Annotated in this window: 50 protein-coding genes and 2 riboswitches (3 of these 52 running past the window's edge); of the genes, 8 read left to right on the top strand and 42 right to left on the bottom strand. The window is 52.1% G+C overall.

Annotated elements, in window-relative coordinates; translation table 11 throughout:
* Nucleotides 1–5 carry the start of a vWA domain-containing protein gene (locus AC0YN4_RS21495; RefSeq protein WP_475836740.1) on the bottom strand. It extends 1,240 nt beyond the left edge of the window, so the window shows 5 of its 1,245 coding nt (coding positions 1–5); it begins with the start codon at nt 3–5; the stop codon falls past the left edge of the window.
* Nucleotides 1–336 carry the 5' portion of a hypothetical protein gene (locus AC0YN4_RS21500; protein ID WP_475836741.1) on the bottom strand. Its footprint begins 18 nt before the window's first position, so the window shows 336 of its 354 coding nt (coding positions 1–336); its start codon is at nt 334–336; its stop codon lies off the left edge, out of view. The genes AC0YN4_RS21495 and AC0YN4_RS21500 overlap by 23 nt, the downstream gene beginning before the upstream one ends.
* Before the next feature lie 136 nt (nt 337–472).
* Complete coding sequence (locus AC0YN4_RS21505; RefSeq protein WP_475836932.1) at nt 473–1,423, bottom strand: helix-turn-helix transcriptional regulator; 951 nt, start codon at nt 1,421–1,423, stop codon at nt 473–475.
* A gap of 501 nt (nt 1,424–1,924) precedes the next feature.
* Nucleotides 1,925–2,833 carry an HNH endonuclease gene (locus tag AC0YN4_RS21510; protein ID WP_475836742.1) on the bottom strand — a complete coding sequence of 303 codons (909 nt, stop codon included), beginning with the start codon at nt 2,831–2,833 and terminating at the stop codon, nt 1,925–1,927.
* Nucleotides 2,834–2,898: 65 nt separating this feature from the next.
* Complete coding sequence (locus AC0YN4_RS21515; protein ID WP_475836743.1) at nt 2,899–4,077, bottom strand: phospholipase D family protein; 1,179 nt, start codon at nt 4,075–4,077, stop codon at nt 2,899–2,901.
* Between the two features lie 248 nt (nt 4,078–4,325).
* The gene (locus AC0YN4_RS21520; protein WP_475836744.1) at nt 4,326–4,655 is read right to left on the bottom strand and encodes a hypothetical protein; all 330 of its coding nucleotides are present in this window, start codon (nt 4,653–4,655) and stop codon (nt 4,326–4,328) included.
* Between the two features lie 529 nt (nt 4,656–5,184).
* Nucleotides 5,185–6,675 carry a 23S rRNA (uracil(1939)-C(5))-methyltransferase RlmD gene (gene rlmD / locus AC0YN4_RS21525; protein WP_475836745.1) on the bottom strand — a complete coding sequence of 497 codons (1,491 nt, stop codon included), beginning with the start codon at nt 6,673–6,675 and terminating at the stop codon, nt 5,185–5,187.
* 103 nt (nt 6,676–6,778) lie between these two features.
* On the bottom strand, nt 6,779–7,693 hold the full coding sequence (locus tag AC0YN4_RS21530; protein WP_091224066.1) for a diacylglycerol kinase: 915 nt from the start codon (nt 7,691–7,693) through the stop codon (nt 6,779–6,781).
* Nucleotides 7,694–7,882: 189 nt separating this feature from the next.
* Nucleotides 7,883–8,734, bottom strand: a complete 852-nt coding sequence (locus AC0YN4_RS21535) for a sirohydrochlorin chelatase (RefSeq protein ID WP_475836746.1) — start codon at nt 8,732–8,734, stop codon at nt 7,883–7,885.
* On the bottom strand, nt 8,697–8,987 hold the full coding sequence (locus tag AC0YN4_RS21540) for a YerC/YecD family TrpR-related protein (protein WP_090978952.1): 291 nt from the start codon (nt 8,985–8,987) through the stop codon (nt 8,697–8,699). Before AC0YN4_RS21540 ends, AC0YN4_RS21535 begins: the two co-directional genes overlap by 38 nt.
* 236 nt (nt 8,988–9,223) lie before the next feature.
* Between AC0YN4_RS21540 and AC0YN4_RS21545 the strand changes: the two genes are divergently transcribed.
* Nucleotides 9,224–9,847, top strand: a complete 624-nt coding sequence (locus AC0YN4_RS21545; RefSeq protein ID WP_475836747.1) for a hypothetical protein — start codon at nt 9,224–9,226, stop codon at nt 9,845–9,847.
* Nucleotides 9,848–9,928: 81 nt separating this feature from the next.
* Here the strand turns inward: AC0YN4_RS21545 and AC0YN4_RS21550 are convergent, their stop codons facing one another.
* From AC0YN4_RS21550 to purE, 21 genes are all read right to left on the bottom strand, one after another.
* Nucleotides 9,929–10,927, bottom strand: coding sequence for an inorganic phosphate transporter (locus AC0YN4_RS21550; protein WP_475782536.1), 999 nt, complete (start codon nt 10,925–10,927; stop codon nt 9,929–9,931).
* An 18-nt stretch (nt 10,928–10,945) separates the two neighbouring features.
* Nucleotides 10,946–11,560: a DUF47 domain-containing protein gene (locus AC0YN4_RS21555; RefSeq protein WP_090978944.1), complete on the bottom strand. Its 615-nt coding sequence runs from the start codon at nt 11,558–11,560 to the stop codon at nt 10,946–10,948.
* Between the two features lie 264 nt (nt 11,561–11,824).
* Nucleotides 11,825–12,634, bottom strand: a complete 810-nt coding sequence (locus AC0YN4_RS21560) for a class I SAM-dependent methyltransferase (RefSeq protein ID WP_475836748.1) — start codon at nt 12,632–12,634, stop codon at nt 11,825–11,827.
* Nucleotides 12,635–12,655: 21 nt separating this feature from the next.
* On the bottom strand, nt 12,656–13,762 hold the full coding sequence (locus tag AC0YN4_RS21565) for a DUF3048 domain-containing protein (RefSeq protein WP_475836749.1): 1,107 nt from the start codon (nt 13,760–13,762) through the stop codon (nt 12,656–12,658).
* A 554-nt stretch (nt 13,763–14,316) separates the two neighbouring features.
* Entirely contained in the window at nt 14,317–15,825 is a 1,509-nt protein-coding gene (locus AC0YN4_RS21570; RefSeq protein ID WP_475836750.1) for a sensor histidine kinase, read from the bottom strand.
* The gene (locus AC0YN4_RS21575; RefSeq protein WP_475836751.1) at nt 15,825–16,643 is read right to left on the bottom strand and encodes a response regulator transcription factor; all 819 of its coding nucleotides are present in this window, start codon (nt 16,641–16,643) and stop codon (nt 15,825–15,827) included. The genes AC0YN4_RS21570 and AC0YN4_RS21575 overlap by 1 nt, the downstream gene beginning before the upstream one ends.
* Before the next feature lie 138 nt (nt 16,644–16,781).
* Complete coding sequence (locus tag AC0YN4_RS21580) at nt 16,782–18,173, bottom strand: FG-GAP repeat domain-containing protein (RefSeq protein WP_475836752.1); 1,392 nt, start codon at nt 18,171–18,173, stop codon at nt 16,782–16,784.
* A gap of 22 nt (nt 18,174–18,195) precedes the next feature.
* Entirely contained in the window at nt 18,196–19,059 is an 864-nt protein-coding gene (locus tag AC0YN4_RS21585) for a polysaccharide deacetylase family protein (RefSeq protein WP_475836753.1), read from the bottom strand.
* 359 nt (nt 19,060–19,418) lie between these two features.
* Nucleotides 19,419–21,797, bottom strand: a complete 2,379-nt coding sequence (gene galA / locus AC0YN4_RS21590) for a beta-galactosidase GalA (RefSeq protein WP_475836754.1) — start codon at nt 21,795–21,797, stop codon at nt 19,419–19,421.
* A 140-nt stretch (nt 21,798–21,937) separates the two neighbouring features.
* A complete protein-coding gene (purD, locus tag AC0YN4_RS21595; protein WP_475836755.1) occupies nt 21,938–23,209 on the bottom strand; it encodes a phosphoribosylamine--glycine ligase in 1,272 nt (423 codons plus the stop codon).
* 30 nt (nt 23,210–23,239) lie between these two features.
* Entirely contained in the window at nt 23,240–24,787 is a 1,548-nt protein-coding gene (gene purH, locus AC0YN4_RS21600; protein ID WP_090978920.1) for a bifunctional phosphoribosylaminoimidazolecarboxamide formyltransferase/IMP cyclohydrolase, read from the bottom strand.
* A gap of 195 nt (nt 24,788–24,982) precedes the next feature.
* On the bottom strand, nt 24,983–25,594 hold the full coding sequence (purN, locus tag AC0YN4_RS21605; RefSeq protein ID WP_475836756.1) for a phosphoribosylglycinamide formyltransferase: 612 nt from the start codon (nt 25,592–25,594) through the stop codon (nt 24,983–24,985).
* Nucleotides 25,594–26,637, bottom strand: coding sequence for a phosphoribosylformylglycinamidine cyclo-ligase (gene purM, locus AC0YN4_RS21610; RefSeq protein WP_475782546.1), 1,044 nt, complete (start codon nt 26,635–26,637; stop codon nt 25,594–25,596). The genes purN and purM overlap by 1 nt, the downstream gene beginning before the upstream one ends.
* 59 nt (nt 26,638–26,696) lie before the next feature.
* Nucleotides 26,697–28,175, bottom strand: coding sequence for an amidophosphoribosyltransferase (gene purF / locus AC0YN4_RS21615; RefSeq protein WP_475836757.1), 1,479 nt, complete (start codon nt 28,173–28,175; stop codon nt 26,697–26,699).
* The gene (gene purL / locus AC0YN4_RS21620) at nt 28,160–30,403 is read right to left on the bottom strand and encodes a phosphoribosylformylglycinamidine synthase subunit PurL (protein ID WP_475836758.1); all 2,244 of its coding nucleotides are present in this window, start codon (nt 30,401–30,403) and stop codon (nt 28,160–28,162) included. Before purL ends, purF begins: the two co-directional genes overlap by 16 nt.
* A complete protein-coding gene (purQ, locus tag AC0YN4_RS21625; RefSeq protein WP_475836759.1) occupies nt 30,381–31,076 on the bottom strand; it encodes a phosphoribosylformylglycinamidine synthase subunit PurQ in 696 nt (231 codons plus the stop codon). Before purQ ends, purL begins: the two co-directional genes overlap by 23 nt.
* Nucleotides 31,077–31,079: 3 nt before the next feature.
* Nucleotides 31,080–31,322 (bottom strand): phosphoribosylformylglycinamidine synthase subunit PurS, encoded by a 243-nt coding sequence (purS, locus tag AC0YN4_RS21630; protein ID WP_090978904.1) that lies wholly within the window; start codon nt 31,320–31,322, stop codon nt 31,080–31,082.
* A gap of 318 nt (nt 31,323–31,640) precedes the next feature.
* Complete coding sequence (locus tag AC0YN4_RS21635; protein WP_475782550.1) at nt 31,641–32,531, bottom strand: phosphoribosylaminoimidazolesuccinocarboxamide synthase; 891 nt, start codon at nt 32,529–32,531, stop codon at nt 31,641–31,643.
* 186 nt (nt 32,532–32,717) lie between these two features.
* Complete coding sequence (gene purB, locus AC0YN4_RS21640) at nt 32,718–34,013, bottom strand: adenylosuccinate lyase (protein ID WP_090978898.1); 1,296 nt, start codon at nt 34,011–34,013, stop codon at nt 32,718–32,720.
* Nucleotides 34,014–34,019: 6 nt separating this feature from the next.
* Nucleotides 34,020–35,195, bottom strand: coding sequence for a 5-(carboxyamino)imidazole ribonucleotide synthase (gene purK, locus AC0YN4_RS21645; RefSeq protein WP_475836760.1), 1,176 nt, complete (start codon nt 35,193–35,195; stop codon nt 34,020–34,022).
* Nucleotides 35,192–35,677 (bottom strand): 5-(carboxyamino)imidazole ribonucleotide mutase, encoded by a 486-nt coding sequence (purE, locus tag AC0YN4_RS21650; protein WP_090978892.1) that lies wholly within the window; start codon nt 35,675–35,677, stop codon nt 35,192–35,194. The genes purK and purE overlap by 4 nt, the downstream gene beginning before the upstream one ends.
* Nucleotides 35,678–35,883: 206 nt before the next feature.
* Nucleotides 35,884–35,984, bottom strand: a riboswitch (purine riboswitch).
* 369 nt (nt 35,985–36,353) lie between these two features.
* Between purE and AC0YN4_RS21655 the strand changes: the two genes are divergently transcribed.
* Genes AC0YN4_RS21655 through AC0YN4_RS21665 form a run of 3 tightly spaced genes read left to right on the top strand, consistent with a single transcriptional unit; the run spans nt 36,354 to nt 38,736 of the window.
* A complete protein-coding gene (locus AC0YN4_RS21655) occupies nt 36,354–37,238 on the top strand; it encodes an ABC transporter ATP-binding protein (protein WP_475836761.1) in 885 nt (294 codons plus the stop codon).
* A 12-nt stretch (nt 37,239–37,250) separates the two neighbouring features.
* A complete protein-coding gene (locus AC0YN4_RS21660; protein WP_475836762.1) occupies nt 37,251–38,051 on the top strand; it encodes an ABC transporter permease subunit in 801 nt (266 codons plus the stop codon).
* Between the two features lie 25 nt (nt 38,052–38,076).
* Nucleotides 38,077–38,736 carry a TetR/AcrR family transcriptional regulator gene (locus AC0YN4_RS21665; RefSeq protein WP_475836763.1) on the top strand — a complete coding sequence of 220 codons (660 nt, stop codon included), beginning with the start codon at nt 38,077–38,079 and terminating at the stop codon, nt 38,734–38,736.
* A 65-nt stretch (nt 38,737–38,801) separates the two neighbouring features.
* Here the strand turns inward: AC0YN4_RS21665 and AC0YN4_RS21670 are convergent, their stop codons facing one another.
* The 5 genes from AC0YN4_RS21670 to AC0YN4_RS21690 all read right to left on the bottom strand — a co-directional run bounded on the left by AC0YN4_RS21670 (nt 38,802) and on the right by AC0YN4_RS21690 (nt 43,066).
* Nucleotides 38,802–40,196: an NCS2 family permease gene (locus tag AC0YN4_RS21670; protein ID WP_475836764.1), complete on the bottom strand. Its 1,395-nt coding sequence runs from the start codon at nt 40,194–40,196 to the stop codon at nt 38,802–38,804.
* A gap of 134 nt (nt 40,197–40,330) precedes the next feature.
* Nucleotides 40,331–40,430, bottom strand: a riboswitch (purine riboswitch).
* Between the two features lie 142 nt (nt 40,431–40,572).
* Complete coding sequence (locus tag AC0YN4_RS21675; RefSeq protein ID WP_475782556.1) at nt 40,573–40,743, bottom strand: hypothetical protein; 171 nt, start codon at nt 40,741–40,743, stop codon at nt 40,573–40,575.
* A 37-nt stretch (nt 40,744–40,780) separates the two neighbouring features.
* Nucleotides 40,781–40,927, bottom strand: coding sequence for a hypothetical protein (locus AC0YN4_RS21680; RefSeq protein WP_475782557.1), 147 nt, complete (start codon nt 40,925–40,927; stop codon nt 40,781–40,783).
* 112 nt (nt 40,928–41,039) lie between these two features.
* Complete coding sequence (locus AC0YN4_RS21685; RefSeq protein ID WP_475836765.1) at nt 41,040–42,035, bottom strand: Gfo/Idh/MocA family protein; 996 nt, start codon at nt 42,033–42,035, stop codon at nt 41,040–41,042.
* A complete protein-coding gene (locus AC0YN4_RS21690) occupies nt 42,032–43,066 on the bottom strand; it encodes an alcohol dehydrogenase catalytic domain-containing protein (protein WP_475836766.1) in 1,035 nt (344 codons plus the stop codon). The genes AC0YN4_RS21685 and AC0YN4_RS21690 overlap by 4 nt, the downstream gene beginning before the upstream one ends.
* A 155-nt stretch (nt 43,067–43,221) precedes the next feature.
* On the opposite strand from AC0YN4_RS21690, the gene AC0YN4_RS21695 reads away from it, so the two are divergent.
* Nucleotides 43,222–44,127: a helix-turn-helix domain-containing protein gene (locus AC0YN4_RS21695; RefSeq protein WP_475836767.1), complete on the top strand. Its 906-nt coding sequence runs from the start codon at nt 43,222–43,224 to the stop codon at nt 44,125–44,127.
* A gap of 282 nt (nt 44,128–44,409) precedes the next feature.
* On the opposite strand, the gene AC0YN4_RS21700 is transcribed toward AC0YN4_RS21695, so the two are convergent.
* Entirely contained in the window at nt 44,410–45,471 is a 1,062-nt protein-coding gene (locus AC0YN4_RS21700) for a peptidylprolyl isomerase (protein ID WP_475836768.1), read from the bottom strand.
* 338 nt (nt 45,472–45,809) lie between these two features.
* On the opposite strand from AC0YN4_RS21700, the gene AC0YN4_RS21705 reads away from it, so the two are divergent.
* Complete coding sequence (locus tag AC0YN4_RS21705; protein ID WP_475782562.1) at nt 45,810–46,592, top strand: hypothetical protein; 783 nt, start codon at nt 45,810–45,812, stop codon at nt 46,590–46,592.
* Nucleotides 46,593–46,897: 305 nt separating this feature from the next.
* Here the strand turns inward: AC0YN4_RS21705 and guaA are convergent, their stop codons facing one another.
* Nucleotides 46,898–48,436 carry a glutamine-hydrolyzing GMP synthase gene (gene guaA / locus AC0YN4_RS21710; protein ID WP_475782563.1) on the bottom strand — a complete coding sequence of 513 codons (1,539 nt, stop codon included), beginning with the start codon at nt 48,434–48,436 and terminating at the stop codon, nt 46,898–46,900.
* Between the two features lie 596 nt (nt 48,437–49,032).
* A complete protein-coding gene (locus tag AC0YN4_RS21715) occupies nt 49,033–50,160 on the bottom strand; it encodes a ParM/StbA family protein (RefSeq protein ID WP_475782564.1) in 1,128 nt (375 codons plus the stop codon).
* A gap of 210 nt (nt 50,161–50,370) precedes the next feature.
* Here AC0YN4_RS21715 and AC0YN4_RS21720 point away from each other — a divergent pair, with 210 nt between their 5' ends.
* Together AC0YN4_RS21720 and AC0YN4_RS21725 are read left to right on the top strand one after the other, a co-directional pair.
* A complete protein-coding gene (locus tag AC0YN4_RS21720) occupies nt 50,371–51,375 on the top strand; it encodes a M23 family metallopeptidase (protein ID WP_475782565.1) in 1,005 nt (334 codons plus the stop codon).
* Nucleotides 51,347–52,879, top strand: a complete 1,533-nt coding sequence (locus AC0YN4_RS21725; protein ID WP_475836769.1) for a bactofilin family protein — start codon at nt 51,347–51,349, stop codon at nt 52,877–52,879. Before AC0YN4_RS21720 ends, AC0YN4_RS21725 begins: the two co-directional genes overlap by 29 nt.
* A 359-nt stretch (nt 52,880–53,238) precedes the next feature.
* Here the strand turns inward: AC0YN4_RS21725 and AC0YN4_RS21730 are convergent, their stop codons facing one another.
* The 3 genes in view from AC0YN4_RS21730 to AC0YN4_RS21740 are tightly spaced (each overlapping or abutting the next) and all read right to left on the bottom strand, a layout consistent with a single transcriptional unit that may run on beyond the window.
* Complete coding sequence (locus AC0YN4_RS21730) at nt 53,239–55,890, bottom strand: transglutaminase-like domain-containing protein (protein ID WP_475836770.1); 2,652 nt, start codon at nt 55,888–55,890, stop codon at nt 53,239–53,241.
* The gene (locus AC0YN4_RS21735) at nt 55,868–57,391 is read right to left on the bottom strand and encodes a DUF58 domain-containing protein (protein ID WP_475836771.1); all 1,524 of its coding nucleotides are present in this window, start codon (nt 57,389–57,391) and stop codon (nt 55,868–55,870) included. Before AC0YN4_RS21735 ends, AC0YN4_RS21730 begins: the two co-directional genes overlap by 23 nt.
* Nucleotides 57,388–57,671, bottom strand: partial view of an AAA family ATPase gene (locus tag AC0YN4_RS21740; RefSeq protein WP_475836772.1) — the end only. It continues 763 nt past the right edge of the window; the window shows 284 of its 1,047 coding nt (coding positions 764–1,047); its start codon lies beyond the right edge, outside the window — the gene reads right to left on this strand; it ends in the stop codon at nt 57,388–57,390. The genes AC0YN4_RS21735 and AC0YN4_RS21740 overlap by 4 nt, the downstream gene beginning before the upstream one ends.

The following is a 57,671-nucleotide window of genomic DNA, read 5'->3' on the forward strand; positions in this document are numbered from 1 at the left end:
CTCACTATAATTCTCCTTCCTCCGAGTGGTTTTCATGATTTTCTGACTCGCTCGTCTATTTCTAAATGATTCCATTCTCGACCATTTATCGTTACTGATGAATTCCAAAATACCCAAACATGTGACAAGCGTAATTTCGTTCTTTTTCTTGTCTCGCACGTAACGCCAATAGGATTGCTTGAAATACAAGGCCAGTTTGCCTTGCAACTCTACGAAACACAATTCACCCCTTGTTAACTTTTGAAGCTGGTTTTGAAAACCATTAAAGTCGCCTTGGTATATCGCCGCTCTCTCACAATAACGTTCAAATGCGTGTTTCGTTATGATGAGCTTCATGGTCGATGCCTCCTCGTCTCGTCTTTGTACTTATATCTTAAAGTTTCTATTGGGCACCTATTTGTCAGCGAATAAACGTTCGCAAAAAAATAACCCCGCTTCAAAGTAGAAGCGAGGCTGTTCCTCTCCTGTATAGCTACTGATACATGCTGACCCACTGCGATAATTGATCCTTGAGCGAATCCCTAACCGATTTTGGTTCAAGGATTTCCGCAGAAGGCCCGTATTGGAGTACCCATTTCAGAAACTCTTTTTCATTATTAACGGTCACTTCGAAAATAAGGCTGCCGTCCTTCTGATCCTTCATACGCGGATGAACGAATAACTCCTCTTCCTTTATGTACCGGGCCACATCGGCGGAAAACCGAACTTTGAACGTCATATTCTTTTCCCCGCGATCGATCGACCACGTGTTTTTCAAATATTGCTTAATGTTGAAATCGCCTTTGTCGAACGACTGTCCTGCAATTTCTACCTTTTGAAAACGGCTGATCCTAAACGTACGGATATCCTGTTTTGAATGACAATAACCGAATAAATAAAATAGACGGTCACGAGGAACGAGATAATAAGGGTCGATTTTCCGTTCCGTCGTTTCATTACGGTACTGGGTGTGATAAACGGTGTCGATCGTCTTTTGCTCTATTATCGCTTGGATAATCGGCTGCAGGAAGTTAGGACTTTCTTTGCGGTAAGCAGGTGTGCCCATTTGAATAATACCTGCGATATCTTCAATGATATTAATCTGATCTGATTTTTGTTTAAAATGGGTTGCCATAACTTTATCATAAGCCGTCTGGAAACCAGGCGGGAGCTTATCTTCGTCCAATACAGAGGGAAGTAGCGAAAATACTAATGCCTCCTGCTCCGAAAAATTTAGCGGATACATAGAAAACTTGCCCATAAACCTGTAACCCTTCCCCTTGCCATCATTGGTTATAGGGGCTATCAAGTCGAGCAGTCTTAAATCCCGATATATCGTCCGTATGTCCACTTCACACTTAAAAGCAAGATCGTTGGCGGAAATGCCAGGGTTCGCTTGAATGGCGTTGATCATTTTAAAAATACGAATCACTTTATCTACCAAGTTAATCCCCTCAATTTCCCATAATAGGTAGCCGACATCAGTAACTATCGTATCATGGTTGAGAAAAATCATGAAGTAATAAACGTATTATCGTATCGTGGCGGATATTCTATGAAGACTAAGCGATAGTATTTCCTAATAAAAAGAAAGAACAGCCCTACTTGTAGGGCTGTTCTTTCTAAGGATTCAATTTCTGTACAATTCATTCAATCCTCGAAGGTATGAAGTCTGATCGATAAGTTACTGCACCATGATCAGTTCCTAATATAATCCTGCCTTCCGATTGACTGTTACCGATCACGATTAAATGGTCAATTAGTTGAAGCGGAGAGAGCAGGCACTGATACAGAAAATCAATCCAAATTCAATCCCTCCGAAATTACAATTACCAAAATTGTACTCAATTAGCCATTTCATTAACACAGTAGATTAATTTATTTGTTCCACTAAAGAATTGCAAAAAAAGATACCCCTTATGGGGACCTCGCTTCTGCTCTTATCTTAAATTAGCTTATTATTGTGGAGCTGACGATGCCACTGCAGGTACTGCAAATGCTTCGGATCTACGGTAATAACATCAGTCTCATGAACGTTCATGAACATCTTCGTTGTAATATCGAGTGAAGGGGAAATCATTATCTCGCCTGAATCCCTGAAGGAGATCCACCCCTTATCAAATAATGAGTCATGGCTCGGACAGAACAGGAATCCGTTATACGGATTTATCCGGTCGTCGGACGAGTCACACTTACTCCAAGACTTGATGTGGCTTGCAATAAGGAACCGTTCATCTGCAACGTTACATAGTCGGCACTTATTGCTTAATTTGAGCAGGTCTCGCTTGAACTTTCCCTGACCGATTCGAGCCTTGATCAACTGCTCTTTTACCGTAGCTGATAAAGGTGTGGATTCGACTTCTTTAGCTATTTCCTCCATCTCTTCTACCGTATCTCGCTGCAACTTCTGATTACTGAAAGGGTAGGTGTCCAACTGATCTTGCGGGATTAGCTCATAAATGAAGTCTTTCTTCTTGGTCAGATACGTTACATCTTGCGATGTCTTAGCAAAAGATCTCGGAATAAACGTAAAGTAACAGTAGTCAGTGTCGAACCCCTTACGGCTGAAGAATGTCCGAACCAGTAGAGTATGACTCACTTCGGAGGGGAGCTCTCGTACAGCAGTAACGTTAGGAGCAGAAATCGAGGTGTTCTTACCTTCAAAATGCCATCGGACTGTAACTTTAATCGACTCACCTTTATCACCATGTACGAAGTGAGTTTGTCCATGCTCAGGTTGAGTTGTCTTCGCCCCGTTATTTTTTAACCACTTCTCTGCTCTTTCTCTACCAAGCTTATGGAGCCATTCGTTCACAACAGGGTCATCACCTGTTGGAATATCTGTGTACTTCATCAATAATATCTCCGTCCCATTTGATTTGATTGCCCGGGCTTCGAGAGACTTAACATTAAGTAGAGTTACCCCAAATCTGTAACTCCATATTTATTAAATCGCTTATTTAGTTCATCAATTAGGAAATCATACGCCTCTCGGGTTATTCGAATATGTGAACGTCTAAAATGCATACTCTGCAAAGTCCCTTGACTAACATTTTTTCGTTTCCGTAATGACGGGAACGTTGCCTTACCCACGCTGTTATAGAGATCGACTAATCGGACACCATTTTTGATTGGTGCATCTATAACCTTACCATCTGTAAATTTTACATAGTACGGAAAGCGATGTTTCCAAGGACTATCCTTAATCTCCCCATCGTCTGCTACATTGTTCCGATTAAATCCGTCTGTCATCGTATAACCCACAATCATCGGGGTAGGTCTGCCTTGTTCATCATAGCTTACTATTGTTAAGAACATAGTGTCATCCTTCTGAATTCCACCTGGTTGCCGAGGAAAATATGTAGTATTTAGATCCCGTTTCCTGACTCCTTTCATTTGCTTATAATCATAATCGCTAGGTATCCGATCTTCTCCAGTCCCTTCAAACTTTAGCCAGATTCCCGTAACATCCTCTGATGCATCCGTATTTTCAAGGATGGATTCAAACAAATCGGGTTGAACAATTTTCTTAAGTGTGACACCTTTTTTGAAAATATTCGAATACGTAATATCTTTCTTTCGTTGGTTAGCTGCCATCTGGGGGACGTGTTTTTTCTCTTCATCAATCCATGCTTGGGTGACAATCCCTTCATTGCCGACTGCCTGGATCTGCTCAAGTAAGTCATAGAAATACTCATTTGCCTTCTCAGCTATCTCAGGCTCGTCATCCATTAAGACACAGATCTCATGATTGGACATGAATCCACCTTTCGTAAAGTTGGCTGAACCAATGATCGTTGAGTTCGTATCGAATAGATAGAGCTTGGAGTGCAGGTCAACTAGAGCATATATACTTGCCTTAGCCTCTAAAAGTCGCTCAAGACCATAAATACTACTAACTCGCTCAACAAAGTCTTCCCGGTAAAACCTTGTGATGACATTGCACTTCACAGTAGGATTTTTGATTAACCAGTCAGAAAGGAATGCTGCAGTCTGAGTCCCAATAAAAGGGGAGATGATATTCAACTCATCTTCTGTATCATTCAACAAGTCTTTGAAGCGATCCATTAAATCACTTGAAATCAGACTTACCGGCATTAGTTGTCCCTCCTATGATTACAGAATTGCGCTCTCTCGTTGTTAATGCAAACAACGCACATTCCCGCTTCTGCTCATGAAAACGAACATAAGCCACATGACCTTCGGTTGCTGCAAGTCTCATACGGCTTAAGCTACTCTGAGTAAATAAGTGGTCAAATACTTCCTCGGGTAGTTAGTGAAGAATTTCATTTTTAGACATTTACATTCTCATCTCTAGTATAATTCGGACTACTTCTATGAATTCGTTATACCACCATTCTATCTGATTGAACATTAAACTTATTTGGGTTTCCTTGAACTTGAATGAAGTTATCCCATATGTAGAGTTTCCAATGTTCACCTTCAACTCGGTTTATCACCTGAATATCAAAGGTCATCATTTTCCGTAGCTCTTTAAAATCTAAATAATAGATTCTGCTTCCTTCCAAGCGAACTGCTAATACTGCGATGTCTGCATCGTCTAAGAGTTCAACTTGTTTGATGGAGAGATCAAACCAGCCTTTACCGTTCTGATGGATCTTAGAGGATGGTGTGCAGACAACGATCCGCTTTCCTCCGCTTTCACCTTGAAACATGATTTGCTTTCTGTTAATCGTTGAGAGGGAACAGCCGTATTTGAGTTACCCTGTTAACAACGATTTTCTTATCAGGAACAGACATCTCAAAAACCTCCATATGTCGTATTTTTCCATATCATAACATAAGGGTTTGCAACCTGCAGATGATTTTGAAGGGCAAACAACCGCTCTTTATCCTTCGCGGTTAAGCATGGTTACAGTAGCTAAAGAAAAAAGCTGCCGAGAAATTCGGCAGCTCGGAAACTATCTAAATTGTGACCACCCAAACCCTATGACTATCCTTCAGAATTTCTTTTTCTTTACGATGAATTGTCCTGAAGTAGTTAAGATGAAGGTCCCTTCTAAGAGGTAATACGGATTTCCCATATCATGTTGAAAAGTGTGTGAAATACAATTATCGGTGCATGATGAATGAGATTAGCTTTCTGATCTCATATTTTCATTTAGTCAGAGATCTGTTCAATTTTTACATCAAGCTTAATTTTTATTATTAACAACCTGTACTACACTTGAATAGCCAATAAAATCAAGGTTGATTATACTCTGTTTCATTCCTCACCAGCATAGCCACCGATTCTACGTGAACGGTATGGGGAAACATGTCCACCGGCTGCACCTCAACCGTCCGATATCCGCCATCCTCTAACACGCGCAGATCGCGTGCGAGTGTCGAAGGATTACACGACACATACACCACACGTTCTGGGCGCATCGCCAGGATCGTCTCCAACAGTGCTTCATCGCAGCCTTTGCGCGGCGGGTCGACGACAATCACATCTGGCACGATGCCTTCCTTACGCCAGCGTGGGATTACAACCTCGGCTGGACCAGCCTCGAACGTGGCATTATCAATCCCGTTCAGCTTCGCATTTCGCTCAGCATCCGCTATTGCCTCCGGCACGATCTCAACGCCGTAAACATGGCCGGCTTGACGTGCCAAGAACAGCGAAATCGTACCGATGCCGCAATAGGCATCGATAACCCGCTCTCTCCCCGTTAGCGCTGCGTATTCGACCGCTTTGCGGTACAATTCCACCGTCTGCACAGGGTTCACCTGGTAGAACGACCTAGCCGAGATGGCGAAACGAATGCCATCGAGCTCGTCGTAGATAACCTCGCTGCCCCATAGCACTCGGGTCTCATCGCCGAAGATCACGTTCGTATCGCGCTTGTTCACGTTCTGTACGATACTCTTCACGTTAGGCACAGCCTCGCGAATCATATCAACCCAGCGATCCACTTGAGGGATGTGCTGGCCGTTCGTAATCAGCACAATCATCGCCTCGCCTGACACGAATCCAACACGCGTCATCACATGACGCAGCAATCCGCGTCCAGTCTCTTCGTTATAAGCCGAAATACCAAGCTCGCGGCCGATCGCTTTCACGCGGGCCACAATATCATCATTGTGCGAGTGCTGAATCATACACTCGTCCATGTCAATGATGCGGTGGCTGCCGCGCGCGTAGAAGCCGCCAATTAGACGCTCTTCTGAGAAGAGCCCGTCGCCGTCTCCTCCCATAGCCACAGCGGCCATGCCCATCGGCACGGACGCTTTGTTCCGATAGCGCCATGGCTCGTCCATCCCAACAGTGGGATGGACAATCACTGCATCCGATTCGAATGGATTGGTTGTGTCGGAAATAGAGGATGTAGCAACCCGCAGCTTCCCGATCCGCTCCAAATTATCCACCACATGCTGCCGCTTCCAAGCCAGCTGGCCCTTATAGCTCAGGTGCTGCAGCTGGCAGCCGCCACACTGCTTATAGATCGGGCAAGGCGCATCCACACGGTCCGCGCTCTTAACCAACAACTCCTGCAGCTTCGCGTATCCGTAGGTCTTCTTCACCTTCAGCACCTTCGCGCGGACGCGTTCGCCGGGAAGGGCTCCCTGTATAAAAAGGGTAAAGCCGTCTGCACGGCCTACCCCTTCGCCCTCATGCGTCAAGCCGACAATGTCGACGACGACTTCATCATTTTTGCTTACTGTCGGTACTTTAACCTTATTGTTGCTCATTGTACGTAACCCGCTCCGTTTTCCTCAATCAGTTGTCTTACCTATTTCATATCTCTGCTTCGAGCTTATCTCGCCATATATCCATCTATCTGCTTCGTGCCGTTTATTTATAAGTAGAATTGCCAGCTTCATCTACGATAATGTTCAAATGCGACGGCAGCACTGTAAACGTACATGGCAGCGTACCGCCATACTCGCCGTCCAGGTTGAGTTGCACGTAATCCGGTGTCGTGACGATCAGCTCGCGCGTCTGAAAATGTACCACATGCGGATCATGCAGATGCTCGCCGCGCAGCGCCAGGGATGCCAGCCGGATGAATTCGCCGAGGTTGCATTTCTTCAGCACGACCACATCGAACAAGCCATCGCTCAAGCTCGCCTCAGGTGCGAGCTTCTCGAAACCGCCGACCGAATTGCTGTTACAGATGAGGAACATCATAATCTCCTCATGGATCTCGCCGATCTCCTTCGCCTGGAGCCGCAGCTCCGTTGGCCGAAGGCGGGTCATTTTCTCCAGACCCTTCATATAATAGGCCAGCTGCCCGATCATCGTCTTCAGCTTGCTCGGCACTTCATAGGTCAGCTCCGTCAAGGAGCCCCCGCCTGCAATATTGATAAAATACCGCTGATTCGCCCGTCCCAGATCAATCGGCTTCGTGTACTGCTGAATGATGAGATCGCACGCGTACTCCCAGTGCTTCGGAATGCCAAGCGCGCGGGCAAAATCATTCGTTGTCCCGAGCGGCAGAATCCCGAGCGGCGGCCGTACGTCCTTCTCCGCCAAGCCGTTGATCACTTCATACAGCGTCCCGTCGCCGCCGGCCGCGATGATCATATCGAAGCCGCGGTCCGCCGCTTCGGATGCCGCAATCGTCGCATCGCCTTCGCTCACGGTGGCGTGGCAGCTCGTCTCGATGCCGCCGCGCTCCAGCCGCTGCAGGATATCCGGCAGCCGCTTCTTAATTTCCTCCCGACCCGATGTCGGGTTATAGATCAATCTCGCCCTCTTAATCGTCACCTAGTCCACCTCCGGCACATTCACTCCGGACCGTGTACGGCAGCGCCTCCCGCGCATCCGTAAACACGGCAACCGGCAAGCATCCTGCTGCCCGTATCTTCTCACGTTCTCTACTCTCTACTATACACCTAAATGACGAACTTCCCAAACGCGCCTCGCCAGTTATTCCCAGCGACGAGCGACAAGTCATCACGCACCATTCAGCTCACTCAGCCAGCTCTCGATCTGACGTTCCATCCAGCGCACAATGTACGGATTCGGCAGCAGCGCGCGGCCATTGTACCGGTAGTCCAGCCCTTCAAGCCGACCCGGAATGACCGTTCTTGTAAAATAACCCTCACTCAGAAAGAGAGGCACAACCAGGAACGAGTCACCTTCATATCGCCGCTGCAGCGCGCGCAGCTTGCAGGCTGCCTGATTCGGCAGCAGCATCGCAATGTCTGCGCCGGCAAACCCGCCAAGCTCGCGGACACGCGCCGCGAGCTGCCGCATGCCGCTTCGCCAGCGGCCGTGAAAGACCGCCTCGCGCGAACCATGCGCGACGAGCAGCAATCGCTCCCGCGCGGGCACCGACGACAGCTCCGTAATATTGCCGAGCAGCAGCTCGGCAATATCCGCGTCGTCGTCGATCGGCAAGCCGAAGCGGACGCTCATGCCCGCGCCAACCCGGAACGGCGCCAGCTCACCGCGGCGCGCCGCCGATACCGGCTGAGCGCCGAGCGCTTGCGCAATGTCGTCCACATGCGTACTGCCGGACGACACAAAAAGCGGAAGGACGTAGAGCTCCGTCACGCCTTCCGCTTCTAGCTGATCTATGCCGTCTTGGATCAGACGTCCTTCCACGATCTCCAGAAAAGCCGAGACAACCGGCAAATCGGCGTTAGCAAGGTTTTTTTCTCCCCACTTAACACCAACCGCCCCAACCGCCTCATCAACAAGCTTCACCCAGCCCGCCTCGCGCGAGCCATGACTAATCACCAAGATGCCTGGCTTCCGCATCGGGTTATCGTCCTGCGCGCTCCAGCGCCATCTTGTATCCATCGTTGCCGTAGTTCAGGCACCGCTTCACTCGCGAAATCGTCGCCGTGCTTGCGCCGGTCTCTGCTTCAATCTGATTATATGTCGCACCCTTGCCAAGCATGCGTGCCACTTCAAGCCGCTGGGACAGCGACTGGATCTCGTTTACCGTACACAAATCATCAAAGAACACATAGCATTCTTCCACCGTCTCCAGCGTTAGAATTGCTTCAAACAGCTGGTCGAACGTCTTGTCATTCAGCTTCTTTAATTGCATCGTCCGCACACTCCTACTTGAACTATTAAGCTAATTGTATTCGTTTCTCTACTATTATTCAAGCATCACCGTTGTAGCGCTTCACAGAACAGAAGGCATACTCGGCCCACGACCAGCGTCTAATGTTCCCCTGCATCAGCGGAAATTTATTCCGAAAATACGGGCATTCGTCCAGTCCGTATGTTTGCCTATCCCATAGACTACTATATAAAACGCCAAAAAAGGTTGTGATCTGCGTGAAATACCGCTATGATCCACCCGCCGGCAGCTACGAGCAGCAGCGCCAGAGCGGCGGGCAAGGTCAAGGCCTGCATAATGAGCGGCAGCAAAGTCCTTTTCCGGGTATATCTGATCCATTTCAAGGCTTGAACACTAACAAAAGCGTCGGGCTAGGGAAAACCCCGGTCCCGTTCTCATCCTCCGAGTTCTCAACCGGAGTCCCATCCATTACGATTCAACCGCCATCAGGCCAGCAAATTATACCTCTTCCGGAGTCTGACGGCAATCTCCCTTCGCTAATCGAGCAAACCAAAGTCGAAGAGAAGACCGACGCCAAGTCCGGCTTCAACCTCGCCACCAGTCTTAATGACCTCAAGGGCGTAGTGGACCGCATGGGCGGAATCGACGGTATTGTGACAACGATGGGCAAAGTTCAGAAAGTGGTCGGCAGCATCACCCAGATGGCGCCGCTGATCAAAGTACTTGCCGGCTCCTTCGGGAAGAAAGGCGCCAGCGTGACCAGCACCGATGACGACGATGACGCACCGCCGAAGCGCCGCAAGCGCAAACGTCGGCGTACGGCCACAGGCAAATCCGGCGTAACGCCCGGCGGCCCGCGCCGCAGACGCCCGCGTAGATAACCGCCGCGACAAGCAAAAAAGGCTGAACCTCTCCGCAAGCGCACCTAAGTGCCGCTTGCGAGACGTTCAGCCTTTAACATTTTAGATAAACAAAGCGATAACTTGATAAATCAGCGCCGCAAGAATCATCGTAATCGGAATCGTGATGATCCATGAGATGATAATCTTACCCGCCAAGTCCCATTTCACGGCGGAGAAGCGTTTCGCGCTGCCCACGCCGAGAATGGAGGAGGTAATTACATGCGTCGTACTTACCGGCAGATGCGTCATCGTTGCCGTCAAGATAACGGTTGCCGATGTGATATCCGCCGCGAAGCCGTTGATCGGCTCGATTTTGAAAATCTTCGTGCCCATCGTCTTGATGATCTTCCAGCCGCCGATCGACGTTCCGAGCGCCATAGCCGTAGCTGCGGAAACCTTGACCCACAGTGGAATATGATCGGTATTATCTTGGATGCCCGCTGTAACCAGCGCGAATGTGATGATCCCCATCGCCTTCTGCGCATCATTCGTACCATGTGTGAACGATTGGAACGCCGCCGTCAGAATTTGACTCGAACGGAACACCTTATTGACATGATGCGGACTGGATTTGGCAAAAATCTGCTTCAATATCCACATCACGATAAAGCCCCCGGCGAATGCGATGAGCGGCGAAAGAATGAGTGCCTTTAAGATATCGATAAATCCGCTGCCATTAATAGCGTCTAGTCCAGCAGAGCTGACAACAGCCCCGGTCAACGACCCGATCAAAGCATGTGAAGATGAAGATGGAATACCGAACCACCATGTCAGCAGGTTCCATGCAATGGCCCCGATCAACGTCGCGACTACAACCTGCACGCCGTGGTCCAGCGTAGCCGGATTCGCGATTTTGCCCCCGATCGTCTTCGCCACGCCTGTAAACATAATCGCCCCGACGAAGTTCATCACTGACGCAAGGATAATCGCCTTCCGCGGCGACAATGCCCGAGTAGACACGGTCGTCGCGATTGCATTCGCTGTATCGTGGAAGCCATTGATAAAGTCAAAACCGAGTGCTAGAAAAATAACGATGCCGACCCAAATGTAAATGTCCATACCTGCTCGTCCCGCTCCTTAGCTGTTGCGCATAATGATGGTTTCGAGTGTGTTTGCGACATCCTCACAATAGTCGGTCGTTTGCTCCAGACGCTCATAAACCTCTTTGCGCTTAATCAGCTCAATCGGATCCTTCACGTTCGTGAACAAGCTCTTTACGCTGATGCGAAGCAGGTCATCAGCCTGGTTCTCAAGCTCATTGATATGGATAGCAGGCTCGCGCATGGCAAGCAGCTTCTTCTCGGATAGCAGGTAAATCGCTTTCTTGATTTGCTGCGCGCAGCGAAGGATATTCTCTGCGAATAGAGTGACGTACTCGTCCGGCTCCGTAATGTTGTACATTTCGAAACGGGAAGCACAAGCTTCAATGCCATCTAGCACATCATCAAGCGATGTAGTCAGTTTCATAATATCTTCTCGCTCAATTGGCGTAATGAACGTTTTGTTCAGTTCAGTCAGAATCGTATGTACATGACGGTCGCATTTGCTCTCATACTCTTTCATTGTTTTCGCAAACTGTCCGACATCTTTAATTTTGGAGACGTTTTGTTCAAAATAGTGCACGCCTTCCAAAATCGTATCCGCCATCGCTTCCAGTGTCGTAAAGAACACATCGTTCTTTTTCTTAAACATAACTATCCCCTTCGCTGTCGCGCTAATTTGATTGCCGGCAAATTTCATCAAACTCCATATGAAACCGACAATATCTTATCATAGAATACAACTCGATTGTTAAGCGATTGTAAAGGTTTTATGACTATTTTCAAAAAACGTACATTATTTTTCTCCGGGGACCGCCTTGCCCTTCTATTGTTTTCCGGCACATCCGATTTTAACCGCCTCCGGGGCAAAAAAAAGAAACCGGATTACCTCCGGCTTCTGCTGATTTACAGTCATTTACAGCTTCTCGGCTGCGATTGTAAATGTCTTCGGAATGCCTTTGTCGAACACGTCGGACGAGGCGTTCGGCAGCTCTTCAAGCAGCTTGATGCAGAGCCCCCCGGAAGCAACTCCCGTTACGATCTCCCCGAGTGTCCAGTTGCGCAGCAATACTTTGGGAACATCCACTGCCCCGCCTTGCTCCTCCGACATAAACTTGGAGAACGCGACTTCCTTCTCCTCCAGCTCCGTGCTGAAATAATCGCCGTCCACCTTGTGCTTGCGAATGTTCGCCGTTGTGCCGCGCGAGGAGATCAGCTTCGTGGAGACCGGATGGAAATCCTGCAGCACCAGCGTACCTCCTTGGCGGAGTAATCCGCGGACAACCTCAAACAGCTGCAGCAGATCTTGAAAATAATGCAGAATCCCAAACTCCATATACACGATGTCGTAGCTGCCGTTTAGCACCTCGTTAGGCAGTTTCAGCACATCCGCAACGATGTAGGTGAGCGGAACACCAGCTGCTGCGGCTAGTTCCGTTGCATAGCGCTCGTTCTCCGCGGAGAAATCGATGACGGTTGCATCTGCGCCAAGCAGCGCAAGCGCAACGGCTTTATTGCCGTTCGAGCCAAGCAGATTGACGATCCGCTTCCCGCTCACATCTCCCATATGCTCAAGTGCCGAACCGACACGTTTCTCGGGTGCCGATTTGATTTTGCCTGCCGCCTCAGCCGGTGTGCCGAAACGCTTCAGCCACGCCCCATATGCGCCGGTGTTCCAGGACTGTTCATTTTGCTTCGTAGTCGATTCCAATCTCTGTTCCTCCACGTTACACGTCTAATCTATTCATTATATGCCGAGCTTCACATGCCCCGCAAACGTCGGCGTCATCGGAACGATGTGATAGAACGTATGTCCCGGTACGAACGGCAGCTCCTGCCCGTCCTTCATGAGGCGAATAACGCCGTCACTGCTGCGCTCCCATGTGCAGTCGACTTCCTTGCCCTTCTGGATCAGCATCGCCGGACCGCCGCTTTCGAGGTCAATCTCAAGTCTGCCGTAGTCGTCGTAGGTCTTATGCTTCGCGCCGATGACGACCAGATTCGTTGCCGTCAGCTGATTGTTCGTTGTCAGATCGGTATGCGGTTTGCCGTTAATCGAGCGTTCATAGAGCCCCGTCGCCTCATTGTAGCGGTAGGACAGCTTATAATCCTTCAGCAGAAAATGAATCTCGACCGTCGTTGCCGCCGTTCCCGCTGCCGTCGCCCCTTGCTCGGACCAAGTAAACGTCGGGATCTCGACGGTTTCGGCATATTTCTTCTTCGCGGCTCCGGCTCGCAGCTTCTCCAAATTGGAGTATAGATTGTGCGGCGGTTTGCGGAACGATTCACGGTAGAAGTACGCGCCTGCATTGGAGATTTCATCTAAGTAATCTTTGTTATGATGCTGCAGGATATCATAGCCATCTGTGCTCGCGCCTGCATGAGCCAGTACAGAATGGTAGGCTTCGCCGATCCGAATCAGATAAGGGCGGTTGCTGCGAATCGGGCCGATCGGATTCGTTGAAGTATCGCTTTGGAAGACGGCTACAAGGCGCGTAATGCCGCCCTCGGCAAGCACTTCCCAGACGACATCGGCGTTCGGCAATCCCGATTGCGGACGCGCCGCAGCGAAATTGTTGACCATCACGGCGATGGGCCGCAGCGTGGCTTCGCTATCCAGCGGCAAGCCGGTCAACGGTGCAATATATTGAGGCGGATCCACAGCGGGCGGATCAACCGGCGCCGTCTCTGCAGGCGCTTCCGCTGGTTCCGTCGGTTCTTCGGCAACCGGTGGCGTATCGTTGACGTTAAGCTTCTTCTCGTTGCAGCCCGTGAGCACCATACCTGCCATTAGCAGCATGACTACGCCAAGCACGAGTGTAAAGCGAAAGGATGACCGTTTAGCTTGCTTCATCTGCGAGCCCACCTTCTGGAAGAATTGAGTAGTTTGGATATTATTTATTAAACCACAATAGCGGTGGAATTGTCTTCCGCAGTTGCTAAGAATGAACATTCTGACTGAAACTCCCCCACACTAACACCTTGCGGTTCGTAGAAGCTCGAATCCACGAAATCCACAGATTCGTTAGATGTTCGCAGCAAGTGTCCCACTGGTGCAGAATCCCTATTGCGTGGGGAGCCAGGTACCAGTTGCGAGAACAAGGATGCGGAGGGAGCCGGGTACCAGATGCGAGGCGCAGGATGATTGATCTACGATGGCGAAATGCGCGAATCTCCCCTCCTCGCATACTCCCCCTAAGATTTGGCACACTAATTCTATCTCGCTTCACCCGAGGGGGCTGTGTATGCCAGCTTTTATCGACTGGATCACCGCACATTGGTTCTCCAGCCTTGTCATCCTATTGGCCATCTTCGCGATTGCCTATGTAACCAAGAATCACAAGTCGCTGTTCTATAAAGAATAGATGTTAGCTCAGCAAATAACCCGGTCGGCCGCTGCCGATCGGGTTATTTGCTGTTTGCCGCGTCCGGCGGCTGTTGGTGTGGCGTCTGTTGCTGTTGCTGCCTTTCCTGCTGTTGCTGTTGTTGCGGCTGCTGCAGATCCTTCTGTGGCGGCTGTGGCTGCTGTGCGCGGATCAGCGGCAGTGCAATCGTCACCGTTGTGCCTTCGCCAAAGGTGCTCTCCAATCGGAAGGTGCCGCCGTGCAGTTCGACGATCTCTTTGCAGATGGCTAGGCCCAGTCCGCTTCCGGAGCGCTGGCTGGTCCCTTTGTAGAACTTCTCGGTGACATGGGGCAAATCCTCAGGCGGAATGCCGCTCCCCGTATCCTGAATCCGGATTCGCGCCATCCCTTCGTCTTGATCGGCAGTTACTGTAATCGTCCCATTCCGCGGAGTAAACTTAATCGCATTGTCGAGAACATTGATGAATACTTGCTTGAGCCGATTGGCATCCACTTCGGCAACGAGCGGCTTATCCCCTCCGGTTCCTACAATGGCAATCGATTCACGCTGTCCGCGTGCTTCGAACTGGCGGAGCGTTTCCTCGATCGTCTTCCGTATGTCGAGCGACTCGGGATGAAGTACGATGCTCTTGGCATAGAGCTTCGAGAAGTCGAGCAGATCCTCTACGAGTCCCGCCAACCGTTCCGTCTCCCGGTCAATGATCGCCAGCCCCAGATTCAGCTCTTCGACATCGCTCGGATCGCCGGAGGCCAGCGTCTCGCTCCAGCCTTTAATCGAGGTAAGCGGCGTCCGCAGCTCATGGGAGATGGAAGAGATGAAGTCCTCCTTCAGCTTCTCCCGCCGCGTCAGCTCCGAGGCCATCGTGTTCAGCGTTTCCCCCAATCGCCCGATCTCATCTCGATCATGCGGCGCTGCGCGGCGCGTCCAATCGCCTTCTGCCATCTTCTCCGCAACTCGCGTCAGATTGCGGATCGGTCTGGCGATTCGGTTCGCGATCAACACGCTCATCGTGAAGAAGAGCAGCACGACCACCGTACCGACAAGCAGTGTAATCCACAGCACGTTGCGGACGGTTGTGTCCACTTCTTTGAGCGAAGCGGTATAGCGAAACATCGCCACCACGCGCTGGCCCTGCTTGACCGGCAGCGTAACCGCTGCGATTCGCTCGTTCGTCAGCGGGTCTGTGCCGCGCCAGACCCCTTTTCCGCCGTAGATCGCCCGGCTGACATCAGGCGTCTCCGCAAGCTTGCCATCGCCGCCAAGTCCGTTGCTATCGACGACGATAACTCCGGAGCCGGTAAGCAGCTGGAGGTGGGCTGTGCCTTCGGACATATTTTGCAGCATGTATCTGGCTTTCTCTCTCATCGGTTCGTACGCGATCATCCGATTATGTAGGGCCGCCTCCGTCTCTGCACGCTGCAGAACAGAGCCGACCGCGCTGCTGTAATAGTAGTTCCAGACGAGGGTCACGAACATCGAACCAAGCATCACGACCACGAGCACAATCAGGATGCCATAGCTCCATACGATGCGTGTGCGCAGACTTCTCATTATTCGTCGCTCCGTTTCCAGCGGTAGCCATACCCCCACAGCGTCTCGATATGCTGCGGATCGGATGGCTGAATCTCGATCTTCTGGCGGATGCGGCGAATGTTCACGTCGACGATCTTCAGATCACCGACATAATGGCGTCCCCATACCGCATTCAAAATATCATCGCGGCTAAGCCCCTCGCCCTCCCGTTCCATCAGCAGCTTCACAAGCGTCCATTCCGTCGGCGTCAGCACGATCTCGACGCCATCCTTCCAGAGCCGGCGCTCCGCTGAAGACAGGCGGAACGCCCCCGAGCTCAGCTCGCCGGGCCGCTGCGGCACCGGCTGCGCTGCGCCTCCCGCCGAGGCGCCGGAGGCCCCTTGCGCCGCCGACGCGGGCAAGGCTCCTGCCTCGGCAGCGGAAGCTCCTGCAGCCCCGTCGCCGCCAAGCGCCGGCTCCTCCCCAAGCGGCTGCATACGCCGCTTAAGGGCGTTCAGCCGGGCGACAAGCTCGCCCGGGCTGAACGGCTTCTGCACATAATCGTCCGCGCCAAGCTCAAGGCCGCGGATCTTATCTTCCTCCTGCGACTTCGCCGTCAGCATGATGATGCCCATGCGGGGAAATTGCTGCCTAAGCTGTTCGCACACTTCAAACCCACTGATACCGGGCAGCATCAGATCAAGCAGCGCAACATCAAAAGGCGGGGAAGCCGCCAGCGCAAGCGCCAAAGCAGTTTCCCCATCCTCGGCCTCCGTCACTTCCATGCCGCCTCGTTTTAAATTAATGCGGACAAACCCGCGAATCGCTTCTTCATCCTCGACAATTAATATTTTCAAAGCAGCAGTTCCCCCTCTTTTCTCATCCAAGTGAAACGGCGGCTCTCGCCCTCCTCTTGGAGTCGCAGCTCGTTTCATTCCTTTAAAAATACTGTATAAGGTGACACTTATTATTTCTGACATGTCCAGTTTAACAACTTAACCTTCCGGCAGCAGCTTGAAGAGTTTGCGCATCGTCGCTTCATCCGGCGGGAAGATGACGCCGGGCTTCTCCGCATCTTCCTTCACAAGCGGGGCATCCCATATCGCTACATAAACCAGCCCGCTTCCGCTGCCAAGCTGCACGAAGCGGCTCCCTTCCTCTTGCAGCTGCTGCTCTTTATTATTCCACTCTGCAATTGGAATGACACGCAGCGCCAGTATCCCCTCGCGCCGATTCGTCTCCTCGTCAAACTGATCAAGCGCAACATCGTCGCTATTCCCATCTGTTAATCTTCGGAACGTGTAATGGCTCCATTCCATCGGCAAAGACAACGAATAGGATCGATTCATATCTACATATTGCTCGCCAACTACATTAAACCCATCTACACCATTCCACTGCTTATACTGCTGAATCCACAATAGATCGCTGTAGGCCACACCCTCAGATTGACCGGGAGCCTCGCGCAGCTCGATCACATCCAGAATCCCATCCCCATTGCCGTCATCGCTCAGCTGCATGGTCGCATTGACCTGTACATTCTCGTCGCCGGATTGCTTAGGCGGGTAGATCGGAACCAGCTTTCCTGCTTTCCAGGCATACATCGTAGTCATGGATGAGTTCGCGCCAATAGCCGCATCTGCGAGCACGCCATATTGATCCTTCGCGATTTTGCCAAGCTTCACCTGCAAATATTCGTTCACGGAGCCATCCAGCGCGGCGGAAGCCATCTTCGACACACGGTCTCCTGCAAAATGATAAATTCCAATCGAAGCCGTCAGCTTCTGCCGCTGCAATTGGATTAAAGCAAGCTCATCGTGACCGTCGCCTTCCGCATCACCGACGCCAAGCGTGTCGTATGGCAGCTCTGCAATCGGCTTCGGTGCTACGATTCCACTGGTTACAGGCACATGATAAAGGGTCAAAATATGCTGCGGCTCTCCATATTGATTCCACCCGATAAGCACCTCAGGATCTCCGTCCCGGTCTAAGTCAACCGTACGCAGTACATCGATGCCGTAGCTGGATGTCTCGTCGAACGTAAACCACTGCTGCCAGCCGATTTCCGCATTGCGCTTCAGTACCATCACATGCTCCGTGCCGCTCTCATCCGAGTAGATGACAAAAGCTTCCTGTTTCCCATCGCCATCCGCATCCATCTTGACCACAGCCGAATTCGACCGCTCCTGCATGGCAAGCGACAGCTTGGCTCTCGCCGGGAGATGATCGCGAACGGCCGAAGCCAGCTCGGCGTTCTCCGGCGTTGACCTTGGATTAAGCAGCAGATCAGCAGGCGTCGCTGTATACTGACAGCCGGATACGATTAAGAAGCAGAGCAAGACGCCGGCCAGAATAGCAGTTTGTTTCATCCATTGCGATATGTTCATCCCTCGTGCTCCTTCCGCACTGTCAGCCGTTCTTCGTCTTCGCATGATTGCTATGTGCTTTCGCAGCCAGCAGCTCACTCACGGTAACGAAGGTATAACCCTTGTTTTGCAGATCTTTAATGATGAGCGGCAGAAGCTCTACCGTGTTGCGGATATGTTTGCTTCCAAATGAATGCATAAGGATAATTCCGCCGGGATGCGTGTTCTTATTCACGTTAGCCCGCATTGCGGCAACGGAGCTTCCAGCCCAATCGCGCGTATCGACCGTCCAACCGATCAGCTCGCGTCCATTGTCCTTCACAATCTGCTTCAGCAGCGGCGAGGTAGCTCCATACGGCGCTCGGACCAAATGGGGCACATAGCCGATCTGGTTATTAATTAAGGCGTCTGTCCATTTAATTTGATTCATAATAGGGTCGCTGTCAAGCTTTGACAAATCTTTATGCGCATAGCTGTGATTGCCGATCTCGCTACCTTCATCGCGGATCCGTCTCATCACTTTGCCGTACTTCTTCACTTGAATCCCTACCGTAAAGAAAGTGGCATGGATCTTCTTCGCTTTCAATATATCGAGTATAGCCGGTGTGAAATGACTGTCCGGCCCGTCGTCGAACGTTAAGGCAACCAACTTCTCGCCTTTTGTCGTTACAAAATCCGTCTGCTGCTCGGTCGGTTGATCCAGCATGACAGGGGGCTGAGTCGTAACAACCGGCGGCTTAGGATGAAGCAGCGCAACCGTTTCTCCTGGCGCCGATACAACCGGCTCGTCGTCCTTGCCGCCACCGCCGCCTGAATGATTCCAATCTGCTTGGGATGCAGACCCCGAACCGCCTTTGCCGCTATCCGCGTGCGCCCCGGCGCCTCCCGCCAATTCATGCTTGCTCATTCCGCAGCTGGTCGACAATAGGCCTACCATTAGCGTAACCACAATCAATGTGGCTAATCTTCTCTGATGTCGCAATTCTCGCAGCTGTCGCATCCTACCAATCCTCTCGCACTTCTTCTACTACTTCCTATGCTAGTAGATTTAGGCGACTTAGTAGTTACAAAGAAGTAACACCTCGCATGCCAAACAATGGCCCTCTTCCTAAACAATGGCAGGTTGCAACTATGCAAAAAAAACGCCTCAAAAGTGTAGGCAACTTTTGAGACGCTTTATTTTAGTAGACTCCGTTAGTAGTTTACTCCCCTGTAGATCCCCTGGTCCGCTTCTTTCGCTCATTTCGCCGGTATGAATGGTCTGAACTACATGTCCAAGCCAATCGCGATAATCGCACTGGCATCCAGCAACCCCGTTGAATGAGCTCGCAGCTCAAGCTCCCCGATCTTTGTTCCTGATTGCAGGATAAGGAGGCAGCGGCCGTTAAAAGCTCTGCGCTTGCTCGCTTTATCCGCTTCATGCGAGATCGGGTCGCCATTTCCTACCCCGATAATCCGTCCGCCGCCTCCGTTCACCGTGAAATGCACGAGGTTGTCCGCAGTTGGCACGACCCGACCCTGATCATCGCAAATCGAGACGCGCACCGCGACAGCGTCTGTATCGTTCGCTTGCAGCGTACTCCGATGCGGCTCAAGTCGAATATGATGAGCTGCCCCCGTCGTTTCCACGGCTGTCTCCGCAACGACTTCGCCATCTCTTCTTCCCACGGCCAGCAGCTTGCCCGCCTCATAAGGCACCTTCCATTCCACATGCCCGTTTGGCGTGCGCTTCTGTTCTCCGGCAGAAACGCCGTTCACGAACAGCTCAATCGAGTCGAGGTTGCTGTACGTCCAGACGTCAATCTCTTGCCCTTCCTTGCCTGCCCAGTTCCAGTGCGGGAACAAATGAATCATCGGCTGCTCCGTCCAAGCGGACTTGTAGTAGTAATAGTTGTCTTTTGGGAAACCGCATGTATCCATCGTGCCGTATTGCGAGTTGATATTCGGCCACTTGAATGGCGATGGCTCGCCGCGATAATCAAAGCCTGCCCAAATGAACAGCCCTGCTAGGAAAGCATTGTCTGCCACTGCACCCCATGCTTGCTCCGGTGATGTCGTCCAGCTGTTCAGCCATTCATTCTCCCGCCAGCTTGTCCCGTATTCCGAGCAGTAGCCTTTGGACTCGTCATGCTCATAGATCCCCCGTGTAACCGCGTAAGCGGAAACTTCGCTTCCGTATATGATGCGCTCCGGATGTTTGGCATGATCATTGATGAAGCTGCCCCATTTATGCCCGTAATTATAGCCGACGATATCAAGCTCATCGCTATAGCCGCCATCGTTGAAGCCATGATTCAGCGCTGCTGTCGTTGGCCGTGTTGGATCGAGCTTCTTCGTGACCTGCACCAGCGTCGCCAAGATGCGGGCACCCATAACGGTGCCTTCCAGCTGCTCCTCGTTCTCCAGCGACCATGCGATAATGCTGGGATGGTTGCGATCCCGATAAAGCATATGCTTGAGATTCTTGATCCCTTCCGGAGAGCTGTCCATCCGCCGATTCTCATCGATGACCATGATGCCCATGCGGTCGCACATGTCCAACAATTCTTTCGTAGGAGGATGGTGCGCGGAACGGTAAGCGTTTGCACCCATCTCCTTGAGAAGCTGCAATTTATATGCGATGATGCTATCCGGGAGCGCTACCCCGACACCTGCAAAATCTTGATGAACACAAAGCCCTTTAATAACAGTCCTGTTGCCATTCAGGAAGAACCCGTTATCGTTCGTAAACGCAATCGTACGAATGCCGAATCCCGTTTCGTATCGATCGGTTTCCGTGCCGTTCTCTCTAACGATGGCAATGGCTTTATATAGGTTTGGTGCCTCCAGTGACCATAAGAGCGGATCAGACACGTCGATCTGCTGCACGAAAGTATGTGCTTCTCCGTCCGGAATTGTAGCCCCTGAATTCGCAGACGCAACGACTTCCCCGTTGGCATCGTGAATCTCGACAGTTAGCTCAGCATGCTTTGCGATCCGATATTCGTTGTTTACAGTCGTCTCTATCCGCACCGTTGATGATTCTTCAGACACCGTTGGCGTTGTAATATAGGTTCCCCATTGACCGACATGCAGCCGATCCGTCGTGCTCAGCCACACATGGCGATAAATGCCCGCTCCGTCATACCACCAGCCTTCGAAATCTCTCGCATCCACTTTGACAAAAATCACATTGCTTCCTTCATCGCCATACCGAACGATATCCGTAATATCGTAAAAGAAAGGAACACTGCCGCTAGGATGCGTGCCGACAAAATGACCGTTTACCCATACGCTGCTATGACGCATGACACCGTCAAACTCGATGGTGATCTTGTTGCCTAACTCGGCGGCCGGGATATCGAACATCTTGCGGTAGCAGCCTACGCCGGATTTTTTGTATCCACGTTCCAACGGCCCGTCCTTCGAGAACTCCTCTTCCACGAGCCAGTCATGGGGCAGGTTAACCTTCTCCCATTCATCCGGTGCGACCGATACGCCTGCTTTCTTATCTGTAAAAGCGATCTGCTGCCACTGACCTTCTTCGCCTTTCTCGCAATCGGTTAGGCTGCCGACGCCACCCGCTTTCACCACGTATGGAATTTCGAGATTTCCTTTGTAGAACAACCAGTCTCTGTCAAAACTCGTTATCGTCCTTCTGCCCATTTCTCGACACCTCCGGAAAAATTACCCTCATTCTGAATCATACCTGAAACGGTGTGTGGATAGTGTGGGAAAGTGTGTTGATACGAAAAAAGAGTTGTCCACATGTGGACAACCCTCTTCGTCGTTGCTGACGTTCACGCTTACGATTTCAGTGCTTTCGCTGCAATATCGGTACGGCAGTGCATGCCGTCAAAATGAATCGCAGCCGCTGCTTCGTACGCCTTCGCGCGCGCTTCTGCAATATCGCTGCCACGGCCGACGATGCCGAGCACACGTCCGCCGTTCGTCACGATCTCGCCTTCGGCAGAATGAGCCGTTCCGGCGTGGAATACGAGCGCGCCTTGCGCTTTTGCAGCTTCCAGGCCTGTGATAGGAAGGCCTTTCGGATAAGCCGCAGGGTAGCCTTCGGATGCCGCGATGACGCACACCGCAGCTTCGTCGCTCCACTCGATTTCAAGCTGATCGAGACGTCCGTTCATGGAAGCGAGCACGATATCGAGCAAGTCGGTCTTGAGGCGAGGAAGCACAACCTGTGTCTCCGGATCGCCCATCCGTGCGTTGAACTCAATCGTCTTAGGGCCGTCTTTGGTGATCATGAGACCTGCGAACAAGACGCCACGGAACGGGCGACCTTCGCTGACCATCGCTCGCGCCGTCGGCTTGATGATGTTCTCGATGGACTCTTCCACGATTGCCGGGTCGATATGCGGCAGCGGGGAATACGTGCCCATACCGCCTGTGTTCGGTCCTTTGTCGTTGTCGTAGACAGGCTTGTGATCTTGAGCCGGCACCATTGCGCGCACCGTTTCGCCATCCACGAAGGCCAGGATCGACATCTCTTGTCCCGACAGGAACTCCTCGATGACGACGCGTCCGCCGGATTCGCCGAACACTTTGCCTACCATCATGCCGTGGAGCGCTTCTTCGGCTTCTTCCAACGTTGCCGCAACCGTTACGCCTTTACCTGCCGCGAGGCCGTCTGCCTTCACGACGATCGGCAGCTCTTGCTCACGCAAGTAAGCCAGTGCCGTCTCGTATTCGGTGAACGTCTCGTATTTGGCTGTCGGAATCTCGTATTTCTTCAGCAAATTCTTCATGAAGATTTTGCTGCCTTCGATTTCAGCCGCATTCTTGCGAGGTCCGTAGACCGGAATATTGCGCGCTTCGAAAGCGTCGACGATTCCGTCCGCAAGCGGATCATCCGGTCCTACGAAGACCAGATCCACCGCGTTATCGCATGCAAACTGCATGAGCTCGTCGAACCGGTTAACCGGAATCGGCGCGCATTCTGCCAGCTCCGCAATACCGGCATTACCCGGCGCACAGAAAATCTTGCTTACTTTATCGCTCTTATTCAGCGCCCAGACGATGGCGTGCTCTCGCCCGCCGCCGCCGATGACCATAATCCGCAAAGGAAACCCTCCTTTTATGCCAAGCCTGTACTAGTGTTTAAAATGACGAACGCCTGTCAGCACCATCGCGATGTTATGCGCATTTGCTACTGCGATCGATTCTTCGTCCTTGATCGAGCCGCCTGGTTGAATAACGGCCGTGATGCCGGCTTTCGCTGCCAGCTCCAGCGTGTCGCCCATTGGGAAGAACGCGTCGGAAGCAAGAACGGCGCCTTTGGCTTTGTCGCCTGCTTGCTCGATCGCGATGCGTGCAGCGCCGACACGGTTCATTTGACCAGCGCCTACGCCGACTGTCATATCGTCCGATGCCAGAAGGATCGCGTTCGACTTCACATGCTTCACAACCTTCCAACCGAATAGCAGCTGCTTCAGCTCTTCTTCCGTTGGCTTGCGGTTCGTTACGATTTGGATGTCCGCTTCCGTCAGGCTGTGGACGTCGCTCTCTTGCACGAGCATGCCGCCGTCTACGCTCGTTACGAGCCATTCCGGTTTGCGCTCGCTTGCCGCTTGGATTTCGCCGAGCTTCATCAAGCGGATGTTCTTCTTCTTCGTCAGCACTTCAAGCGCTTCAGGAGTGAAGTCCGGTGCAATGACGATCTCCAGGAAAATCTCGCTCAGCAGTTTAGCCGTCTCTACGCCGATTGCGCGGTTAGCCGCTACAATGCCGCCGAAGATCGAAGTAGGATCTGCTGCGTATGCTTTCTGGTAGGCTTCGTGAATGTCGCTGCCGATGCCCACGCCGCAAGGATTCATATGTTTGACCGCTACGACAGCCGGTTCGTTGAATTCTTTGACAATAGCGAGCGCCGCGTTGGCGTCGTTGATATTGTTATAGGACAGCTCTTTGCCGTGCAGCTGCTCAGCAGTCGTGATGTTGCCTGCGGATGCCAGCGGCTTGCGGTAGAACGCTGCTTTCTGATGCGGGTTCTCGCCATAACGCAGATCCTGCACTTTCTCGTACGTAACGGTGTAGCTCTCCGGAAGCGGATTTCCTTGCAGCTTGGAGAGGTAGTCCGAGATAAGCGCATCGTAAGCGCCGGTGTGGCGGAATACCTTCGCTGCGAGGCTCTTACGAGTCTCAAGCGTCGTATCGCCTTGCGCTTTCACTTCGTCGAGCACGGTTTGGTAGTCCGCCGCGTCTACGACTACGGTTACGAAAGCGTGGTTCTTCGCCGCCGAACGAAGCATCGTCGGGCCGCCGATATCGATGTTCTCGATCGCATCCTCGTAGGATACATCCGGCTTAGCAATCGTAGCTGCGAACGGATATAGATTCACGACAACCAGGTCGATGTAGTCGAGACCAAGCTCTTGCATCGCTTTCTGATGCTCTTCGTCATCGCGAACAGCAAGCAGACCGCTGTGCACAGCAGGGTGCAGCGTCTTCACGCGGCCATCCAGAATCTCCGGGAAGCCCGTTACATCGGAGATCCCGATAACCGGAACGCCTTCCTTCTCCAGCAGGCTCGCCGTACCGCCTGTCGAAATAATTTGCACGCCAAGGCCAGCCAGCGCCCGCGAAAACTCCACAATCCCCGTCTTATCCGATACGCTAATAAGTGCTCTGCGAATGGTCAAAATAGAACCTCCTAAAAGTTGTTTTACGTATAGCTCATTCCGCTGATTTCCCACAATGTGAGGTTCCCAGTACCTCTCTTTAGCTCAATTCGCCGGTTTCCCACCGATGTAGCTCACCAGCTGATCTTCATCTACTCAAACACACCGGTTTTCCACCAATGTAGCTCACCAGTTGATCATCTTCTACTTTAGCTACTAGCTAACGGTCACGTTCCGACCGTCGATCGCGACCGCCCCGGCGGCGATACGCGAGACGACCCACGGGAGCAGCTCCTGCTCCGCCTCGTGTACTCGCGGCGCGAGCGTCTCCAGCGTGTCGCCGTCCACGACTTCGACCGTGCGCTGCGCGATAATCGCGCCGCTGTCCAGACCGCCGTCTACGAAGTGAACGGTGACCCCCGTCACCTTCACGCCGTAGGCCAGCGCCTGGCCGATCCCGTTCACGCCCGGGAATGCGGGCAGCAGCGACGGATGCACGTTGATCATCCGTCCGAAGAACGGCTCAACGAGCACCGGCGTCAGAATCCGCATATAGCCGGCCAGCACGATCAACTCGATTCCGCGTCTTGTCAGCTCGGCCAGAATCTCCGTTTCATACGCTTCACGCGAAGCGTACTCCTTCGGCTTGAACAAGAACACATCAATGCCGGCTTCTCTCGCGCGCGTAACTACAGGCGCCTCCGGCTTATCACAAACAAGAAGCTCGAGGCTTGCGCCCTCGAGCCTTTGTTGTTTTGCCGCATCCACGAGCGCCCCGAAGTTCGAGCCGAAGCCCGAAGCAAACACGGCGACGCGCATGGCGGCCATTAAACGTCAGCTCCCGTAAAGGTAACTACACGGCTGCCTTCCGTTACTTTACCGATGATGTAAGCATCCTCGCCAAGCTCGCGTGCAACGCGCAGCGCGTCTTCGGCTTGTTCAGCAGGAACGACAACGACCATACCCACACCCATGTTGAAGGTTGTGAACATGTCGCGGTTCGTGATCGAGCCTTTCTCTTGCATCAGTCCGAAGATCGGCTGAATCGGCCATGAACCGTATGCAATCTCTACGTTAACGCCTTCAGGCAGAACCCGCGGAATATTCTCGATAAATCCGCCGCCTGTAATATGGGCCATCCCTTTAACTTGTACTTGTTTGATCAGCTCAAGAACGGATTTCACATAAATCCGAGTCGGCTCGATGATGACATCGCCGAGCTTCTTGCCGCCAAGCTCAGGCAGCTCCGCATCCAGACTGTAGCCAGCCGTATCAAGCAGCAAACGGCGAACCAGCGAGTAGCCGTTGCTATGGATACCGCTCGAAGCGAGACCAAGCACGACATCGCCAGGAGCGATCGTTTTGCCGTCGATGATGTTTTTCTTGTCTACGATTCCGACTGTGAAACCAGCGATATCGTATTCGTCGCCTTGGTACATGCCAGGCATTTCAGCGGTTTCCCCGCCGATTAGAGCGCAGCCGGACTGCACGCAGCCGTCGGAAATCCCCTTCACGATCGCTTCGATCTTCGCAGGCTCTACTTTGCCGCAAGCCAGGTAATCGAGGAAGAACAGCGGCTCTGCGCCTTGCACGATAATATCGTTCACGCACATTGCAACCGCATCAATACCGATCGTGTCATGCTTGTCCATCGCAAAAGCAACCTTCAGCTTCGTACCCACGCCATCCGTACCCGAAACCAATACCGGCTCCTCGTACTTGTCTTTATTAAGACCAAACAGACCGCCGAAGCCGCCAAGATCCGTCAATACTTCCGGACGGAACGTCTTCTTCACGTGTTTCTTCATCCGTTCGACTGCTTCGTTACCCGCCGAGATATCTACGCCGGCTTGTTTATAAGCTTCTGACACGATAGTCACTCCTTATGTTTTCAACCATATCGGCCGTAGGCCAGCACTTTCACCTTAAACTAACAGCTGCAGCTCTTCTCCGATGTCGGATCAACCGGTGTCGGATAATCATTATCGAAGCAAGCCAAGCACATACCGCGATTGTATTCGCCGTCGTTGCCGCCAACAGCCTCAATAAAACCATCATGACTTAGAAAATATAACGAATCCGCATTGATCGCCTGGCGAATTTCTTCGACCGTCTTCTGCGATGCAATCAATTCCTTGCGGTCAGGCGTGTCGATGCCGTAATAGCAAGGGTTCTTGAACGGAGGCGAAGTAATGCACACATGAACCTCAGTCGCGCCTGCTTCGCGAAGCAGGTTAACGATGCGAAGGCTCGTTGTACCGCGCACGATCGAGTCATCGATCATGACAACGCGCTTGCCTTCAACCACTTTGCGAACCGCAGACAGCTTCATTTTGACACCTTTTTCACGAAGCTCTTGCGATGGTTGAATGAACGTACGGCCTGTGTATTTGTTCTTGATCAGACCAAGCTCATAAGGAATGCCGGTTTGCTCCGCATACCCGATGGCTGCCGAAATACTGGAATCCGGTACGCCCGTTACGAGATCGGCATCGAAGAACGCTTCAAGCGCCAGCTTCTGCCCCATACGCTTGCGCGCCGAGTGCAGGTTGATTCCGTTAATATCGCTGTCCGGTCTTGCAAAATAAATATATTCCATCGCACAAGTCGCGCGGCGCTCCAGCTTCTCGAAACGATCCTCACGCAGACCGTTCTTATCCAGCACAAGCAGCTCGCCCGGCTGCACGTCACGTACATATTCAGCGCCGCAAGTTTCAAGCGCGCAGGTCTCCGAAGCGAACACATAACCGCCGTCCAGCTTACCCATGACGAGCGGACGAAGGCCATGAGCGTCAGAGGCAACAAGCAGCTTGTCATTCGTCATAATGAGAAAAGCAAAACCGCCAATAATCCGCTGCAGCGCATCTTTTGCCGCACTGACGAAGTCTTTGTTCGAGCGCGCAATCAGATGGGCAATAACTTCCGTATCACTTGTCGTTTGAAAAATCGAGCCCTGGCTCTCCAGCTCCTTGCGGATCGAAGGCGCGTTCACGATATTTCCGTTCGTTGCGACAGCGAGATCGCCGTCACGATATTTGAAGACAAGCGGCTGCGCATTCGCGAGCTTGCTTTCCCCTGCAGTCGAATACCGAACATGGCCGATGACACAGTTGCCCGGAAGACCTTCCAGCGTTTTCTGGTCGAACACTTCTTTTACGAGACCCATGCCCCGGTGATACGTAAACTTGCCGGTTGTCGATTCCACTGCGGCCATGCCGGAGCTCTCTTCACCACGGTGCTGCAAAGCATGCAGCCCGTAATAGCCAAGGGAGCAGGCATCCGGGATGCCATACACCCCGAATACCCCACACTCTTCACGCAATTTATCAAAAATATCATCCCGGCCAATGCCTTCGTTATAGTGATCGCCTGTCCACAGCTTCGGCAGCTGTTTTATTTCATCAGACATGGAATCGCATCCTTCCAAACCTTCTCCAGTTGATCAACCGGTGCGTTGATGCCCGGTTTGCCATTAACAGTAACAACAAGTCCGCTTGTGCGAACAACGCCGAGTGCCGCGTTCGGTACGCCTTTGTCTGTCAGGTACTTTTGCAGCGCTACCGCTTGCTCCGGCTTAGCCGAGAGCAGAATCCGGGATTGCGATTCACTGAACAAAGCTGCATCCGGACGCAAATCTGTCGTAATGTCCACTTCAGCGCCAAGCTTGCCGCTGATTGCCGATTCCGCAAGCGCGACCGCTAGGCCGCCTTCGGACAAGTCATGCGCCGAAGCAACAAGACCTTCGCGGATCGCGCCAAGAACAGCGTTAAGCAGCTTCTTCTCTGTAGCGAGGTCAATTTGCGGAGGACGTCCTTCGCTCTTGCCTTGCAGCACGTATTGCAATTCACTTCCGCCAAGCTCATGCTTCGTTTCGCCGGCAAGGAAGATAACATCGCCTTCCGCTTTGAAGCCTTGTGTCGTAATATGATCAACGTCTTGCACGAGTCCAACCATCCCGATAACCGGTGTTGGGTAAATCGCGCCTTTCGCGTTCTCGTTGTACAAGCTGACGTTACCGCCGATAACCGGCGTATCAAGAATACGGCAAGCTTCGGAAATACCGTCTGCCGCTTTCTCGAGTTGCCAGAACACTTCCGGCTTCTCCGGGCTGCCGAAGTTCAGATTATCCGTGATCGCGAGCGGCTCAGCACCGGAACAAACGATGTTACGAGCTGCTTCCGCTACCGCGATACGTCCGCCTACTTCTGGATCAAGATATACATAGCGGCCGTTGCAATCTGTAGTCATCGCAAGCGCTTTGCGCGTTCCGCGAATCGTGACAACCGCAGCATCGGAGCCTGGTTGTACGGCAGTGCTTGTGCGTACCATGTAATCATATTGGTTGTAAACCCACTCTTTGCTCGCAACCGTCGGCGAACCCAATACTTGCTTAAGCGCACCCGTCAGATCCGTCACTTCCGGATAAGCCGTCGTATCGATTGCCGCATTAGCCGCGTAGTAAGCAGGCTCTTGGGAAGGCTTGTCGTACATTGGGCACTCGTCAACGAGCGCTGTAACCGGCATGTTCGCCACTTCTTCGCCTTGGTGGAACAGACGCAGACGGCCGTCATCCGTAACTTTACCAACCTTCACGCAGATAATGCCCCAACGGTCAAAAATTTCCTGCGCTTGCGCTTCATGCTGCGGTTCAACAACGAACAGCATACGCTCCTGCGACTCGGACAGCATCATTTCGTAAGGTGTCATGCCTTCTTCGCGCTGAGGAACCTCATCCAGGTATAGCTCCAAGCCGTTACCCGCTTTGGACGCCATCTCCGCGCTGGAGCAAGTCAGACCGGCTGCTCCCATATCTTGAATCCCGACAACGATGCCGGAATCAATAAGTTCCAGCGTTGCTTCCATAACAAGCTTCTCCATGAATGGATCGCCTACTTGGACAGCCGTACGTTTCTCTTCGGACTCTTCGGACAATTCGACCGATGCGAATGTCGCACCGTGAATACCGTCACGGCCGGTAGCAGGACCCACATAGAATACCGGGTTGCCTACACCTTTAGCTACACCGCGCTGGATTTTATCATGATCGATAAGACCCACGCACATCGCGTTAACAAGCGGATTGCCTTCGTAGCTCTCATCGAACATAACCTCGCCTGCAACTGTCGGAATACCGATACAGTTACCGTAGCCTGCAATACCGCCAACTACGTGCTCGAACAAATATTTAACGCGCGGATTCTCAAGGTTACCGAAACGCAAACTGTTCAGCAGCGCAACCGGACGAGCACCCATGGAGAAAATGTCGCGGATAATGCCGCCTACGCCTGTTGCTGCGCCTTGGTACGGCTCAACTGCGGACGGATGGTTATGCGATTCGATTTTGAATACAACCGCTTGGTTGTCGCCGATATCCACGATACCTGCGCCTTCACCCGGTCCCATCAATACTTTTGGTCCGGTAATCGGGAACTTCTTCAGGATTTTCTTCGAGTTCTTGTAAGAGCAGTGCTCCGACCACATAACACTGAAAACGCCGATTTCTGTATAGTTCGGCTTGCGTCCAAGAAAACCGCAAACCAGTTCATATTCATGGTCCGTCACGCCGAACTGCGTATAAATGCGTTGCTCCGCGATTTGTTCCGCTGTTGGCTCCTTAGCCGTTAACTGCTGCGCCATTCTTTTCCCTCCAAGCATTCAAAATCGATGTAAACATCCGTTTGCCGTCTTCCGAGCCAAGCAGTTGATCAACCGCGCGCTCCGGATGCGGCATCATGCCGACCACGTTGCCACGCTCATTGCTGATCCCTGCGATATTGTCGATGGAACCGTTCGGGTTCGTGTTACCCGCGTAACGGAACACAATTTGGTTGTTTGCTTTGAGCTGCGCGAGTGTTTCGTCGTCGCAGTAGTAGTTGCCTTCGCCATGCGCGATCGGAATATCGATCACTTCACCTGCGCTGTATTGGCTAGTGAATGCTGTTGCGTTGTTCACTACTTCCAGCTGTGTTTGCTGGCAGATGAATTTCATACCGCTGTTGCGGCGCAGTGCGCCTGGCAGCAGGCCCGCCTCCGTAAGGATTTGGAAACCGTTGCAGATGCCGAGAATGAATTTGCCGGCTTCAGCTGCTTTTACAACTTCATTCATAACTGGCGCAAAACGAGCAATCGCGCCGCAGCGCAGGTAGTCTCCGTAGGAGAAGCCGCCCGGCACGAGAATCGCATCATACGAGGAAAGATCCGTAGCCGTATGCCATACGTATTCGACTTGCTGTCCGATTGTATCTTCTACTGCTTTGAAGCAGTCGATATCACAGTTGGAGCCTGGAAAAACGATAACCGCGAACTTCATCGTTTAGCCCTCCAATTCAAAACGGTAGTCTTCCACTACTGTGTTCGCCAGCAGCTTCTCGCACATCGCTTTCAGACGAGCTTCCGCTTCTGCACGATCCGTAGTATCTAGGTTCAGTTCCAAATATTTGCCGATGCGGACTTTGCCAACTTCCTCGAAGCCCATGGTGTGAAGCGCGCCTTGTACAGCGCTGCCTTGCGGGTCAAGCACGTTTTGTTTGATCGTTACGTAAACTTTAGCCTTCATTTGGGGGGTCGCCTCCTGGAAAATGGGTGGTGTTGGGATGGGAGTGTTGCGCAAAACGCGGATATGTCGGCCTTCGTCGCTGTTGAACTTTGGGAAACTTGAACAATATCCTTGCGGATGTTTCCCACGTTCAAAGGCGAGCGCTAGCGCTCTACGGCTCGACATACCGCTTATTTGCTCCACCCATCCTGGGTAGACCTTTTTGCAGGATGCTCTGGGAGCACCCTGGGCTCGCTTCGCGGGGCTATCCGCCGCCGCTTGCGTCGCCTGATTTATGTGGTGCGAGCCATCTGTGCTTGGCCCGCGGGTTTTTGGTTACTAGACCAGTGCTTCGCCGGTTAGCGCTTTGTAGATCGCTAGGTAGCGGTTGGTTGTTTCTTCTACGACGGCTTGTGGCAGTGGAGCCGGTTTACTGTCGCGGTCCCAGTCGGAGCCGAGCAAGTAGGTGCGTACCGGTTCTTTGTCCATGCTGTCGATTTCGATGTCGTAGGCATAGTTGTCTTGAGCCCAGAAACGGGAGGAATCCGGGGTGAAGATTTCGTCGATGAGAATGACTTTACCATCTATAAGGCCGAACTCGAACTTGCAATCTGCCAGAATGATGCCGCGTTCTTCGCAGAAGCCGCGCGCATATTCGTACAAGGCAATGCTCTTATCGCGAAGTTCTTCCGCAAGCTCGGCGCCAACCATCTCTTGCATCCGCTCGAACGGAATGTCCTCGTCATGGCCAACGTCGTTCTTCGCAGCCGGCGTGAACAACGGAGCTGCAAAACGCTCGTTCTTGCGCAAGCCTTCCGGAAGCTCGATGCCGTTAATTGCCGATGTTTTCACATATTGTCTCCAACCGCCGCCGGTGATATAGCCGCGAACGACACATTCGATATCAATACGCTCCGCTTTCTTTGAAACCATAATGCGGTTTTTCAGAAGTTCAGGCTCCGATACGAGATCGCCAAGCTTGTACACGTCCGTGTGAACAATATGATTAGGCATCATCTCCGCCGTTTGATCAAACCAGAAGGTCGACAAACGATTCAGCACATTGCCTTTCTCCGGTACAGCCGGGTCCAGCACATAGTCAAACGCGCTGATGCGATCCGTTACCACAATGAGATAATGCTCCCCAAGATCATAAAGCTCGCGAACCTTGCCTTTATAAAGCAGCGGCGCTTTAACATACTCCACAGCCGTGGACAACGCTTGTGTCATTCTTCTCTCTCCTTTTTCAGTTGTTTGTTTGATTCTATTGCAGTGTGACGGAGCAGGCATGAACAATCTGTAGAAGCGTCAGCGTTCGCCTTTGTACAAGGATTTCCACCTCTAATCCCTTATAGTTCAAAGAAATCCAAGGTACAACAGCGATCGAAAGATGTTCATGCATGCGCAGTCATGCCCTTAAATCAATTCCAAACGTCTGAAAATCGTATCCACATGCTTCAAATGCCAAGCCGGATTAAACGCATCCGCGATTTCATCCGCGCTCAGATGAGCCGTGATCTCCGGCGTCGATTCGATAATGTCGCGGAATTGGCGCTGCTCTTCCCATGCTTGCATCGCGCGCGGTTGTACAGTGTCGTACGCTTGCTCGCGGCTCATGCCTTTATCGATCAGCTTCGTCATGACGCGGCCGGAGAACGGCACGCCGAACGTACGCTGCATATTGCGTTTCATGTTCTCAGGGAACACTTGAAGGTTCTTGATGATGTTGCCCAGACGGTTCAACATGTAGTTGAGCAGCATCGTGGAATCCGGCAAGATCACGCGCTCAGCCGACGAATGGCTGATATCGCGCTCATGCCATAGCACTACGTTCTCGTAAGCTGTAAGCATATGACCGCGGATTACGCGGGACAGACCGGAGATATTCTCGCAGCCGATCGGGTTGCGTTTGTGCGGCATTGCGGATGAACCCTTCTGACCTTTAGCGAATGGCTCTTCCACTTCACGGAACTCGCTCTTCTGCAGAGCGCGGATTTCCGTAGCGAATTTATCAAGCGAAGTCGCGATTAGTGCCAATGCGCCGACGTACTCCGCATGGCGGTCACGCTGAAGTGTTTGTGTCGAGATTGGAGCCGGCGTAATGCCAAGCTTCTTACAAGTGAACTCTTCTACAAAAGGATCGATGTTCGCGTATGTGCCTACTGCACCGGAGATTTTGCCGAATTGCACGCCGTCAGCCGCATGGCGGAAACGCTCCAGGTTACGCTTCATTTCTTCATACCAGAGGGCCAGCTTCAAACCGAACGTTGTCGGCTCCGCGTGTACGCCATGCGTACGTCCCATCATCGCTGTATCTTTATAAGCAACCGCTTGGCCGCGTAGGATTTCAATAAAGTTCGTGATGTCCTTCTCCAAGATGGTGTTCGCTTGAAGTAGAAGGTAACCCATCGCTGTATCCACAACATCTGTGGAAGTCAGGCCGTAATGCACCCATTTGCGCTCAGGTCCTACAGTTTCGGATACTGCGCGTGTGAAGGCAATAACGTCATGGCGTGTCTCAAGCTCGATCTCGTTAATGCGGTCGATATTGAAAGTCGCGCCTTTACGCAGGGCTTCAACATCCTCGCGCGGGATAACGCCAAGCTCTACCCAAGCCTCGCATGCGCAAAGCTCAACCTCGAGCCATGCCTTGAATTTGTTCTCTTCTGTCCAAATCGCTCTCATTTCCGGTCTGCTGTAACGTTCTAACATCGTGAATTAAACCCTCCAAATATTCGTTTCGGAAATCCACGCCAGCGCTTGTTCGACATCTGCCGCAAGCACATTGACGTGACCCATTTTCCGTTTATGTTTGGCTTCATGTTTCCCATATAAATGAATTTTAGGCGCTACGCCTAAACGTTCCGCATGCTCATCCCACTGAGCGATCAGCTCAAGCAAAGGTTCCATATGCTCGCCGAGCACGTTCACCATAACTACCGGCGTCAGAAGTGCCGTGTCGCCAAGCGGCAAACCGCATACGGCGCGCACATGCTGCTCGAACTGCGATGTCCGGCAAGCTTCCATCGTATAATGGCCGCTGTTATGCGGACGCGGCGCAAGCTCGTTGACGAACAGCTCGCCGTCTTCCGTCAAGAACAGCTCCACCGCGATCAAGCCAACGGCGCCAAGCCCTTCGGCAATCCGCGCCGCCAATCGCTCCGCTTCCCGTTGAAGCTCTTCATCAATGCGTGCAGGCACGATCGACAGATGCAGGATATTATCGACGTGGATATTCTCCGCTGCCGGGAACGTGCGAATCTCTCCCTGCGGGCTTCTTGCCGCAATGACCGAAAGCTCCTTCTGGAAGCGAATGAACTGCTCCAGCACAAGCTCCGTGCCGGCACGGTTCAGCGTCTCGAACGCTTCGTCGATTTCGGCTTCGCTGCGGATGACCCACTGTCCTTTGCCGTCATAGCCGCCCATGGCGGTCTTCAGCACGCAAGGCAGTCCGAATCGGCCTACCGCTTCGCGAAGTTCATCTGTACTTCGCACCTCTGCATAAGGCGCCACCTTCACGCCCGCCGCTTCAATCGCCCGTTTCTCACGCAGCCGATGCTGCGTCGTATAGAGCAGCTCGCTGCCTTGCGGCACGTACGATTCCTCCATCAGCATAGCCGCAACGCCGGCATCGACGTTCTCAAACTCATACGTGATGACATCAGACCGCTCCGCCAGCTCGCGAGCCGCATCGCGATTGTCATACGCGGCCACGATTTGACCGGCAACTTGTCCGGTAGGCGCATCCGGCGTAGGATCAAGTGCCACGAACCGATAGCCCATAGCGCTGCCCGCATTCGCCATCATCCTGCCAAGCTGACCGCCGCCCAGAATGCCAACAGTCGCTCCAGGCAAAATCACCTTCACGTCTTTACCCGCCAAGCCGTTGCTCATAGCGTTTCACTGCTTTCGAGCACTTCCTGCTCAATCCGCTCGCGGCGCGCAAGCACCCGTGCTTGAACATCAGGATCAAACGCGCCAAGCATCTGTGCCGCAAGCAATCCGGCGTTCGTGCCGCCGGCGTTGCCGATCGCAACCGTTGCAACCGGAATGCCGCCGGGCATCTGCACGATGGACAGCAGCGAGTCAAGTCCGTTCAAATTCGAGGACTTCACAGGCACACCAATTACCGGCAAGATCGTCTTAGCGGCGACCATGCCGGGCAAGTGTGCAGCTCCGCCAGCACCCGCGATAATAACCTTCAAACCGCGTTCTACTGCTGTTTCTGCGTATTGGAACATAAGGTCCGGTGTCCGGTGAGCCGAAACAACCTTCTTCTCATAGGGGATTTGTAACTCGTCCAGAACGTCACAGGCTAGCTTCATTGTCTCCCAGTCTGACTTACTGCCCATGATGACGCCGACTTTTGCTGACATCTGCTTATAACCACCTTTGTTTGATGAAGGAATCTTATTACAGTACAAGCCACAAAAAAAGTCCCTCAGCACAGGCTCCACAACATGGATGGCTTCGGGACTTACAAGTCCAGCAATGAAGATTGCACCCTATCGCAGCCTGCTAACAAATAGACAGGACAGGCAATAGACAACATCAGGCTGCCCCGTCAAGGCGGCAACCTGGTTCTTCAACTGCATGGGCTCGTAGTCCGAAAATTAAGGTTCTCGGGTAGATACTCTCGGGCCAAATCCCCAAGGATATACGAGTCTTGCACGGCAAGTATATGATTCGTTTTTCGCTATCCCTAGTTTATCAATCCTGACGCAGAATGTCAACGAAAAAACACGAACATTAAATTCAAATAAACTTAATAAAGTTCGTGTTTTACCTAGTTTTTGCAATATTCACTATTTATTTTGAACAATCTGTGATTTTGTTGGTTAATCGGACCATTGCTGACGCAACCTTCCACATCAGCCATCCTACAAAAACCGACAAAATACGCAGGCCAATTAAGTCGATATGATCACTAAATCCCTCCTTGTGAACGCATAAAAATACTCATTGACTCATCAGTCAATCTGGGATTACAATCACATTGACTCATTAGTCAACATTACTTATTAACCCTCTAAACGATAGGAGGCTCCAAGCGTGAAACCAATCGTCGAACTTCGTCAGTTGACGAAAACGTACGGCAAGAGCCGCGGCATATCTGATGTAACCTTTGCGATCGGAGAAGGCGAGGTATTTGGCTTCATCGGACCGAACGGCGCCGGCAAGAGCACTGCGATCCGAACGCTGCTCAATTTCGTCTTCCCTACCTCAGGCAGCGCTTCGATCCTAGGTATGGACATCGTGAAGGATGCTAAGGCCATCCGCCGCCAAGTCGGTTATTTGCCTTCGGAAGTATTTTATTATGACGACATGAAGGTTATGGATTTGCTCAAGTATTCGGCAGCTTTCTACGGGCAAACAGACTCCAAACGTATCGCAGAGCTGGCCGAGCGCCTCGACCTGGATCTCTCCCGCAAGATTGAAGACCTCTCCTTCGGCAACCGCAAGAAGGTAGGTATCGTTCAAGCCCTGCTGCACAGACCGAAGCTGCTCATACTCGATGAGCCAACCGGCGGCCTTGACCCGCTGATGCAGAATACGTTCTTTGAGCTGCTCACGGAAGAGCGCCTAAACGGCACCACCATCTTCTTCTCTTCCCACATTCTGAGCGAGGTACAGAAGATGTGCGACCGGGTCGCCATTATCAAAGAGGGAGCGCTAATTAAAGTGGAATCCGTCGAGCAGCTGCTGAAGAACAACCTGAAGAAAATCACCCTGACAGTAAGGCAGCCCGATGCCATGAGGCTTCCGCAATTAAGCGGTATTTTGAAGCAAGAAACGACCGGTTCCCATGTGAAGCTGCTGTATGGCGGCGATATGAAAGCTCTCATTCAAGGCTTGGCGGAATGCGCCTTCACGGATATTTTGATCGAAGAGCCTTCGCTTGAGGAAGTATTCATTCATTATTACGAGAAAGAATAAGGAGGCCGCACTATGCTTCTCAGAAGAGAATTCAAACGGAATCTTCGGGGATTGATCATCTGGAGTATTATTATAGCCGGTATCATCCTCTTATATTTAAGCATTTACCCGGAATTCGCGAAGCAGCAAGAAGGGCTGGACGATATGATGAGTACCCTTCCTGATGCGATGAAGAAAGCGTTCGGCATGGATCGGCTGAATTTGAGCTCCTTGCTCGGATTTTATGGGATCGAGATTCATTTGATGACGACCTTGCTCGGCAGTATTTTCGCATCCTTATTGGCCTCAAACATTGTAGCGAAGGAGCAGCACGAGAAGACGATCGAGTTCCTGCTCTCAAGGCCGATTACGAGAACACAGATTATCACGCAGAAGCTCGCTGCCGTAGTCATCAACATCGTGCTCTTCAACCTAGTCATTGTGGCTGCCAGCCTGATTGGGTTTCAATTCTCGAAGGACGATAACGACGTCTCGCTGCCTACCTTCTTCCTGCTGGAATCGGCCGTCCTGCTCATGCACCTGACCTTCGCAAGCATCTCGTTCTTGTTCTCGACCCTGCTGAGAAGGACCCGGTCCGTCGTATCCCTGTCGCTCGGACTTGTCTTCATTACGTATTTCTTCAGCATTATCTCAGGCGTCTCTGAGCATTTCGCTTGGTTCAAATATATCAGTCCCTTTAAGTACGCCGAAGCAGCAGCTATTATCACGGACCGTTATTTCGATCCGCTGTACATCACCATTATGGCCGTCGTTATCGTCTGTTGCGCGTTGTCCGCATACTGGTATTATAGTAGAAAAGACATCACCGTTTAGCTGATGAGGAACTGAGGTGTAGGCTGTGTACCCCGCATTCGCGAAGCTTCCTGAAGAGAAACAGGAGCTCATTATGACGATTTGTATCGAGGAGTTTGCCAAGAACGGCTACACGAACACCTCCACGGATACCATAACGGCGAGAGCCGGCATTTCTAAAGGCATTCTATTTCATTATTTCAAAAGCAAAAAGAACCTCTATCTCGCAGTAGTCCAGCATGCGATGGATATGTTGGTGGAGAAGACGGTAAGCGCGGTTGAAGCGATCGGCGCGACCGATTTCTTCGAGCATATCAAGGAGATCGTGCTGGCGAAGCAGCGCGTGACCTTGCATTATTTGCACGAGACCGAGCTCGTACAGCGTGTCATCAGCCATCCGCCGAAGGCTGTAGAGGCCGAGATTGAGAAGCTGATCGAAGCGTATCAGAAGACGTTCACGACCCCGGCCATGCTAAGGTCGATTTATAAAGCAGAACTTCTGGACGCCGCTCCACTGCGGGATGGGCTGGACGCCGATGCGGTTTTCAACCATGTCACCTTCGTCTTGAATGCCCTGTCGAACAAATATCTGCAGCTTCACAAGACCCATACGCTCGCTCCCACCATCATTGAGAAGAAGTTAATTCAAGAAATCGATACGTTTATCGATATGATCAAATACGGGGTTTATAAGCAGCCCACTTAGACGACGCACGCACAAAAAAGAGGACGACGCAGATTCTGCGCCGTCCTCTTTTTCAAGTCATTCTATTAGCCTTGGCTTCCGATAAACGCGTAACGTGCGACGATAAGAATCGCAAGCACCCACATGAGCCAGTGCACTTTATAGCCGCCTTTTTTGCCGGCAAGATTAGCTGTTGTTGCAAGTACGACATACGAAACGATACCGAAGGAAATACCGTTAGCGATGTTGTACGTGAAAGGCATAAGCGCAATCGTCAGGAACGATGGGATCGCGTAAACCATGTCTTGGAAGTCGATTTCTTTGATGGATTGAACCATCAGGACGCCTACGATGATCAGTGCCGCTGCTGTTGCAGAGCCCGGAATTAACGAGATGAGCGGCCACAGGAACAATGCTGCCAAGAAGGCAACACCTGTAGTTACGGCTGTAAGGCCTGTACGTCCGCCTTGCGCGATACCCGCGGAGCTTTCAACGAAAGCCGTTACCGTACTCGTACCCAGCATCGCGCCGCCGCTTACGCCGACTGCATCGACAAGCATCGCTTTACCGACAAGCTTCTTGCCCTTCTCAGGGTCTTTCATGTAGCCTGCACGGTTCGCTGTACCTACAAGCGTTCCGAATGTATCGAACAATTCAACGAACGTAAATGTAGCGATGATGGAGATCAAGCCGGTGTCCATAACACCTTTAAAGTCGAAGTCCCAGAAGTTTCCTTTGCTGAAATCAGGGCTCCACGATTGACCTTTCAGGCCTTCCGATACGTTCACGTCACCAGTTAGAATCGCGATGAGCGTCACGCCAAGAATTCCGAACAGAATCGCACCCGGTACACGGAGCACCATCAGAACCGCAATCAGCAATACGCCGATCAGCGTCAGGTACACGCTGGAGCTCTCTAGGCTGCCCATGTGGAACACGGACTCAAAACCCAGTACATCTGTGAATACGCCTTTCGGAATATCCGTAACGGTATTCTCTACACCAACCGTCATGATACCGCTGTTCTTCAAACCGATGATCGTGATGAAGAGTCCAATACCTACTGTAATGGAATGCTTCAAGCTGTCAGGAATAGCTACGATTAGCAATTGACGAACTTGTGTAATAGTCAAGATGAAGAACACGATACCGGAAATAAATACAGCTGTCAGTGCCATCGAAGGCGAGATCGGTGTGTCTGTTGCTTTGGAAGCAAGCACCGTTGCCGCGAAGTATGCATTAAGACCCATACCTGGCGCGAGCGCAACCGGGAAGTTCGCGAACAACCCCATCGCAATCGTGAAGATACCGCCGGCTAATGCCGTTGCCAAAAATACCGAATACCCATCAAGTCCTGCAGTTCCGAGAATACCCGGATTGACGGCCAAAATGTAAGCCATCGTCATGAAAGTCGTAAGGCCCGCCATAATCTCTGTCCTTACATTTGTTCCGTGTTCCTTCAAACGAAAGAAACTACCCATTTTTCAAAAACCCTCCCCAAAAAATGTTTCAGAACAAACAAGAACCCAGAAAAAAATTGCCGATAGCGTCGGCATTTCTCCCTAGGTTCCACGCAAAACAAGACAAGAAGGCGCGATATGACCCATCAGCGCCTTACTTCTGTCTTGCTTCTCGTAGACAGGTCATTACGGTGACCTCGTAGAGACTCTCAAGCCGATTCTTGAGATTATACGAAAAGATATGCTGTTTCTGTTTGTATTGATCTGAGAACATAATAGCGAGGAACTCCTGAGCCTGTCAATGGGAAACGTTTGCAAATTAGGTAATTGTCCTTATAAAGTGGCTAAGCACCCCCTATTGCGCTTTGCCCTATGCTTCTGCTCGTCCACCACGATACTAGCCAAAGCGTTTCATTAACTGCTTAATTGCTGCTGACATCTTCTGTTGGCTTCGTTTCTCCGAATCGGCTTTTTCAAGTGCAAGCAGCCCTATGCCATAGCCAAGGATGGCAAGCGTAGAGGATATTTTCGCAAGATCATCGGCTGTAATCTGCTTTTGTTCCGGCATTTGCGCAACGCTCCTTCTTCATGATGCGTGAGGATGCTTATAATTCCTCTTTCTCTGTTCTGGCTTTCAGCACGGCAAGCAACCCAAACAAGTCCCCGACAACCAGAATGATCGCCGCCCATAAAGCAAGGTCATCCGCAGATAACTCATTCAACTCCTTATTGCTTCTTGTTGCTTTCGCCATTTGGATTACCCCTTGTTTCGTTAGCTGATAGTAGCCTATGCGCTAAGGTCATTAGCCGCGTAGGCTACTGCCTTGGGGGCCAAAATTTAATACGGCGACTATACCCATTCGGTCAACGAGCTGCATCCACCTTAACTCGTCTGCCACTTTCAAACGACCGAATGGCCGCATCCGCAATAGCCAAAGCACGATACCCGGCTGTTGCATGAATGGGAGGCTGCTGCCCGGCCATGAATGCTGCCAGCATGGCATCGACATGTTTATCCATCGTAAGATGGAACTGGCGATCGACATCGTTGAAGTATCCCGCCTCCCAGGTTTCACCCAGCTCGCTCCCTGAAGGATGGAACGTATACTTCTTGACCGTATCGTGAATCACGATCCGTCCCTTCGTACCGTCCAGCTCCATTCGATGTGTATCCGGATACGCGTAGGAGGAATCATAAGTCCCGATGAGGGTGCCCACCGCACCGCTGCTGAATTTCAATGCAAGTGCAAGGGTTCTGAAGCCTCCCCCCGTCAAGTCGGACAGCTCTGCTGACACTGCTTCGATTGGGCCACACAGATGCTCCAGCATGTCGAAACCGTGGCATTGCGTCTCAATGAGATTGGCATGCGGATGAGTGCTCGAACCGTCTCCACCGAACCGCCAGGATGCGAAAGTCAATTGCCCCAGCCGCCCTGCGTCGATCGCTTCACGTGCCAGTTGGACAGGCTTCGCATACCGATGATTGAAGTTGATCGCAAAGAACAACCCCCGCTTGTCTGCTTCGTTCAACAGAATATCCGCTTCTCGCAAGGAGAACACCAAGGGCTTCTCCACGAATAACGGCACACCCGCCTGAATGATTTGAAGCGTCGTTTCGAAATGCCCCTGATTCGGCAGGCATAGGCTGACCAAATCAGGCTGTTCCTTCTCCAGCATAACGGCAAGATCCGTATAAGCCGTCGTGTGAAACTCCTCGGCACGCTCCCTTGCTTTCTCCGGATTTCGCCCAACCAACGCGCAGAATTGAACATGCTCATGGGCATCGAAAATTCTGGCATGCTGCTTTCCCCAACCGCCTGTGCCGACTAATGCTACTTTGACTTTCTTCGTCTCGCTCATTGTTCGACGATCACCTTTCCGGTATTCCCTTGGAAAAACAGCTCATACGCTTCTTGAAGTTTACTCTGCGGGAATCGATGCGTAATGATTTGCTGGAGATAAGGCAGGTTCGCTAAGAGCCGTTCATGATTGTCCACCAAATCCTGATAGCGGAAATATTCGCTGCCAAGCACCGTCCGCTCCGTCGCGATCAGATCGCCGGAAACCTGCAAGCTCAGTCCTTCGCCGTGTCCCACACATACGAGTGCACCGGGTTTGTTTAGAACGGAAAGTATAGATTGGCGCGCCGCCGTTCTGCCACTTGTATCTACGGCCAGATCGACGCCCTCGAACTGCATCGCGTCCAGCCGCTCACGAACACTCTCACGGCCAAGGTACACAGGAATCGCCCCCATCCGCTCCGCCAATTGAAGACGGTATTCGTTGAAATCCATGATGAATACAGGCGTTTCCTCGCCGAGAAGCAGTTTCGTCATTGCCAGAACGCCAAGTCCGATTGGGCCGGCGCCTGCAATAACCGCAGATCCGATGTGCGGCAGCACTTGAAGGCCGCGCTGGACGGCATGTCCCCCGGTCCCCATAATATCCAGCAGCATCGTTGCTTCCGCCATCGGAATAGAAGCGTCTATTTCAAAAAAGACATTTTCGTTCACCAGCATATAAGGCGCATAGCCGCCATCATGCGAGAAACCGTAATCCGCACGTTTATTGAGGCATAGATTCGTGAAGCCCGACTTGCAATTCCGGCATACTCTGCAGAAATCCATGAGGAAAACAACGCCATGCGCACCTTCGCGTGTGACTGTATCAGCTCCCGCAGCAACAACGACACCTACAGCTTCATGGCCCGGCACGACGCTTGTTCCATGTTCGAATTGTCCCCGATCCGAACCGCACAAGGCGTTCGCTTTGACCTTCAGAAGTAACTGGCCGGGACCTGGCACCGGGATCTCTTTTTCCCCATATTCGATTCGCCCTCCCCCTGCAAAAACCGGGACCGTCATCAACCCAATTGCGCTAGTGTTTTCCATTGTCAAATCTCCTCCTCTATGCCGCCAAAAGTTATTGTGAATATACTTGAATATACGAATAATGATATAATATTGAACGTAATTTTCCTTACACGAATCCATGATCTTCTTGTCAAAAACACTTATTCCTCTAAGCAAATGAAAGGGCGTTCGGGATGGAATTGAAGGACATTATGAAGGACAATATGATGAATTGTCACGTTTCTCCACATGTTCGGCTGTGCTATACCTTCGAGCGTTCTGATTTCTTTCAAGGACCGAGGCGGCTGCTGGACTATTTGTTTCTGTATTTGGACAAGGGGCGCTACGTGCTGACAATTGAGGGGAAGGAGTATGAGCTGCTGGAGGGGGAATTTGCGCTAATCCAACCCGGATTGCTGTTTACAACGCGCGGTTACGGCGATTGCGTCGTCCCGAACGCTCATCTGGATTTCTTCTATAACCCGCTGCGCGAACAGAGCTTCGTCACCACGCCGGGGATGACGACGCTGACCAAATACGCCGAGCTGCTGCAGCCGCGGCTTGATGAATTGGGACTGGCCCAGCTCCCGCCGATTATCGTTCCTGAGAACGCGAAGAAGCTGAAACAAACCCTCATGCAAATGATCGAGTATTTCAAAAATCACGACGTGGTCAGCATGATAAAGGTGCAGCAATTGGCGATGGAACTGCTGATACAGCTCATTGGCAGCAGCGACCGCCAAAGCCCGACTACTGATTACTACGAGCACCGTTTCAGAGCGCGCATGGAAGCTTATTTATCCTCCAATCTGTCAGCACCGCTAAGCATCGCTGACATGGCGCAGCATATCGGTTACTCCGAATCCCATTTCTGCCTCATATTCAAACAAGTCTTCGGCGAGCCGCCGCACAGTTACCTCGTAGGGATGCGAGTCGGCAAAGCACAAGAGCTGCTGCGCTCCACCGATCTGCATCTCGAGGTAATCGCCGACTATTGCGGCTTCGCCAATGCTTCGCATTTCTCCAAAGCGTTCAAACAGATTACCGCGCTAACGCCGAGCGGGTATCGGCAGAGCTCGGAAGAGCACGATGGGGAATGATTCGTACATAACATAAAAAGCCTCAATCCCCGCATTGGGCGGAAATTGAGGCTTTTTGAACACGTGACAAACTGGCTATTCCCCATTCACACAGAGCTCTTGTCTTAGAAGAATGTTAAGCTTCTCCGGGGGATTGCAATGCGGGTGATTCATGAAAATCTCATGGATTTTTCCTTTGACATGATCCCCTTCTTCAGCGACTCCGTCCACTAATGCGCGTACCGAAGATTCGATTTGATCGTAGCTTCCCGTATGTAATAACTGCGGAGGTTATGTTCTTGATTACTTTCCTTTAAGCGTATTCGTAATTTTCGCCTTAGACTTCAGCTCTGCCAGCATTGATGGGGAAAGTTCTTGAACCTTCTGACTGATGAGCTGTTCTTTAATTTCAGCTTGTTTCTCTGCAAGTGTCGCTGTCTTCGCCGCCTTATGGTCGCTTACTTTGATGATGTGATAACCATACTCCGACTTGATCGGCTCGCTAAGCTCGCCAACTTTAAGCGAGAACGCTGCATTTTCAAACTCTGGGACCATGTCGCCCTTGCTGAAGTAGCCAAGATCACCGCCAGCGGCACCACTGCCTATGTCAGTTGATTTCTCTTTCGCCAGCTTTGCAAAATCCGCTCCTGCCTTCAACTGCTTCAGGATTTCATCAGCTTCTGCTTTCGTCGCGACCAGGATATGCGATGCTTTCACCTGCTCCGGCTCATCGAAATTAGCTTTATTTGCTTCGAAAAATTGTTTTACATCTGCATCAGTCACTTTCACACGCGGCTCTATGATCTTCCGAATACGAAGCTGCATCGGTGTTTGCTTCCTCAAATCTTCGAGCGTCATGCCCGCTTGCTGCAGGGCAGTTTCAAACTCCGCTTCAGACGGGAAGCGCTTCTTGATTTTCTCAATTTCCGCATCCACATCTTTGTCGCTGATTACGATCCCTTTTTTATTCGCCTCTTGCTTAATAAGCTCATCTTGAATGAGGTTGTCCAACGTTTGTGCTCCGCCAACTGCAGCCATCTCCGTGTACAGCTGGTTCCTGGTAATCGATGTGCCGTTAACGGAACCAACCGCTTGATTACCCGCATCGCCTAATGGAGACTTTTCGGGCTTGCTCGCAATAATGACTGAATTCGAAGCGGCATTGTAGTTGACAGTTGCACCGAGCATCTCAGCGGCGGAGCGAATAGGAACGTAAGTAACCCCCTTAATGGATACCGGTTCTACCGTCGATTTCTTACCATTTACAACTAAGCTAATCTTCGTTGCTGCGTACGCTCCCGCACCTGCCGCGAGCGTCATGCCCACTACGATCAGTGCTGTTATTCCCACTTTACTTTTAATCACAAAATAAACCTCCCGCTGGAATCATTTATGATGATTGCTAATGAATTTCATACTAGGATTCTATCTCATTACTTTGGATACATAAACCATTTTGATCCAATCTTTAAATTGGTCATAAAAAAACTCCCTTCTATTGCGAATTAACGCAGATAGAAAGGAGTTTTTGATCGGAAATGTGCCTATTTTATTGTGGCGCAAAGTTCGACAACCTTTTCAATATACAATTCGTATCATTATAATATACCGTTTGTATCATTCCAGTGAACAATTACAAGTCGCTTACTATTCTGTTTATTAAACGAATACCGCGCAGAGGCGCAAAAGGAGATCAAAGTTCCATGAGATTAACGAACAAAAAGCAAAGAAACAAGAAAGTAGTAATCGCAGTAGCAACTGGGGCAATTGCACTTACTATGATTGCAGGTAGCGCATATGCAGCAACAGTAGGATTAACATTCACTGGAAGTGCAACGCTTGCTACCATCACCAACCAGTTAACCGGTCTTGGCAACAAGGTAAATACTTACGAAGCAAATGAGTCCAAGTTGCTTGCTAAGATCAACGATGTAAAGGCAAACGCAAACTCACGCATTGCGGCTGCAAACGAAATTATTCAACATCTTAAAACTGAATTGGCGGCTTCGCAGTCTGACAGAGCTCAACTTGCTGGACAAGTCAGCCAGCTTCAGGCTCAAGTTATCGATCTTCAAAAACAACTCGATAAATTAGATCTAGAAAACCAACAACTCAGAGTGAATCAACGTGGGTATAGTCGTTTAGTTGAGCAGTTGCAGAGTCAGATTGGACAATTAGGTAACACGATTATGAATCTTAATGAACAAATCGGATGGCTTAATGATGAAAAAGCAGAACTGCAAGCAAAGAATGCTGAACAGGCGACTGAGATTGAGCGATTGAAGACAGAGCTTAACAACGCCAGCCCAAATGAACAGGCGACTGAGATTGAGCGATTGAACACAGAGCTAAACAACGCCAACCAAGCTGTACAAGATGCTGGCAATGCATCTGATGCAGTTGGCGCTCAAACCAATGGCGACAATCCACTGTCAGCTGACGAAATCAACAGCATTGACACAACGCTTGTTGATGTTACAAATTAATTAATCCAATAGAGTAGACCTCCAAAAAGGGGGTTCCTGACAAACAAATCTAAAAAGATGGGATGAGGGATGGGGTTGTTTCCATCTCTCTTTTTGTGTATGCCTGTTTTATGCTGAAAAGGGGTTCAAGTGATATTGCGGTCATAAAAAATACTCCCTTCAATTTGCTAAATAACGCAAATAAAAGAGAGTAATTGTATGCACTCTATTGTAGCAGGTGTACGTGGAATCTCAATGCCGTCAATGCCGTAAACCCTTATGTAGCAAGGCTTCCGAGCAATTGAAGGCAGCAATAATTATCCAACCTATTCCCACTCAATTGTAGCAGGCGGTTTCGACGTTACATCGTAAACGATACGGTTAACGTTATCCACTTCGTTAACGATACGTACCGAGATTTTCTCGAGAACGTCCCATGGAATACGCGCCCAGTCTGCAGTCATTCCGTCGATGGAAGTAACGGCGCGGATGCCGACCGTGTACGAATACGTACGCGCATCGCCCATTACGCCAACGCTCTTCATGTTCGGCAATGCCGTGAAATACTGCCAAATTTCGCGGTCAAGACCTGCTTTGGCAATCTCATCACGCAGAATCGCATCGGAATCGCGAACGATCTTCAGCTTTTCTTCGGTTACTTCGCCAAGCACGCGGATGGCAAGACCCGGGCCTGGGAACGGTTGACGCCATACGATCGCTTCAGGCAGACCGCATTCTTCGCCGACTTTACGAACCTCATCCTTGAACAACGTCTTAAGCGGTTCAACGAGCTTGAATTTAATATCTTCCGGCAAGCCGCCGACATTGTGATGCGACTTGATGGTTTGTGCAGTAGCCGTACCGCTCTCCACGATATCGGTGTAAAGCGTGCCCTGGGCCAAGAATTCGAAATCGTCGAATTTCGCGGATTCCTCTTGGAACACGTAGATGAACTCGTTGCCGATGATTTTGCGCTTCTGCTCGGGATCGTCGACGCCTTTCAGCTTGCCCATGAAGCGCTCTTTGGCATCGATTTTGACAACCTTCATATCGAACTTGCCTACGAACGTTTCCATAACGCCTTCTGCTTCGTCTTTACGCAGCAAGCCGTGATCGATAAACATACAAGTCAGCTGGTCGCCGATTGCTTTGTGCAGCAAAATCGCTACAACAGAGGAATCTACGCCGCCGGACAGAGCGCACAGCACTTTGCCATTGCCCACTTGTGCACGGATATCGCGGATCGTGTCATCAATAAACGTAGTCATGCTCCAGTTGCCTTCGCAGCCGCACACGTTATAGAGGAAGTTGCGAATCATTTCGTTCCCTTGTACGGAGTGACGTACTTCCGGATGGAATTGAACCGCGAATACTTTGCGATCCGGATTACTCATCGCCGCGATCGGCGCATGGTCCGTGCTCGCATCAACGCGGAAGCCTGCAGGCAATTCCACAACATGGTCGCCGTGGCTCATCCATACGGTTTGTTTGCTGTCGAGATCCTTCACAAGCTCGCTGCCCGCGATGAACTCTACGTCAGCTTTGCCGTATTCGCGTTTGCCTGCACGCTCAACTTTACCGTCAAGTTGGTGCGCAATCAGCTGCATGCCGTAGCAAATACCGAAGATTGGCAATCCCAGATCATAAATCGCAGGGTCTACAAGCGGAGATTTCTCTTCATACACACTTGCGGGTCCTCCCGAGAACACGATGCCTTTCGGCTGCAGCTCGCGGATCCGTTCCACCGAAGTATTGTATGGCAGCATTTCGCTGTATACACCCAAATCCCGAATACGTCTTGCAATTAACTGGTTGTACTGTCCGCCGAAATCGAGGACGACGATCATTTCATTTGGCTTGTCCACTTTTTTAAAGCCTCCCTCAAATCATTGTGTCAATTATATATAGGCGGTAAGTGACAGTCAAGGCGAATGGAGGCAATACGATAAGGATGTGGAGAACAGCTGGCCGTCCGGCAGGTGGAACTTGAGATGAATGAGTGAAAGCGTCTTTGGCGACGGGATCTGAGTGCAATTTATGGGGAGTTGATGCTCCCATGGGAGGCGGTAGATACAATCCCCCTGCCAGGGCAAAGGGGCGATGTTCTAACGGTTGCCACGACGCTTATTTGGTGTTATTTGGCTTTGAATTTAGGCTAACGGTTGTCAGAGGGCTTATCTACCCTTTTACGGCCCAAAACCACACCTAAATCGCAAAATACCCTCCCTGGCAACCGTTACAATTATCGGATGCCGATAATTGGGCGATTAGGCGCTCTGGCAACCGTTAGACATCGGGGAGCGACTTTGAGGGAGGTCATAAGATCTCTGGGAGAGCTGCTTTCTGCGAATTCCCGCGTTTTCGGCGGATGTAGACCTCTGGGTGAGCTACATCCGCCCCAGCCAACTAAAAAAGTCGAACCGCCTTCTACAGGCAGCCCGACTCTCTTCATACGATCGTTCTATTCTTGCTCGCTTGTGGCTGCAACTGCTGTTGTGGCCGCGATGGATTGGTTCGTTTTGTTCTTGGCCAGCTTCAGGTAGCCGTAGACGTTCTGGAATTCGCTGTCGTTCACGAAACGAATTCGAACGGAGCCAGCCGCCTCGTTGATGTACTCGCGGAGTGCGGAAGCTCCGCCGCCCAGCATATAGAAGCACTGGATGTCAGGGTTCTTCTTCCAACGCTTCAGAATCAGATCAAGTACTTTATTCGCAGCACGGCTAAAGTAGTTGTCCACGATCGGACGAATATCCGCCTGACCTTCACCAATCCGATGGATGATGTAGTCACGGTTCTTGATGCGTTGAATCAGCTTCGTGCGGCTCGGGAAGCGGTGACCGAACTGATCTTCGACGTCACGAATGATATTGTCCAAATAAGTCGCAAGGCCGAATTGCTCGCCTGTGCTGAACTGGTTATCGATACTCATTCGTTTAATGACCGGGAAATCCGTCGTGAGCGCACCCATTTCACAAATACCGATGCAGCCGTAGTACAGCTCTTCGTTCTTCACTGTCAGGTTGTCGTGTGTGGCCATGTGGAACAGCGCTGCTGCGCCTTCAATGGAAACAACCGCACGTTTGATAATGACGCGAATCGAGCGGCCGCGCAGCTTCGGCGTGGAAAGGAAGGTAACCTCATGCTCGCCTACCAGGCGTTCCTCGAACGTTTTGTGAAAACCTGCATAGGTACGTACCGGCAAACCCGTTCCCACGATATACTCTACCGCTTGCGTCGTTTGTCCCTCTACCGGCTCATAGGTTTGACTGGTCAGCCCAGCATAAGCAAGTGCCGTCAGCGCCACGATCAACGCTTGATCGCTGGTCGCTTTGTTATCGGTCTCTTCGAGCTCCGAAATATCTTGATCTTCCATCGCCAGCAAGCCTACGAAGTAGCGTTGGTTGTTTTTCTTTAATTTAGGACTGTATACACGTACGTCTAGTGCTTTAAGCGGTGAATCCTCATCTTGAAAAATATGACGCTCATAGCCCGGGGAGAGAATACTTGGGACTACAATCGGCTCCGATGCACCATCAATCACCAGCTTCACACTATCGTTTCCTACGTCAATACCTGCAATTTTGATCACAAGAGTGCCTCCGTTCGTTGTCATAGCCTAATTCCGCTGTTAAGGAGTTTCAATTCGCTATATGGCGACAAAATCCTTTTTTGTTATTCTTTTTTCGCTACGTCTAAGTTTTCTGGTTCAATCTGCCGAAATAGTTCGGTATGTATGTTTTTTGCCATGACTATGGACACATAGAAACGTAAGCTCAAACACAAAACGTAGGAGGTAAGCATGAAACTTTTCCCACGCAACACCCATTTCACCTTTCTTGTCTTACCAGACGGCAGCAAGCCAGCGCTGCGGTTTCGGGTTTCTGCCGCCCTATTACTGGTGATTCCGATCCTTATCTCCTTGTTGATCGTAATAGCATCAACGTTATACCTGCTTCATGAACGCAACAACCGTCAGCTGGAACGGCTTCATCTTCAGATCGCTTCGGACTCCGAGGCCCATCAAGTTCAGCTGGCAGACAAAGAGGCGCTTATTACTAAGCTGCAAACCGATCTGGTTCAACTGGCCCAGCAGGCCGATGCCGTAGATGCCCGAATGGAAGAACTGAACAAGCTGGAATCCGATATGAAATCGCTCGTCGGACTCTCTACTTCCAAGTCGGCTAAGGAAACGGACGGAGACGGCGTTGGAGGCGAGCAGTTGGACGCAACCGATGCGGATATCCGGGAGCTCGTAGATCAGACCAAATCGTTCTATACTTCTATCGGCGGCGAAATCAATGAATTGAAGAACAGACTGACCTCTACCTCTAAAGAGGTGCAAAAAAAGAAGCAAGTCCTTCGACTAACGCCTACTTATTGGCCAACGGAATCGGAGCGCATTACCTCTTTGTTCGGGGTCCGAATTGATCCTTTCACGAACCACCCCGGGGTACATAAAGGCATGGACATTGCCGGCAAAACAGGCGATTCCGTCTTCGCGGCGGCAGATGGCTACGTACAAGAAACCGGATATATGTCTGAACGCGGGAATTACATTGTCGTCTCTCACAAGAACGGCATTGCTACTAAATATATGCATTTGTACAAGGTACTGACGCAAAAAGGGGACCGCATCGAGCAAGGCGATCTTATTGGTTTGCTCGGTTCAACAGGCCGCAGCACAGGTCCTCATCTTCATTTTGAAGTGATGAAGTATGGGGTGTCTGTCGATCCAAAACCATATTTAAAAATGGGGATAAAGGGGATACCAACTGATGTTCAATTGGAAAAGAGACAAGATTAGCGCCAAGCTGACCGATACGTTCATCGGGGAAGGTACGATTGTTGAAGGCACGATCCGCTCTGCGGGCGGAGTCCGTTTGGAAGGTCAGCTGCGCGGAGATATTTCCTGTGACGGCGATGTCGTCGTCGGAGAAAGCGGTTTTGCCGTATCGAATATCACGGCTCGCAATGTCACTCTTGCCGGACAAGTCACCGGTAATGTGCATATTTTAGGGAAATTGACCATCACCTCCACAGGTAAGTTATATGGCGACATGACTGCAGCTACGTTGATGATTGAAGACGGTGGTCTTTTCCAGGGGAAAAGTACAATGGACCAGGACGAACCTGCAGTCAACCCTGCTGATCGCAGAACCGGAATTGAACGACGAAGCGGAAACAGCGGCAGCTACACGGGTGTAGAGCGCCGCAGTGGATATGACCGCAGAGATATGGTGGTTGGTGAAGACGGTGCTGTTGTATGGGCCGCTCCGAAGAAGATCAGTTACCGTGCAATTGAGAAACCAAGTGAAACCGATGAGACGACAGTCGGTAACGAAGGCAGCGAAGCTGAAGGTAAAGCAGGAGATCCGCTCCGGGAAAGCGGAAAAGCTTTTATCAGTAGTATCAGCGGAGGCGGCAAGCCGATTAGTGCAGCCGCTGGCGCTGCGTCGTCGGCAGATCTGGCGGGTAGAGGCGAAGATCAGACTGAGCGAGCTGCTAGTAGAGGCAATGACAGAGCGGAACGAGTTGCGAGTATTGGCAATGATCAAGCGGAACGAGTTGCGAGTATAGGCAATGACCGAGCTGAACGAGATGCTAGTAAAGACAAAGAAGCGTTTAATCAAGTCGTGATTCGGATCAACAAAGGCATCAATGAGGCGGAGCGTGCTGCTTTGAGCGGCGTGATTTGGTCGGAAGCCGACGTCAGTGACAGTAACGTTGCCGCTGAAACCGCTGCCGGATCGGAATTCGTCAGTGAGCACTCCGAGCTGATGGACGAGGACATGGTGAGTGCGGTGGATCTGGTGCTGGATACCGGCAGCTTCGAGAGTGATAGTGTCGATGTAGGGAGTTCATGGGACGATGAGGCTAGTTCGGGGAGCTTAGGGGATGATGAGGCTCGTGCGGGGAGCTTCGGGGATGATACAGCAAGTTCGGAGAGCTTCGAGGTGAGCGAGATTCGTGTGGAGGATAGCGTTTATGCGAGCGTGGAACAACAAGACGGGGTCGGCACTGAGGCCGGCGTTGATGATGTAGTCGCTCAAGCGGAAGCGGTGGTTGAATCTTCAGAAGTTGAAGAAGTTAGCGTAGTTCAGCCTACTGTCGACTCTCCGGAAGAGATCGTTATAAGCGGGCCGGAATCTTTGAACCCTGCTGAGAACGTGTATAGCTACGGTTTCGAGGAGCTTGCCAATGGCAACGCTTCGACTAACGAGCCAGCGCAATCGGAGAAAGAGACATTTCAAAACCAATCCAACGCTCGCAGTGCTGCGGAAGCCGCGGCTCTGCTTAAGAACTGGTAAGCAGCGAATAGATGCATCTTGTGCAGTTTGGTGCGATGTACCAGGATGTACAAGGGATATGCGCTAGATGAATCAGAATGTTGCGCAATCTGCAACATTTCCGAGGTAAACAGCCTGAATTGAGTTAAATGTTGCATTATTTGCAGCATTTTCAGCTCATTATGCCGTTTGGCAGTCTTATCTCCTATCAATGTTGCAGTTTGAGCAACAAATTACTGTTCGAAGCAGCGGGAAGAGTGATTTCCTGCATATTCTGCAACATTTTCTCGCGGGAATCAGCATATCGCGTCCCTTGTGAAAGTATAAATAAAAGGCTGTTTCAACCGTCGCATTTCGCGGACGTTTTGAAACAGCCTTTTTTAGGTTTGGCGCGCTTGTAAGCCCGCGACCAATACGGTCATTTGCTGAAGCGTTGGCTGATTGTGCCAATGCGCGTCATAGCGCGCCGCTTCATCCCAGCGCACGAATTCAGCGACCAGCTTCGCGGTTTCCGGCGGCAGGCCCGGCAGCGCCTCCGCCGCGAATTCGCGCGCGGTGCGGTGCAGCGGCTTCGCACCGCACCTGCTATATAGCTCGCGCCAGCAGGCATCCGCGAGCTGGAGGAAGTGCCCGCGGGCCGCGGTATGACGGCCCGCTTGAAGCGCGCTGCCATAGCGGCGCAGCGCGCTTCCGAACGCGAAGCGTTCGCTCTTGCGCCGCCGCGCGGCCGCCAGGGCGAGCCCGGCTGCGCCGACGGCGCTCGCGGCTAGCGCGGCCATGGCCCACGGCTTCGCCGCCATGGCGCCTTGCGCCGCTTGCGCGAGGGCATGCGCCCCGCGCTGCGCGGCATCGGCGGCATGCTGCGCCGCCGCCTGCAGCTGCGCTGCCAAGCGCCCCGCCAGCGCGCCGGCGGCGGTGCTTGCGGCTTCGCCGCCCGCCGCAGCCCCGGCTGCGCCATCGGCGCCTGCGGCAGCGCCTTGCTGCGCCCCATTGCCTGCTCCGGCAGGCAACAGGGCTTCGCCGGCGGCACCGCTGCCCGGTGCCGCAAAACCCGGCGTCGGCTCAAACGGCAGCCAGCCGACGCCCGGGAAAAACACCTCCACCCAAGCGTGCGCATCACTTGCACGCACGGTGTACAGTCCCGCTGCGCCGCCGGCTTTATTCTCGACAGCCTCGCCCGGCGCAAACCCCTTCACGTAACGCGCAGGAATCCCTTGCGTCCGCAGCATAACCGTCATCGCCGACGCAAAATGCACACAGTACCCTTGCTGCTGGCGGAACAAAAAATCATCGACAAAGTCGGTTCCCTCAGCCGGAACCGACGACTGCAGCGAGTACGCATAGCGGCTGCGCAAATACGCCGCAATGGCCTCCACTTGATCGTAGCGGCTCGCAGGATTCCCGGCATCCGCGACAATCTGCGAAGCCAGCTCCCCGACCCGCGCAGGCAGTTCCTTAGGCAACTGCGTATAAGCATCCTCAAGCGCAACCGTCTCAACAAAAGCGCGCCCGCCCGCCGATGCAACACTCGAACTCGTCATTGTCCCCGTACCTGTCTCCGTCCCTGCCCCTGTCCCTGTCCCTGTCCCTGTACCTGTCTCCGACTCTGCTTCCGTCCCATCCCCAGCTCCACCAACCACCGGCTCCACGTTCGCCGACAGCTTCCTCAGCTCATCCAGTGCCAGCTCCGGCAGCTCCGCGGCCACCGTATAGCTGACCACCCGATCGTTTTCGTCAATCGGATAGAGCGCTCCTGTCGCCGAATCGCGCCTATAACCGGCCGTTTCGCCGTCCAGCATCCGGATAGCGGTAATCCTCGCCTCCGCACCGCCTGCCAGCAGCGGCCAGCCGGCTGTCGGATGCACGGCCGTTATCGTTTGCACCAACAGACGCGCGTCTTCCTCCGCTTCGTAGGTGGATACATTCAGCGTGAGCCAATCATGAACATTTTGCACCCAGCCTTTGCCGGTATAGTCGGATTTGCTTTCGGCGCGCAAGTAGGTCGCTTCTTTCGAAGCAACGGTGAATAAGACCGCATGGTTTTGCGTTAACGAACTCCCCAGCACCTGATCGTCGATCCCATAGCCGGTCATGCCCGAGTCACCGAATCCCGCAGCAGCCATCGCTTCCTCCGCAGTAGTAACTTGATCGTGACGCCCCGCTCCTCCATTCTGATGCTCAAGCAGCTTCTGCTGTCCCCAATCTACAGCTTCCGCAGCCCATGGGGCCGGCTCGTTCGGCGTTTGTCTGGCTAAGCTCCATACAGCTCCAATGCCTATTGCCAGTATGAGAACGACCATCCACGCCGACCCGTTCCACCAAGGGAGCGACCAGCCTGCCATCTGCTTGTTACCATCATCCCTCGTGCGGACGAACAGATTGAATCCGATTAATCTCTCCATACGAGGCACCGTGACCAGCGCACCGAGCAGCAGCCCTTCCGCCAGCGCACGCATCAGATTCGGAAACACCTGCAGACCAAGGAACCCATAAAGCATCAGCAAATACACGACCGTCAGCGCGGCAAGCCCCAGCCCCCACTGCCTAAGCCACACTAAGGACTGCAGTGCCAGCGCCATCATCCCAAGTCCGCTGACAAGCAGCATCGTTCGCATTTCTCCGCTCAGCACTATTTTTCCATGAAGCAATTGGCTCAGATCATGCGTAAACGCATGCACCAACCCCACCAGCGCATCCTGCACCGAAGGATACTGCCCCTGAAAGAGAATAAGGACCGTCCCAATCGTAATCACGCTATTGAGCACAATGGATAACCATGTCGGAGGGACAAACAGGCCGACAACGAGAAACAAACCGACAGTCGCGAGCAGCGGCTCCACCTGATACAGTTCCGTATATTCCTTCAGCTGTACAAGCGGGAGAAGCCATTCCACGATCAGCCCAAACAGCAGCAAGCTCGTTACGAGCCGGCGCGATCCCATTTGAAAAAAATCCAGCCCCGTCCGCTCTCGCTGCCGCTTCGATAGCTGCGCACCACTGCCGCCGCTGTTAGCTGCTTGCTGTGCTGACATCCATGACGCCTCCTTCCCCGTTCGCAGTCATACTCAATTCCGCCATTACCGGCACTTGTTTCCGGTAGGACAGCGGTACAGGCAAAGCCTTCACGCTGCAGTCCGTGCCTTGAAGCCGTGCTCGCCAGTTCACTTCCGCCGGAGCCGCCTCGGTCTCTGCAAAAGATAACAGCAGTACCAGCTTCACGCCTCGCACACCTGCGAGTTTAGCGCCGTAGAACACATTTTCCGAGGCGCTTGATTCCCTCGCTACAGCACCGGCACCTTTCGTACCCGCAGTCAGACAAATCAGCGCCGAGCCGCGTGGCATTCCCGCCACTACATCAGAGAGACACTGCGACAGCGGCTTCCGAGGGGAAGTTTTCCACTGTAAGCGAGCAAGCTTCTCCTCCGCAGCTAACTGAGTACTTCTCTCTCCCGCGCGCACGACAAGCTCTAGTTCCTCCGTGGTTAGCAAAACAACGCTTTTGCCTTCCCTCACCGCCTGCCTCATCACAAGGACAGCACGCCCGACATGGGCATCGAAGAGCCTCGTGTCACCGCCATAGGCGGCTTTCGACGTATCCAGCAGCACGATGAGCTGGCCCGCCTCTTCCGCATTGCTGATTCGCGTCTGCATCCCAAGCCCCCTGGCCATCGCGCGCCAATCTACTCGCCTAGGCGAATCGCCGGGGATATAGCTTCGCACGTCCGGACCCGCTCCGCCTCGGCTTGCACGCGCAGCCGCCGTTATCATCTGGCCGCCGAGCGACGCGATAGGCTGACGTTCACTGCTCTTGGCACTTGGCCGGAAACCCGGCAAATCCGCAAAAGCTTCCCCAGCCGGCACCATCGCATGAACAAGCAGACTGCCTGGACAGGCCACTTCAAATTTACGAACGGTCAAGCCCAGCATATCCCCAGCAGATACTTGCAGCGGGCTATAGTTGGACTCACCACGCCGCAAGCCGCGAACCGAATAATGAATATGGAATACACGCTTAAAACCAGGCAGAAAAGCACCCTGCACCTGCAGACTCTTCCCGGACTGCGCGGTAGCAGGAACGATGGCTTCGCTGATTCCCAGCCACATGAAAGGCACGGGTCTGCTAAGCCGAAGCGTTAGCTTGACCTGCATTTCTCCGCCGTCAACCAGCCTTTCGGCTTCCGCTATCGACCGCTCAACAGTAATTTTCCCTACCGCCATATACGGCAAAATAATGCAGCAAAACGCCACCGCCGCCGTAACCGTAGCAAGCAGCCACTCCACTGCGCCCCCTCGCGCATGCAGCGCCGCCATGCTGGCACCAAGCAGCAGAATCAACACTGCGCGCGCCACAAAGCGACTGCGCAGCCTCGACCCTTCGCCCCACACTTCAGGCGCCGCCTTCGCAAGCCCCGCCTCTCTTTGCCCCTGCCCCGCCAATCCTGCCTCTCCTCGTCCCTTCGAACTTTGCCCCTGCCCCGCAAGCCCGCTCCCTTGCACTGTCTCCCCCGGCCCCGATTGCTCTGCCCGTTTCATCGCCGACGACCGCCATCGCCGGACGGAATCGGAATCGGCTGCGCAGACATAATAGCCCCAAGCACTGCGGCGGCTGTTTTCCCGCGCACCAGCGCTTCGTCGCGCACGAGCAGTCGATGCGCCAGCACATGCTCCGCCGTTTGCTTCAAATCATCCGGCACCACAAAACGCCGCCCTCCGATATACGCGGTTGCCTGAGCTGCTCGCACCCAGTCCAGCGTTGCCCGCGGACTTGCGCCAAGCAGCAGATCCTGCGAGGTCCGGGTCGCATTGACAATGT

The organism is Paenibacillus sp. J22R3 (assembly GCF_056269305.1).

Excerpts from the sequence above, each read along its gene's own strand:
- AC0YN4_RS21510 (WP_475836742.1), bottom strand. The coding sequence starts at position 2,833 with ATGAAGTACACAGATATTCCAACAGGTGATGACCCTGTTGTGAACGAA.
- AC0YN4_RS21515 (WP_475836743.1), bottom strand. The coding sequence starts at position 4,077 with ATGCCGGTAAGTCTGATTTCAAGTGATTTAATGGATCGCTTCAAAGAC.
- AC0YN4_RS21520 (WP_475836744.1), bottom strand. The coding sequence starts at position 4,655 with ATGTTTCAAGGTGAAAGCGGAGGAAAGCGGATCGTTGTCTGCACACCA.
- rlmD (WP_475836745.1), bottom strand. The coding sequence starts at position 6,675 with ATGAGCAACAATAAGGTTAAAGTACCGACAGTAAGCAAAAATGATGAA.
- AC0YN4_RS21535 (WP_475836746.1), bottom strand. The coding sequence starts at position 8,734 with ATGGATACAAGATGGCGCTGGAGCGCGCAGGACGATAACCCGATGCGG.
- AC0YN4_RS21540 (WP_090978952.1), bottom strand. The coding sequence starts at position 8,987 with ATGCAATTAAAGAAGCTGAATGACAAGACGTTCGACCAGCTGTTTGAA.
- AC0YN4_RS21550 (WP_475782536.1), bottom strand. The coding sequence starts at position 10,927 with ATGGACATTTACATTTGGGTCGGCATCGTTATTTTTCTAGCACTCGGT.
- AC0YN4_RS21555 (WP_090978944.1), bottom strand. The coding sequence starts at position 11,560 with ATGTTTAAGAAAAAGAACGATGTGTTCTTTACGACACTGGAAGCGATG.
- AC0YN4_RS21565 (WP_475836749.1), bottom strand. The coding sequence starts at position 13,762 with ATGAAGCAAGCTAAACGGTCATCCTTTCGCTTTACACTCGTGCTTGGC.
- AC0YN4_RS21570 (WP_475836750.1), bottom strand. The coding sequence starts at position 15,825 with ATGAGAAGTCTGCGCACACGCATCGTATGGAGCTATGGCATCCTGATT.
- AC0YN4_RS21580 (WP_475836752.1), bottom strand. The coding sequence starts at position 18,173 with ATGAACATATCGCAATGGATGAAACAAACTGCTATTCTGGCCGGCGTC.
- AC0YN4_RS21585 (WP_475836753.1), bottom strand. The coding sequence starts at position 19,059 with ATGAGCAAGCATGAATTGGCGGGAGGCGCCGGGGCGCACGCGGATAGC.
- galA (WP_475836754.1), bottom strand. The coding sequence starts at position 21,797 with ATGGGCAGAAGGACGATAACGAGTTTTGACAGAGACTGGTTGTTCTAC.
- purN (WP_475836756.1), bottom strand. The coding sequence starts at position 25,594 with ATGGCCGCCATGCGCGTCGCCGTGTTTGCTTCGGGCTTCGGCTCGAAC.
- purF (WP_475836757.1), bottom strand. The coding sequence starts at position 28,175 with ATGTCTGATGAAATAAAACAGCTGCCGAAGCTGTGGACAGGCGATCAC.
- purL (WP_475836758.1), bottom strand. The coding sequence starts at position 30,403 with ATGGCGCAGCAGTTAACGGCTAAGGAGCCAACAGCGGAACAAATCGCG.
- purQ (WP_475836759.1), bottom strand. The coding sequence starts at position 31,076 with ATGAAGTTCGCGGTTATCGTTTTTCCAGGCTCCAACTGTGATATCGAC.
- purS (WP_090978904.1), bottom strand. The coding sequence starts at position 31,322 with ATGAAGGCTAAAGTTTACGTAACGATCAAACAAAACGTGCTTGACCCG.
- AC0YN4_RS21635 (WP_475782550.1), bottom strand. The coding sequence starts at position 32,531 with ATGACACAAGCGTTGTCCACGGCTGTGGAGTATGTTAAAGCGCCGCTG.
- purB (WP_090978898.1), bottom strand. The coding sequence starts at position 34,013 with ATGTTAGAACGTTACAGCAGACCGGAAATGAGAGCGATTTGGACAGAA.
- purK (WP_475836760.1), bottom strand. The coding sequence starts at position 35,195 with ATGAGCAACGGCTTGGCGGGTAAAGACGTGAAGGTGATTTTGCCTGGA.
- purE (WP_090978892.1), bottom strand. The coding sequence starts at position 35,677 with ATGTCAGCAAAAGTCGGCGTCATCATGGGCAGTAAGTCAGACTGGGAG.
- AC0YN4_RS21660 (WP_475836762.1), top strand. The coding sequence starts at position 37,251 with ATGCTTCTCAGAAGAGAATTCAAACGGAATCTTCGGGGATTGATCATC.
- AC0YN4_RS21670 (WP_475836764.1), bottom strand. The coding sequence starts at position 40,196 with ATGGGTAGTTTCTTTCGTTTGAAGGAACACGGAACAAATGTAAGGACA.
- AC0YN4_RS21675 (WP_475782556.1), bottom strand. The coding sequence starts at position 40,743 with ATGCCGGAACAAAAGCAGATTACAGCCGATGATCTTGCGAAAATATCC.
- AC0YN4_RS21680 (WP_475782557.1), bottom strand. The coding sequence starts at position 40,927 with ATGGCGAAAGCAACAAGAAGCAATAAGGAGTTGAATGAGTTATCTGCG.
- AC0YN4_RS21685 (WP_475836765.1), bottom strand. The coding sequence starts at position 42,035 with ATGAGCGAGACGAAGAAAGTCAAAGTAGCATTAGTCGGCACAGGCGGT.
- AC0YN4_RS21690 (WP_475836766.1), bottom strand. The coding sequence starts at position 43,066 with ATGGAAAACACTAGCGCAATTGGGTTGATGACGGTCCCGGTTTTTGCA.
- AC0YN4_RS21695 (WP_475836767.1), top strand. The coding sequence starts at position 43,222 with ATGGAATTGAAGGACATTATGAAGGACAATATGATGAATTGTCACGTT.
- AC0YN4_RS21705 (WP_475782562.1), top strand. The coding sequence starts at position 45,810 with ATGAGATTAACGAACAAAAAGCAAAGAAACAAGAAAGTAGTAATCGCA.
- AC0YN4_RS21720 (WP_475782565.1), top strand. The coding sequence starts at position 50,371 with ATGAAACTTTTCCCACGCAACACCCATTTCACCTTTCTTGTCTTACCA.
- AC0YN4_RS21725 (WP_475836769.1), top strand. The coding sequence starts at position 51,347 with ATGTTCAATTGGAAAAGAGACAAGATTAGCGCCAAGCTGACCGATACG.
- AC0YN4_RS21730 (WP_475836770.1), bottom strand. The coding sequence starts at position 55,890 with ATGTCAGCACAGCAAGCAGCTAACAGCGGCGGCAGTGGTGCGCAGCTA.
- AC0YN4_RS21735 (WP_475836771.1), bottom strand. The coding sequence starts at position 57,391 with ATGAAACGGGCAGAGCAATCGGGGCCGGGGGAGACAGTGCAAGGGAGC.